Annotated in this window: 53 protein-coding genes and 1 pseudogene (1 of these 54 running past the window's edge); 21 read left to right on the forward strand and 33 right to left on the reverse strand. The window is 61.5% G+C overall.

Going from position 1 to position 57,083, the window contains the following annotated elements:
* Together CQ13_RS07410 and CQ13_RS07415 are read left to right on the forward strand one after the other, a co-directional pair.
* Window positions 1-264, forward strand: a pseudogene (locus CQ13_RS07410) (hypothetical protein); the annotation flags it as partial.
* Window positions 265-1,196: 932 nt separating this feature from the next.
* Entirely contained in the window at window positions 1,197-2,240 is a 1,044-nt protein-coding gene (locus tag CQ13_RS07415) for an alpha/beta hydrolase (protein WP_057842351.1), read from the forward strand.
* 79 nt (window positions 2,241-2,319) lie between these two features.
* Here CQ13_RS07415 and CQ13_RS07420 read toward each other — a convergent pair whose 3' ends face one another.
* Both CQ13_RS07420 and CQ13_RS45390 read right to left on the reverse strand, forming a co-directional pair.
* Entirely contained in the window at window positions 2,320-2,643 is a 324-nt protein-coding gene (locus CQ13_RS07420) for a YnfA family protein (protein WP_057842352.1), read from the reverse strand.
* Window positions 2,644-2,703: 60 nt separating this feature from the next.
* Window positions 2,704-3,420, reverse strand: a complete 717-nt coding sequence (locus tag CQ13_RS45390) for a hypothetical protein (RefSeq protein WP_245309072.1) — start codon at window positions 3,418-3,420, stop codon at window positions 2,704-2,706.
* A gap of 97 nt (window positions 3,421-3,517) precedes the next feature.
* Between CQ13_RS45390 and CQ13_RS07435 the strand changes: the two genes are divergently transcribed.
* Window positions 3,518-3,985: a MerR family transcriptional regulator gene (locus tag CQ13_RS07435; protein WP_057842353.1), complete on the forward strand. Its 468-nt coding sequence runs from the start codon at window positions 3,518-3,520 to the stop codon at window positions 3,983-3,985.
* 296 nt (window positions 3,986-4,281) lie between these two features.
* Here CQ13_RS07435 and CQ13_RS07440 read toward each other — a convergent pair whose 3' ends face one another.
* Window positions 4,282-4,743, reverse strand: a complete 462-nt coding sequence (locus tag CQ13_RS07440; RefSeq protein WP_057842484.1) for a MarR family winged helix-turn-helix transcriptional regulator — start codon at window positions 4,741-4,743, stop codon at window positions 4,282-4,284.
* A 194-nt stretch (window positions 4,744-4,937) separates the two neighbouring features.
* On the opposite strand from CQ13_RS07440, the gene CQ13_RS07445 reads away from it, so the two are divergent.
* From CQ13_RS07445 to CQ13_RS07470, 6 genes are all read left to right on the forward strand, one after another.
* Window positions 4,938-6,863: an FAD-binding monooxygenase gene (locus CQ13_RS07445; RefSeq protein WP_057842354.1), complete on the forward strand. Its 1,926-nt coding sequence runs from the start codon at window positions 4,938-4,940 to the stop codon at window positions 6,861-6,863.
* A gap of 262 nt (window positions 6,864-7,125) precedes the next feature.
* Window positions 7,126-7,419: an acyl carrier protein gene (locus tag CQ13_RS07450; RefSeq protein ID WP_028346689.1), complete on the forward strand. Its 294-nt coding sequence runs from the start codon at window positions 7,126-7,128 to the stop codon at window positions 7,417-7,419.
* Between the two features lie 9 nt (window positions 7,420-7,428).
* Window positions 7,429-7,902, forward strand: coding sequence for a 3-hydroxyacyl-ACP dehydratase FabZ family protein (locus CQ13_RS07455; protein WP_057842355.1), 474 nt, complete (start codon window positions 7,429-7,431; stop codon window positions 7,900-7,902).
* A complete protein-coding gene (locus tag CQ13_RS07460) occupies window positions 7,895-9,097 on the forward strand; it encodes a beta-ketoacyl-ACP synthase (RefSeq protein ID WP_057842356.1) in 1,203 nt (400 codons plus the stop codon). The genes CQ13_RS07455 and CQ13_RS07460 overlap by 8 nt, the downstream gene beginning before the upstream one ends.
* 88 nt (window positions 9,098-9,185) lie before the next feature.
* On the forward strand, window positions 9,186-10,463 hold the full coding sequence (locus CQ13_RS07465) for a beta-ketoacyl-ACP synthase (RefSeq protein ID WP_057842357.1): 1,278 nt from the start codon (window positions 9,186-9,188) through the stop codon (window positions 10,461-10,463).
* A 19-nt stretch (window positions 10,464-10,482) separates the two neighbouring features.
* Window positions 10,483-11,418 carry a lipid A biosynthesis lauroyl acyltransferase gene (locus CQ13_RS07470; protein ID WP_057842358.1) on the forward strand — a complete coding sequence of 312 codons (936 nt, stop codon included), beginning with the start codon at window positions 10,483-10,485 and terminating at the stop codon, window positions 11,416-11,418.
* Between the two features lie 340 nt (window positions 11,419-11,758).
* Here CQ13_RS07470 and CQ13_RS07475 read toward each other — a convergent pair whose 3' ends face one another.
* From CQ13_RS07475 to CQ13_RS07495, 5 genes are all read right to left on the reverse strand, one after another.
* Window positions 11,759-12,823, reverse strand: a complete 1,065-nt coding sequence (locus tag CQ13_RS07475; protein ID WP_245309079.1) for a polyamine ABC transporter substrate-binding protein — start codon at window positions 12,821-12,823, stop codon at window positions 11,759-11,761.
* Window positions 12,824-12,868: 45 nt separating this feature from the next.
* On the reverse strand, window positions 12,869-14,041 hold the full coding sequence (locus CQ13_RS07480) for an aminotransferase (protein WP_057842360.1): 1,173 nt from the start codon (window positions 14,039-14,041) through the stop codon (window positions 12,869-12,871).
* Window positions 14,042-14,048: 7 nt separating this feature from the next.
* Window positions 14,049-14,327, reverse strand: a complete 279-nt coding sequence (locus CQ13_RS07485; RefSeq protein WP_057842485.1) for a rhodanese-like domain-containing protein — start codon at window positions 14,325-14,327, stop codon at window positions 14,049-14,051.
* Between the two features lie 198 nt (window positions 14,328-14,525).
* Window positions 14,526-14,879 carry a GNAT family N-acetyltransferase gene (locus tag CQ13_RS44285; RefSeq protein WP_057842361.1) on the reverse strand — a complete coding sequence of 118 codons (354 nt, stop codon included), beginning with the start codon at window positions 14,877-14,879 and terminating at the stop codon, window positions 14,526-14,528.
* Window positions 14,880-15,160: 281 nt separating this feature from the next.
* On the reverse strand, window positions 15,161-16,207 hold the full coding sequence (locus CQ13_RS07495) for a cyclase family protein (protein ID WP_057842362.1): 1,047 nt from the start codon (window positions 16,205-16,207) through the stop codon (window positions 15,161-15,163).
* A gap of 251 nt (window positions 16,208-16,458) precedes the next feature.
* On the opposite strand from CQ13_RS07495, the gene CQ13_RS07500 reads away from it, so the two are divergent.
* The 3 genes from CQ13_RS07500 to CQ13_RS07515 all read left to right on the forward strand — a co-directional run bounded on the left by CQ13_RS07500 (window position 16,459) and on the right by CQ13_RS07515 (window position 19,269).
* A complete protein-coding gene (locus tag CQ13_RS07500) occupies window positions 16,459-17,697 on the forward strand; it encodes a vanadium-dependent haloperoxidase (RefSeq protein ID WP_057842363.1) in 1,239 nt (412 codons plus the stop codon).
* Between the two features lie 160 nt (window positions 17,698-17,857).
* On the forward strand, window positions 17,858-18,472 hold the full coding sequence (locus CQ13_RS07505) for a L,D-transpeptidase (RefSeq protein ID WP_057842486.1): 615 nt from the start codon (window positions 17,858-17,860) through the stop codon (window positions 18,470-18,472).
* A 548-nt stretch (window positions 18,473-19,020) separates the two neighbouring features.
* Window positions 19,021-19,269: a phosphatase PAP2 family protein gene (locus tag CQ13_RS07515; protein ID WP_057842365.1), complete on the forward strand. Its 249-nt coding sequence runs from the start codon at window positions 19,021-19,023 to the stop codon at window positions 19,267-19,269.
* A 115-nt stretch (window positions 19,270-19,384) separates the two neighbouring features.
* On the opposite strand, the gene CQ13_RS07520 is transcribed toward CQ13_RS07515, so the two are convergent.
* The 14 genes from CQ13_RS07520 to CQ13_RS07585 form a co-directional block, all read right to left on the reverse strand.
* The gene (locus CQ13_RS07520) at window positions 19,385-19,864 is read right to left on the reverse strand and encodes a Crp/Fnr family transcriptional regulator (RefSeq protein ID WP_057842366.1); all 480 of its coding nucleotides are present in this window, start codon (window positions 19,862-19,864) and stop codon (window positions 19,385-19,387) included.
* Between the two features lie 119 nt (window positions 19,865-19,983).
* A complete protein-coding gene (locus CQ13_RS07525) occupies window positions 19,984-20,172 on the reverse strand; it encodes a hypothetical protein (RefSeq protein ID WP_197427272.1) in 189 nt (62 codons plus the stop codon).
* A gap of 8 nt (window positions 20,173-20,180) precedes the next feature.
* On the reverse strand, window positions 20,181-21,869 hold the full coding sequence (locus CQ13_RS07530) for a Na(+)/H(+) antiporter subunit D (protein ID WP_057842368.1): 1,689 nt from the start codon (window positions 21,867-21,869) through the stop codon (window positions 20,181-20,183).
* A complete protein-coding gene (locus tag CQ13_RS07535) occupies window positions 21,859-22,098 on the reverse strand; it encodes a hypothetical protein (RefSeq protein ID WP_057842369.1) in 240 nt (79 codons plus the stop codon). The genes CQ13_RS07530 and CQ13_RS07535 overlap by 11 nt, the downstream gene beginning before the upstream one ends.
* Window positions 22,099-22,102: 4 nt before the next feature.
* Window positions 22,103-23,572 carry a monovalent cation/H+ antiporter subunit D family protein gene (locus CQ13_RS07540; RefSeq protein WP_057842370.1) on the reverse strand — a complete coding sequence of 490 codons (1,470 nt, stop codon included), beginning with the start codon at window positions 23,570-23,572 and terminating at the stop codon, window positions 22,103-22,105.
* Complete coding sequence (locus tag CQ13_RS07545; protein WP_057842371.1) at window positions 23,569-25,062, reverse strand: monovalent cation/H+ antiporter subunit D family protein; 1,494 nt, start codon at window positions 25,060-25,062, stop codon at window positions 23,569-23,571. The genes CQ13_RS07540 and CQ13_RS07545 overlap by 4 nt, the downstream gene beginning before the upstream one ends.
* Complete coding sequence (locus tag CQ13_RS07550; protein ID WP_057842372.1) at window positions 25,059-25,424, reverse strand: cation:proton antiporter subunit C; 366 nt, start codon at window positions 25,422-25,424, stop codon at window positions 25,059-25,061. The genes CQ13_RS07545 and CQ13_RS07550 overlap by 4 nt, the downstream gene beginning before the upstream one ends.
* Window positions 25,424-25,840 carry a Na(+)/H(+) antiporter subunit B gene (locus CQ13_RS07555; protein WP_057842373.1) on the reverse strand — a complete coding sequence of 139 codons (417 nt, stop codon included), beginning with the start codon at window positions 25,838-25,840 and terminating at the stop codon, window positions 25,424-25,426. Before CQ13_RS07555 ends, CQ13_RS07550 begins: the two co-directional genes overlap by 1 nt.
* Before the next feature lie 2 nt (window positions 25,841-25,842).
* Complete coding sequence (locus tag CQ13_RS07560) at window positions 25,843-26,388, reverse strand: DUF4040 domain-containing protein (RefSeq protein WP_245309074.1); 546 nt, start codon at window positions 26,386-26,388, stop codon at window positions 25,843-25,845.
* A 2-nt stretch (window positions 26,389-26,390) separates the two neighbouring features.
* A complete protein-coding gene (mnhG, locus tag CQ13_RS07565; protein ID WP_057842374.1) occupies window positions 26,391-26,750 on the reverse strand; it encodes a monovalent cation/H(+) antiporter subunit G in 360 nt (119 codons plus the stop codon).
* The gene (locus CQ13_RS07570) at window positions 26,747-27,028 is read right to left on the reverse strand and encodes an MrpF/PhaF family protein (protein ID WP_057842375.1); all 282 of its coding nucleotides are present in this window, start codon (window positions 27,026-27,028) and stop codon (window positions 26,747-26,749) included. Before CQ13_RS07570 ends, mnhG begins: the two co-directional genes overlap by 4 nt.
* A complete protein-coding gene (locus CQ13_RS07575; protein ID WP_082637361.1) occupies window positions 27,028-27,684 on the reverse strand; it encodes a Na+/H+ antiporter subunit E in 657 nt (218 codons plus the stop codon). The genes CQ13_RS07570 and CQ13_RS07575 overlap by 1 nt, the downstream gene beginning before the upstream one ends.
* 301 nt (window positions 27,685-27,985) lie before the next feature.
* Window positions 27,986-29,275: a serine hydrolase domain-containing protein gene (locus CQ13_RS07580; protein ID WP_057842377.1), complete on the reverse strand. Its 1,290-nt coding sequence runs from the start codon at window positions 29,273-29,275 to the stop codon at window positions 27,986-27,988.
* A 176-nt stretch (window positions 29,276-29,451) separates the two neighbouring features.
* A complete protein-coding gene (locus CQ13_RS07585) occupies window positions 29,452-31,647 on the reverse strand; it encodes a PAS domain S-box protein (RefSeq protein ID WP_082637362.1) in 2,196 nt (731 codons plus the stop codon).
* Window positions 31,648-31,883: 236 nt separating this feature from the next.
* On the opposite strand from CQ13_RS07585, the gene CQ13_RS07590 reads away from it, so the two are divergent.
* From CQ13_RS07590 to CQ13_RS07615, 6 genes are all read left to right on the forward strand, one after another.
* The gene (locus tag CQ13_RS07590) at window positions 31,884-33,275 is read left to right on the forward strand and encodes an ABC transporter substrate-binding protein (RefSeq protein ID WP_156433563.1); all 1,392 of its coding nucleotides are present in this window, start codon (window positions 31,884-31,886) and stop codon (window positions 33,273-33,275) included.
* Between the two features lie 405 nt (window positions 33,276-33,680).
* The gene (locus tag CQ13_RS07595) at window positions 33,681-35,420 is read left to right on the forward strand and encodes a pyrroloquinoline quinone-dependent dehydrogenase (protein WP_057842380.1); all 1,740 of its coding nucleotides are present in this window, start codon (window positions 33,681-33,683) and stop codon (window positions 35,418-35,420) included.
* A gap of 61 nt (window positions 35,421-35,481) precedes the next feature.
* Window positions 35,482-35,841: a c-type cytochrome gene (locus tag CQ13_RS42655; protein WP_057842381.1), complete on the forward strand. Its 360-nt coding sequence runs from the start codon at window positions 35,482-35,484 to the stop codon at window positions 35,839-35,841.
* Window positions 35,834-36,640, forward strand: coding sequence for a substrate-binding periplasmic protein (locus tag CQ13_RS07605; protein WP_057842382.1), 807 nt, complete (start codon window positions 35,834-35,836; stop codon window positions 36,638-36,640). The genes CQ13_RS42655 and CQ13_RS07605 overlap by 8 nt, the downstream gene beginning before the upstream one ends.
* Before the next feature lie 164 nt (window positions 36,641-36,804).
* Complete coding sequence (locus CQ13_RS07610) at window positions 36,805-38,343, forward strand: SGNH/GDSL hydrolase family protein (RefSeq protein ID WP_057842383.1); 1,539 nt, start codon at window positions 36,805-36,807, stop codon at window positions 38,341-38,343.
* Window positions 38,344-38,629: 286 nt separating this feature from the next.
* Complete coding sequence (locus CQ13_RS07615) at window positions 38,630-39,649, forward strand: N-acetylmuramoyl-L-alanine amidase family protein (protein WP_245309075.1); 1,020 nt, start codon at window positions 38,630-38,632, stop codon at window positions 39,647-39,649.
* A gap of 36 nt (window positions 39,650-39,685) precedes the next feature.
* Here the strand turns inward: CQ13_RS07615 and CQ13_RS07620 are convergent, their stop codons facing one another.
* From CQ13_RS07620 to CQ13_RS07670, 11 genes are all read right to left on the reverse strand, one after another.
* Window positions 39,686-40,714 carry a hypothetical protein gene (locus tag CQ13_RS07620; RefSeq protein ID WP_430649664.1) on the reverse strand — a complete coding sequence of 343 codons (1,029 nt, stop codon included), beginning with the start codon at window positions 40,712-40,714 and terminating at the stop codon, window positions 39,686-39,688.
* A gap of 147 nt (window positions 40,715-40,861) precedes the next feature.
* A complete protein-coding gene (locus tag CQ13_RS07625; protein WP_057842489.1) occupies window positions 40,862-41,710 on the reverse strand; it encodes an ABC transporter ATP-binding protein in 849 nt (282 codons plus the stop codon).
* Window positions 41,711-41,794: 84 nt separating this feature from the next.
* Window positions 41,795-43,114 carry an ABC transporter substrate-binding protein gene (locus CQ13_RS07630; RefSeq protein WP_057842490.1) on the reverse strand — a complete coding sequence of 440 codons (1,320 nt, stop codon included), beginning with the start codon at window positions 43,112-43,114 and terminating at the stop codon, window positions 41,795-41,797.
* 130 nt (window positions 43,115-43,244) lie between these two features.
* Window positions 43,245-44,372 (reverse strand): branched-chain amino acid ABC transporter permease, encoded by a 1,128-nt coding sequence (locus tag CQ13_RS07635; protein WP_057842385.1) that lies wholly within the window; start codon window positions 44,370-44,372, stop codon window positions 43,245-43,247.
* A 15-nt stretch (window positions 44,373-44,387) separates the two neighbouring features.
* Window positions 44,388-45,317 (reverse strand): branched-chain amino acid ABC transporter permease, encoded by a 930-nt coding sequence (locus CQ13_RS07640; RefSeq protein ID WP_283807493.1) that lies wholly within the window; start codon window positions 45,315-45,317, stop codon window positions 44,388-44,390.
* Between the two features lie 10 nt (window positions 45,318-45,327).
* A complete protein-coding gene (locus tag CQ13_RS07645) occupies window positions 45,328-46,113 on the reverse strand; it encodes an ABC transporter ATP-binding protein (protein WP_057842386.1) in 786 nt (261 codons plus the stop codon).
* Entirely contained in the window at window positions 46,110-48,080 is a 1,971-nt protein-coding gene (locus CQ13_RS07650) for an AMP-binding protein (RefSeq protein ID WP_057842492.1), read from the reverse strand. Before CQ13_RS07650 ends, CQ13_RS07645 begins: the two co-directional genes overlap by 4 nt.
* Window positions 48,081-48,457: 377 nt before the next feature.
* Window positions 48,458-49,966 carry an amidohydrolase family protein gene (locus tag CQ13_RS07655; RefSeq protein ID WP_057842387.1) on the reverse strand — a complete coding sequence of 503 codons (1,509 nt, stop codon included), beginning with the start codon at window positions 49,964-49,966 and terminating at the stop codon, window positions 48,458-48,460.
* A 424-nt stretch (window positions 49,967-50,390) separates the two neighbouring features.
* Entirely contained in the window at window positions 50,391-50,624 is a 234-nt protein-coding gene (locus CQ13_RS07660; RefSeq protein WP_057842388.1) for a hypothetical protein, read from the reverse strand.
* A gap of 139 nt (window positions 50,625-50,763) precedes the next feature.
* Window positions 50,764-51,687: a complex I NDUFA9 subunit family protein gene (locus CQ13_RS07665; RefSeq protein ID WP_057842389.1), complete on the reverse strand. Its 924-nt coding sequence runs from the start codon at window positions 51,685-51,687 to the stop codon at window positions 50,764-50,766.
* A gap of 697 nt (window positions 51,688-52,384) precedes the next feature.
* The gene (locus CQ13_RS07670) at window positions 52,385-53,923 is read right to left on the reverse strand and encodes a L,D-transpeptidase (protein WP_057842390.1); all 1,539 of its coding nucleotides are present in this window, start codon (window positions 53,921-53,923) and stop codon (window positions 52,385-52,387) included.
* Between the two features lie 315 nt (window positions 53,924-54,238).
* On the opposite strand from CQ13_RS07670, the gene CQ13_RS07680 reads away from it, so the two are divergent.
* The 3 genes in view from CQ13_RS07680 to CQ13_RS07690 are tightly spaced (at most 13 nt apart) and all read left to right on the forward strand, a layout consistent with a single transcriptional unit that may run on beyond the window.
* Window positions 54,239-55,192 carry a tripartite tricarboxylate transporter substrate binding protein gene (locus CQ13_RS07680; RefSeq protein ID WP_063800044.1) on the forward strand — a complete coding sequence of 318 codons (954 nt, stop codon included), beginning with the start codon at window positions 54,239-54,241 and terminating at the stop codon, window positions 55,190-55,192.
* A 13-nt stretch (window positions 55,193-55,205) separates the two neighbouring features.
* Window positions 55,206-55,688, forward strand: a complete 483-nt coding sequence (locus tag CQ13_RS07685) for a tripartite tricarboxylate transporter TctB family protein (RefSeq protein WP_057842393.1) — start codon at window positions 55,206-55,208, stop codon at window positions 55,686-55,688.
* 3 nt (window positions 55,689-55,691) lie between these two features.
* Window positions 55,692-57,083 carry the 5' portion of a tripartite tricarboxylate transporter permease gene (locus tag CQ13_RS07690; protein WP_057842394.1) on the forward strand. The gene runs 132 nt beyond the window's last position, so only the first 1,392 of its 1,524 coding nucleotides appear in the window; its start codon is at window positions 55,692-55,694; its stop codon lies off the right edge, out of view.

Raw genomic sequence — 57,083 nt, forward strand, 5'->3', positions numbered from 1 at the left:
CGGGCGGGACATGGCCAGGCCACTAGTCAAGTCAAGGGGTCGCAAACCGCGAACGATCTGTCCCGCTACGAACGGTCGCGCGACGAGGGCGACGACTTCCGTCACCGCATGCTCGCCAACATCGCAGCGCTCGCCTTTACCGTGGCCCTGACCGCGATCGGCATCTGGCTTGCCGTGAGCATCGCCGATCTCCGCAAGACCCAGGATTGCGTCCTGATGGGCCGCCGCGACTGCGCAAGGATCTCGGTGACGCCGCAGGGGTAAGCTCCTGTTTCGATGTTCAAGAGGCCGTCATACCCCGCGAAGGCGGGGTATCCAGTACGCCGCGGCTTTTCGGCTTAATCACTGCTGTCTCTGGAATACTGGGTCACCCGCCTTCGGCCTTCGCGGGTGACGACAACTGAATGCGTGTCGGCGTTCTCGCGACACAATGCGCCCGAGTTTTTGCAAATCGTTCGCCCAATAGTGAGAGGGCGCAGGGAATGCCGGGTGCTTTCCTGCACCCGCGGTCTCGTGTGCAAACGCACTTAAGAAGTGCGCACACGAGCATACAGGTACAGCCGGAGCAGCCCGGCATTCCCTGCGCAGTGGGTTTACGGCTTATGCCGCGCTCTCCCTGGAGACGAATTCCTCTTGCCTCCATCACCGACAGATTGGCGGTTCATCGAGCCCGGTCGGGTTTCGAAGAACCTCCGCCGGCTTGACACCAGCCACGGGTGCCAGGACCACACGGTTTTGCCGTACGCAGCTTCCTCTGCCAGAGACTTCAACCAGCCAAGTGCGTGCCGGCCAAAATTCTGGCGGAAGCGTTTAAGCGCCGTACGTCCTGCGCGCTGTGTTCGCTCACGGCAAAACCGCCCTGCGATCACATCCACGCGCCCGACGCTGCCGCGTCCACCGCAACCCGCCCCAACGTTCGTGACGATGGCCAACGCCCCTCTTCTTCGGGACGGGATGGCCGGAGTTGTAAGCGTGATTTGGGTTTGCTGCGAAGCGCTTTATTTTTCCGCGCACGACTGGACAGGGCAAATCAGTTTGAAACTGTTACTGAAATTCGCGCATTCGCGTAGCGCCCTTTGACCCTGATCGATCACCATCCGCCAGGCGCGTCGAGCCGGGCGAAAATTAGATGCGCGGTCGACGCAAATTGCCGTTACGTTAGGTAAGCACAAAAACAGAAAAAAACGAGGGAGGCTATGGTGAGACTTTTAATCGCGACCGCAGGCTTTGTTCTCGCAATGCTCCTTTCCATTCCGGCGCTGGCACAGACGAGGGCTCTGGTGACCGAAGAGATGATGGTCAAGGCTTCAGACCCCGGCATCGAGATATACGTCCGCAACAAGCGGCCGGCCGACATGACTACCTTCCACCCGGAGCAGACCGTGCTTTACGTTCATGGCCCGACCTATCCATCGAAGACAGCGTTCGACCTCAAGCTGGATGGCCTGTCCTGGATGGAATACATCGCCGCGCGCGGCTACGACGTGTGGCTCCTCAACCTGCGCGGCTACGGCAAGTCGACGCGTCCTCCCGAGATGGCCGACAAGCCCGAGGCCAATCCGCCCATCGTGACCGGCCAGACCGCGGTCAAAGATATCGGCACCGCCGTCGATTTCATCCTGCAGCGCCGCAACATTCCGCGCCTCAACCTGCTCGGCTGGTCCTGGGGCACGACGCTGATGGCGACCTACACCACGCAGAACGCTTCGAGGGTCGAACGTCTCGTTCTCTATGCGCCATCTTGGATCCGGCAAACGCCCTCGCTCGTTCAGACCGGCTCTGGCAAGCTCGGTGCGTACCGAATGGTCAATCGCGGTCAGGCAAAGGAGCGCTGGTACACCGGCGTGCCCGAGGACAAGAAGGCCAGCCTCATTCCCGCCGGCTGGTTCGACGCCTGGGCCGACGCGACATTCGCAACCGATCCGGTCGGCGCGGCGATGAGTCCGCCGGTCGTTCGCGCCCCGAATGGAGTCGTGCAGGACGGCGCCGAGTTCTTTGGTGCCGGAAAACCTTACTACGATCCCGCCAAGATCACGGTGCCGACATTACTGGTCGGCGCCGAATGGGACCGCGATACGCTGCCCTACATGGCGCAGACGCTGTTTCCGCTTCTGGTAAGCTCGCCCGGCAAACGCTACGTGGCGCTGGCCGAGGGCACGCACTCCATCATCATGGAGCGCAATCGCCTCAAGCTGTTCGAGGCGGTGCAGGCATTTCTGGATGAGGCGACGCGGTCGTGATAGTGCGGCCAGCATAAGCGACGCGATATGCGGGACCGCTTAGACCACGATATCGCTGCGCTCATCCGGGCTGCGCTTGCTAGCCGCGCGGCCCCCAAAGAATGACGGCGGCGCCGATCAAACATATGGAAGCGCCCGCGATGTCCCAGCGATCCGGACGCACGCTCTCGATCGCCCAGAGCCAGACAAGCGACGCGGCAATGTAGATGCCGCCATAGGCGGCGTAGGCGCGTCCCGCCGCATCCGTTTGGACGAGCGTCAACAGATACGCAAATACAATGAGGGAGAATACGCCTGGAAACAGCCACCAGATGGGCTTGCCGAGGCGCAACCAGCCCCAGAAGGCAAAGCAGCCAGCGATTTCCGCGACAGCGGCAGCAACATAAACGATAGTACTCTTCATAGGTCGAACTTCACACGGCATCCGCTGCCGCTCAAGGCAGCGGATCAGATCATCGCGGAATCAGACCCGCAGCATTCGGATAAGCGGCCTTTCGAGTAGTGGCCATAGCACTGCGACTGCCAATAACGCTGTCGCTGCCCCCATCATGACGAGCGTTGATGTGGCTGGCTTGCGAGCCGTGCGCCGCGTCTGCCGCGCGATCCAGCCCCATGCGCCGACGACCGAGAGGATGGCAAGGACGGTGACCCACACATGCATGCCGACAAACCACGCTAGCAAAGGTCCGGCACTGGCGAGAACCGTTGCCGGGAGCACAAACGGCAAGACGCAACATACGCCACAAGCAACTGCGCCAGTTGAAAGCGTCACCGCGGTGACGCCTGCAGCTTTCGAACCCGGCGGCTCCTTGGCATCCTTCACGCTGGATACCGAAGTGGCGCACGCGCATGACGATGGCGCGGGCGCGCTTGCCACAAACTGCTTGAACAAAGTGTCTGTGGCCTCGCGGTCCATTTCGGGCGCTGTGACGGTGAGGCGGATTTCGCTTCCCGTCTCGCAAAGCTCAAATGCAAGGAATGCGCAGCAGACCCGCTCATTGCGGACCATCTCATGCACGCGCTCGCGCGCATCGAGCGCATAGCTCAATTCCAATACGAGGTCGCGGCGCTCGTATTTCCGGAGCGCGTCCTTGTTCAAGGCGGCAATCCAGGCAAGCCGGTCTTCAAACTCCCTGGACGCTAGCGTGCAGGCTATGGGCCGGGCTTCAACCATCGTCATCGGCAATCTCCTTGTGCGGTTGATCGGAGCTTGCCGGACCCTACATCCTCAAGTAACTTTAGGTTCAAGCAGAAAGAAGCGACGGAAAATCAGATAGATGAGTAATCTCAAGATTGGTGCCCTCGCCAGGCAGACCGGCACGAATGCGCCGACGATCCGGTATTACGAGGAAATCGGGCTGCTTGGTTCCGTGGGCCGCCAGGCCGGCAACCAGCGCGTCTACAGCGATACCGATGTGAGGAGGCTGACGTTCATCCGGCGCTGTCGCGAGTTTGGGTTCTCCATCGATCAGGTGCGCGCTCTTGTGGCACTGGTGCAAGATCCTGCCAGCTCCTGCGTGCATGCGCGTGACCTTGCACAGGAGCATCTGATCGCCGTGCGCGCGAAGCTTACCGAATTAAAGGCATTGGAGCGCAGTATCGCGGCTTTCGTGGCCAACTGCGATGCATCCTGCGCAGGCGGCGCGGGACCCGACTGCGTGATTCTCGAAGATTTGACGAAGGGACGCACGCAAACACGCAACACTTCAGGAGGCCGGTGCTCGAAGACCAGCGCGTGTTCGTAGAGTGCAGAAGTGTCAACAAGTAGCCCGCTAGATGTAAAGACCCGGACGTCGCGGAGCCTGTCATCGCGCGCGCATTCGCGCGACCCGTTGGCTCCTCCGGGCTACGCTCGCTACGAGGGATTTGCCGGGTCCGTTCGTTCGCGATGACCGTCGCTGTTCGCAGCGCCTGCTCGCAGCGCTTCAGTTGAGCTTTCGAATATTCCTGCATGGACCGCAGTTCGTCCGGCGTCTTGTTCTTCCACGATGAACGCAATATCTAATCACTCTTCGTCGGCCCGCACTATCTCTCCTCACCTTTATTCCGGCTCCCGCAGCGGCGCCCGGCTTAGTTCGTTGCCGGCGGTAATCGCTTTGCGCAGCAGCCGCACCAACTCCGCGCCCTCCTTTTCGGTGAGGCCGCGCAGCATGGTGTGCTGGGCTGCCTCGACGGCCGGCGTGATGGCGCGCAGCGTGCGCTTTCCCGCTTCCGTAATTTGCAATTCGCGGGCGCGGCGATCGCGGGGGCTCGCTTGACGCACCAGCAAGCCCTTCTGCACCAGGCGGTCGACCACGCCGGTGATGGTCGTGCGGTCATAGGCGATGAGGCCAGCCAACGTCACCTGATCGATCCCCGGGTTCATCTTGATGGCTGCTAACGCAGCGTACTGAACGGGCGTGAGGTCGAAGCCCGCCTCCTCGACCTCGGCCAGGAACACGGCTACCGCGATTTGCTGGAAACGGCGCGCCAGATGGCCGAGCATCTCATTGTTGTCTCTCACCCAATTCTCCAAGGCAAATTCAAAGGCAGGTTCGGAATTGACAAGTATACTGATAATCAGCATGCTGATCAATATTTCCATGCGCTTTGGCCGCGGAATCTGCCGGCAGTCAAGTGACCGACGCCATAGATGAAGGGTAATCTGATCGGTCAAAATCAACTCCGATCGGCCAAGGAACGGGAGGAGCAGGTCTGATGCAGTTTCACCTGAATGGCTTCGAGCCGGGCGACCCCGAAATCGCCGACCCCGTCGAGCGGGTTGCACCCTCCGGCATGTCCGGACCGGTTCCCACGGAAGTCGATGTCCTGATCGTCGGCTGCGGACCGGCGGGCCTGACGCTGGCGGCGCAGCTTTCAGCGTTTGCCGACATCGAGACCTGCATCGTCGAGCAGAAGCCAAGCCGGCTGTTGCGCGGCCAGGCCGACGGCGTCGCCTGCCGCACCATGGAAATGTTTCACGCCTTCGGTTTCGGCGAGCGCGTGCTGAAGGAAGCCTGCTGGATCACCGAAACGACGTTCTGGAAGCCGGACGATCGCAAGCCCGAAAGCATCGTGCGCAGCGGCCGGGTTCAGGACGTCGAGGACGGGCTGTCGGAGATGCCGCACCTTATCCTGAACCAGGCGCGCGTGCATGATTGCTACCTCGATGTCATGCGCAAATCGCCGGCGAAGCTCGAGCCCTATTATTCACGGCGATTGCTGGATCTTTCGATCGCGCCGGCGGCGCAGTTCGAAGATCACGCCGTGACCGTGCGCCTCGAACGGCTCGATGCCGGGCACGAGGGCGAGGTCGAGACCATCAAAGCGCGCTATGTCGTCGGCTGCGACGGCGCGCGCAGCACGGTGCGCAAATCGATCGGGCGCGAGCTGCGCGGCGATTCCGCCAATCATGCCTGGGGCGTGATGGACGTCCTTGCCGTCACCGACTTCCCCGACATCCGCTTTAAGGTGCTGATCCAGTCGGCCCGTGATGGCAGCATCATCGTGATCCCGCGCGAAGGCGGCTATCTGGTCAGGCTCTATGTCGAACTCGCCAATCTCGACGCCGGCGAGCGGGTCACGAGCCGCAACATCACGCCGGACGATCTGATCGCGAAGGCGCGGCAGATTCTCAATCCGCATACGCTCGACGTGAAGGAGATCGCCTGGTGGTCGGTTTACGAGATTGGCCAGCGGCTTACCGACAAGTTCGACGACGTGCCGGCGGAAGAGACCGCAACGCGCCTGCCCCGCGTGTTCATTGCGGGCGATGCCTGCCACACCCACAGCCCCAAGGCCGGCCAAGGCATGAACGTCTCGATGCAGGACGCCTTCAATCTCGGCTGGAAGCTCGCTTCCGTGCTGCGAAGGCGCAGCGCGCCGCATCTCTTGCACAGCTATTCGGCGGAACGGCACGCGGTAGCGAAAGAGTTGATCGACTTCGACCGCGAATGGGCCGCGATCCTTGCGTCCGCCAAGGGTGACAACAAGGGCGCGGATGCGGCGAAAACCCAGGATTATTTCGTCCGGCACGGCCGCTATACCGCGGGAACGGCAACGCACTACCGCCCGTCCGTCATAACCGCCGAACCAAACCATCAGCATCTCGCCAAGGGCCTTGTGATCGGCACGCGCTTTCACTCCGCGCCGGTCGTGCGTCTTTCGGACGCCAAGCCGGTTCATCTCGGCCATGTCACCAAGGCAGACGGACGCTTCCGGCTTTTCGTCTTTGCCGGCGCGGGCGATCCCGCTGCCGCCATCTCCCCTGTTCGCTCGCTGTGCGATTTCCTGAGCGAGAATCCAAAATCTCCGGTGAGGAGACACACGCCCGCGGGCGCCGATATCGATTCAGTGATCGATGTCCGCGCCGTGTTCCAGCAGTCGCATGCCGAACTCGCTATCGCGACGATGCCCCCGCTCCTCCTCCCGCGCAAAGGACGCTACGGGCTCATCGACTACGAAAAAATGTTCTGCCCAGATCTCAAGGGCGGCCATGACATCTTTGCAATGCGCGGCATCGATCGCGACAAAGGCTGCACGGTCGTGGTGCGCCCGGACCAGTATGTCGCGCATGTGCTCCCGCTCGACGGCCATGCAGAGCTTGCGGCATATTTCGACGGCTTCATGCTAAGGGCCGATTGAACGTAGCCCGCCGCATGAGCCAACGGGGCGCGCATTCGCGCGACCCGTTGGCTCATCAGGGCTACACTTGCTCCCGGAACCAAAACCGGCCGTCCCTGCCCATAAATCGGTCGGCGATCCCCTCGCCTCCCTCCATTGAACTCAGCGCCCTGCTCCGATATACGGGCACTCGACTCCGGCCGAGGGAATGGGCCTTCCGGGGCCGTGCACCCGCCTCCTCCAAGCCGTTCCGGATTTTCTCCAGTATATCAAAGGCTTAATGATGTCTTCCACATTCGATCAGATCGCCAACATTATCGCGGAGACCTGCGACATCCCGCGCGACACGATCAAGCCGGAGAGCCACGCCATCGACGATCTGGGCATCGACAGCCTGGACTTCCTGGACATCGCCTTTGCCATCGACAAGGCGTTCGGGATCAAGATGCCGCTCGAAAAATGGACCCAGGAGGTCAACGACGGAAAGGCCACGACCGAGCAGTATTTCGTGCTGCAAAATCTCGCCGATCGAATCGACGAACTGGTCGCCGCCAAGAATGCAGCCCCGGGCGCCTAATCGCCCGCCATGAACCTTGATTACTTCCAACTCATCGACCGCATCGTCGATCTGAACCTCGACGAGAAGAGGATCACGGTCGAGGCGCAGGTTCCGGCGTCGCATACGATCTTCGAAGGGCATTTTCCCGGCTTTCCGATCATGCCCGGCGTGCTCCTGACCGAAGCGATGGCGCAGAGCTCCGGCTGGCTGATACTTGGCGTTCTGAAGTTCGAGCGCATGCCGTTCCTGGCCATCGTGAAGGAAGCCAAGATGCGGGGTTACGTCAGTCCCGGCCAGTTGCTGACGATCGATGCGAAGCTCGAGCACGAAGGCTCCGGCTTTGCCGTCACGAAAGCAAAAATACGCGTCGGCAAGGAGTTGAAGTGCAGCGCTGAACTCACCTTCGGCCTTGCCCCGTTCCCCGACCCGGCCTTGCGCGTGCACATGGACGCGATGGCCAACAAGATCGGCTTCCCACTGCAGGCAATCACGCATGACTGAGCCAAAATCCGCAGGCGCCAAGGAAGTCTGGATCACCGGCATCGGCATCGTCTCCTCGCTCGGCGAGGGGCTGGACGCGCATTGGGATGCGCTCAGCGCCGGCAAGATCAACATCGATGAGAAGCGGTTTGCGCCCTACATCGTGCATCCGCTGGCGCCTGTTACCTTCGACGCGCAGATTCCGAAAAAGGGCGACCAGCGCCAGATGGAAGCGTGGCAGCGCATCGGCACCTATGCCGCCGGGCTGGCGCTGGATTCGGCTGGCCTCAAAGGCAACAAGGAAATCCTCGGCCGCATGGACATGATCGTCGCCGCCGGCGGTGGCGAGCGCGACATCGCAGTCGACGCGGCAATCCTGAGCGCCGACGCCAGGGGCAACTCGAGCCCCGGCTTTCTCAACGAACGGCTGATGAACGATCTGCGGCCGACGCTGTTTCTGGCCCAGCTCTCCAACCTGCTTGCCGGCAACATCGCCATCGTCCATGGCGTCTGCGGCACGTCGCGCACCTTCATGGGCGAGGAAGCCGCCAGCATCGACGCGGCACGGATTGCGCTGGCGCGGATCGAAGCCGGCCAAAGCGACATCGCGCTGGTCGGCGCGGCCCATAATGGCGAACGGTCCGACTTGCTGGTCCTCTATGAATTCGGCGACTTCAACCTGACAGAGAAGTTTTCGCCGGTGTGGCAACGCGAGGACAGAAGCGGCTTCGCGCTCGGCTCCGCCGGCTGTTTCCTGGTGCTGGAAGCGCGCGAGCACGCCGAAGCCCGCGGCGCCAAGCCTTACGCCAAACTGACCAAGGTCGTCGCCGACCTTGCGCAGCGCAAGCAGCCGGGCGCGGTGACCAAATCGCTGGAGGCGCTGTGGCCCAAGCTCGGCATCGTCGACGACAGCGGCACCCTGATCACGGGCGCAACCGGCGTCGAGCCGGTGACGTCGGACGAAAAGGCCTTCTTGCGCCAGCATCCCGGCTTTGCGGTGCGCGCCACCGGCACGATCTTCGGTCACACGCTGGAGACGCAGTTTCCGCTGGGGCTGGCGCTTGCCGCACTCTCGATCTCCCGTGGCGCGCTGTTCCCGCCCAACGACCCGACCGGCCTCGAGGTTGAAAAGGCAGGCAGCCCGGACCAGATTGTCGTGGTGGGGGCCGGTCACTGGCAGGGCGAAGGCATGGCCCTGGTCGAGGCCATCAAGTAGAGCGTGGCCGAAAGACCGCTTTCGGCAGCGCCAGAGCAAGCAATGAGCGCAAGCGCACTTTCAGTTACGGCGCAACATCGGGGGAACCATGTCAGCACCACGCGATAAACTCGGCAGGCCGATCGTCGTCGTCACCGGCATGGGCGTGGTGACGTCGCTCGGCGCCGGCAAGCAGGACAATTGGGCAAAGCTGACCGCGGGTGAATCCGGTATCCGCACCGTGACGCGCTTTCCGATCGACGGCCTGAAAACGACCATGGCCGGCACCGTCGATTTCGTCACCGTCGATCCGTTCTCGTCGACCGGCCTCACCGAACGTCTCGCCGAGATGGCGACCGGGGAAGCACTCGAACAGGCGGCGATCGGCGCCAGGGCCGACTTTCCCGGACCGCTGTTTCTGGCAGTTGCACCGGTCGAGGTCGAATGGCCGCAGCGGCTCGAACTCGGACGCGCGGTCGGCAGGACCGAATTCGGCTACGAGGATATGCTGCGCGTCAGCGGCGGCGGCCGGTTCACAGCCTACCATCGCCGCTTCATGTTCGGTTCGATAGCGAGTCACCTGGCCGAAACGTTTGGCACCAAGGGATCGCCGATCTCGCTCTCCACCGCCTGCGCCTCCGGCGCCACCGCGATCCAGCTCGGCGTCGAGGCGATCCGCCGCGGCGAGGCCGATGCCGCGCTGTGCGTCGGCACCGACGGCTCGGTGAACCCGGAAGCGATGGTGCGATTCTCGCTGTTGTCGGCGCTATCGACGCAGAACGATCCGCCGCAGGCCGCCTCAAGGCCGTTCTCCAAGAACCGCGATGGTTTTGTGATGGCCGAAGGCGCCGGCGCGATGGTGCTGGAAAGCTACGAGTCTGCAATCGCGCGCGGCGCCAAAATTCTCGGCGTGGTGGCCGGCTGCGGCGAGCTGACCGACTCGTTCCACCGCACCCGCTCGAGCCCGGACGGCAAGCCGATCATCGGCTGCATGCGCAAGACGCTGGCCGATGCCGGCCTCGAGCCGGAGCAGATCGACCACATCAACGCGCACGGCACCGCGACGCCGGAAAACGACAAGATGGAGTACAACACGACCGCGGTCGTGTTCGGCGAGCATCTGCCGAAGATTCCGGTGTCCTCGAACAAGTCGATGGTCGGGCATACGATTTCCGCGGCCGGCGCGGTCGAAGCCGTGTTCTCGCTGCTGACGCTGGAGCATCAGCGGATACCGCCGACCATCAATTACGAGATTCCGGACCCGGCCATCCTGTTCGACGTGGTCGGCAACAAGGCGCGCGACGCCAAGGTCACCGCCGTGATGTCGAATTCGTTCGGTTTCGGCGGGCAAAACGCCTCGCTGATCCTGACGCGCGAACCGGTGTAGCGAGCTGGCTATTTCTTAAATGAACCGCCTGCTCCTACGCACCAAGGCGCGCCTGCGCGACGCCGCCAAGCCCGTGGCGGAAATAGCCGTCGGCGCGCTGACGATCGCGCTGTTGCGCACCACGCGCTACTTCGATCCGGACAAGACCGCCGATTTCTTCGGCCGCGTCACCCGCTTCATCGGGCGCAGGCTGCGCGAGGACCGCATCGGCCGCGAGAATCTCAAGGCCGCCTTCCCCGAGAAGTCGGCCGAAGAGATCGAAACCATCCTGGCCGGCGTCTGGGACAATCTCGGCCGCATCGGCGCCGAGTTCGCCCATCTCGATCACATCTGGGATTACGACCTCGATCATCCTGACAAGCCGAGCCGCATCGAGTTTCCCCCACGGACCAAGGAAATCTTCGATTCTTTGCGCGACGACGGGAGGCCTGCGATCATCTTCGCGAGCCATCTCGGCAATTGGGAAATCCCGGCGCTCGGCGCCGTCGCGCACGGGCTCGATTGCGCTATCCTGTTCCGCCGGCCGAACATCGAGGCCGCCGACCGCGCCATCGAAAGAATCCGCGCCGTCAAGATGGGCACGCTGGTGCCGGCGGGCCGCGAGGCGCCGCTCAAGCTGGCCGAAGCGCTGCAAAGGGGTCAGCATGTCGCGATGCTGGTCGATCAGTATCTCGGCAACGGCGTCGAGGTGACGTTCTTCGGTCGCAAGACCAAGGCCAACCCGACGCTGGCGCGGCTGTTGCGGCAGGTCGAATGCCCCGTGCATGGCGTGCGCATCATCCGCCTGCCCAACCACCGCTTCCGCGCCGAACTATCCGAAGAGGTCAAACCGGTGCGCGACGCGTCGGGCCAGATCGACATCCAGGGCACGATGCAGGCGGTGACGTCCGTGGTCGAAGGCTGGGTGCGGGAATACCCGGACCAGTGGCTGTGGCTGCACAGACGATGGCGGTAAGTCCGCAACCGTCTCTCCCTGTCATTGCGAGCCACCCGGTCGGCGCGAAGCGCCGCCGGATGACAGGCTCCGCGAAGCAATCCATTGTCACCTCATACGCGGAAAGATGGATTGCTTCGCTTCCCTCGCAATGACGGCGCGAGCCTTCCTTAGCCGCCGAACAGTAAGCCAAGACTCCACGCCTTCATCGCAACGGTCGATGCCAGGACGAAGATGATCTGTAGCAGTGTGCGCGTTGAAAAGAACGTGAAGATGTTGGTCATGTGATGCTCCCGGAGGGGAGCTATAGATTCTGCGTCGAGTTTCGGCAACAGGAGTTTGTTGGAGCGGAGCCCATGCATCACCTCCCCGTCTTCACCCTCGTCCAGAGGCGGTTGATGATGCGCTGCGTCGCCGGATCGCGGGCTTGGATGACGAACAGCTTCTTCTGCATCGCCTCGTCCGGATAGATGTTCTTGTCGTTGAGGATTTTCGGATCGATCAGCTTCTGGCTCGCCAGGTTGCCGTTGGCGTAGGACAGGAAGTTGGAATTTTTCGCGGCGACGTCCGGACGGTAGAGGTAGTTGATCAGCTCGTAGGCTTCCGCGACGTTCTTCGCATCCGCGGGGATCGCGAGATTGTCGAAGAACATCTGCGCGCCCTCTTTCGGGATGGTGTAGCCGATCTCGACGCCGTTCTTGGCTTCCGCCGCGCGGCTGCGCGCCTGCATGATGTCGCCCGACCAGCCCACCACGAAGCAGATTTCGCCGGAGGCGAGCGCGCCCAGATATTCGGAAGAGTGAAACTTCCGGACGTTGGGCCTGATCTTGCTGACGAGATCGGCGGCCCTTTCCAGATCGGCCTGCTTGGTGGAGTTCGGATCGATGCCGAGATAACTCAGCGCCGCCGGCAGAATGTCATCGGCAGAGTCCAGCATATGGATGCCGCAGTCTTTGAACTTCGCGAGGTTCTCCGGCTTGAAGACGATATCCCAACTGTCGATCTTGGCGTCGGGCCCGAGAATCTTCGCGACCGTCTTGACGTTGTAGCCGATGCCCGTGGTGCCCCACATGTAGTTGGCGGCGTAATTGTTGCCGGGATCATAGGTCGCAAGCTGGCCAGTCACCACCGGCCAGGCATTGGCGAGATTGGGCAGCTTCGACTTGTCGAGCTTGAGGAAGACTTTTGCGGTGATCTGGCGCTGCAGGAAATAGCCGGTCGGCACCACGACGTCATAGCCGGACTTTCCGGCCAGGAGGCGCGTCTCCAGCGTCTCGTTGGCGTCGAACGTGTCGTAGACCACCTTGATGCCGGTTTCCTTGGTGAAGTCCTCCAGCACCCCCGGCGCCATGTAGTTCGACCAGTTGTAGAAGTTCACGGTGCGCTCCTGCGCCCAGGCGGGCGAGAGCGACAGCGCGACCGTCATCACACCGATCAGGCAAAGCGGGCCTCGGATTGGATGGCGCATCCTCTACCTCTTGCGACGGCCGTGCACCGCGTCCGACAGGCGTTCCAGCGCGGCATCCAGCGTTTCGTCCTTCTTGGAAAAACAGAACCGCACCACGGACGTCACCGCATCCTGTTCATAGAAAGCCGACACCGGGATCGCGGCGACCTTGTAGTCGCTCACAATGCGCCTGCAGAACTCGACGTCGGTCTCATTCAAGCCCAGCGGCGACAGGTCGACGGTGAGAAAATACGTGCCCTGCGACTTCAGCACGGGAAAGCCGATGCTCTCCAGTCCCTTCGTCAACCGGTCCCTGCTCCGCGCCAGCTCCTTGCGCATGTCGTAAAAATATTCGTCGGGCTTGCCGAGGCCATAGGCCACCGCCGCCTGCAGGTTTGGCGCGGTGGTGAAGGTCAGGAACTGGTGCACTTTGGCCGCCACCCGCAACAGCGGCGGCGCGGCGCAGACGAAGCCGACCTTCCATCCCGTCAGCGAAAAGATCTTGCCGGCACTGCCGACCTTGATAGTGCGGTCGCGCATGCCCGGGATCGTGATCAGCGGGATATGCTCGCGGCCGTCGAAGACGACGTGCTCCCAGACCTCGTCACAAATCGCGATGGTGTCGAACTTCTGGCAGAAGCGCGCCAGTAGTTCGAGGTCTTCGCGGGGATAGACGACGGCTGCCGGATTGAGCGGATTGTTGAATAGCACCGCCTTGGTCTTGGGATTGAAGACGCTGGCCAGCATCTCTTCCGTCAGCCGCCAGCCCGGCGGCTCGAGCCGCAGCAAGCGTGGAATACCGCCGGCCTGGCGGATGATCGGCAAATAGCTGTCATAGACCGGCTGGAACACGACGACCTCATCGCCGGGTTCGACCACGGCGAGAATGGACGCGGTCAGCGCCTCGGTGCCGCCCGAGGTCACCATCACTTCCGTCATCGGATCAAGCGAGAGCTTGTGCCAGCGGCCGTAATGAGCCGCGATGGCCTGCCGGAGTTCCGGAATGCCCATCATCGACGGGTACTGGTTATAGCCGTTCACGGTGGCGTCGGCTGCCGCGCGGCGGATGTCTTCCGGCCCGGGATCGTCGGGAAAGCCCTGGCCGAGATTGATGGCGTTGTTGTCGCGCGCCGCCTGCGACATCGCCTCGAAGACAGTGACGGGAAGGTCGGCAAAGACCTTGTTCATGGAGGTCATTGGCAGATCAGCCGCCGGTCTTGGTCGGCAATCCCGCAGCCTTCCAGCCGATGATGCCCCCCGCCAGATGCTTGTCGTAAGGCAGCCCAGCCGCCTGCGCCGCGAGTGAAGCCGTTACCGAGCGCTTGCCCGAGCGGCAGGCGAAAACCACCTGCTTTCCCTGCGGTTCCGGAATGGCGGCCGTATCGAAGCTCTGGAGCGGAACGACCACTCCATCCGGATAGGCCTCCACCGCCACCTCATTGGGCTCGCGGACATCGACCAAAAGATAGCGCCCTTCCGCCATCCCCTTGGAAACGTCTTCCGGCGTCAAATCGTGCACCTGATGGTCCGCCACGCAATATCCTCCTGACAACCCGCCGCGCGGGCTCCGACAGGCCCGGCCAAGCGGGCGCCAAAGTCGCCCCTCGCGCGGTGAAAATCAAGCGCCGCGAACGGTTTAAAGCGCCGTTCGAACCTCCAGCCTCAGCTTCGCCGGAGCCGGCTATAGAAGCTGCTTCGCAATTGGCCAAGCCCCGTTCGGCGATTGACGACCATTCGCCCGGTAACCTCGACGAAGGTAGAATGCCATCGCGTTCGAACTGGCTTCGGCCCGCACCGCCCGAATGCCTCGCTCGCACATCAGCCGCTCGAATATTTCAAGTAACCCCGCGCCAACTCCCCGGCCGGCAAAATCCGGGTCGGTATAGAGCCCCTCCAGCCATTCGCCGCGAATGGCCCCCCACCCGGCCGCCCTGCCATCGAGTTCGGCAACCCATACGTCCAGCTCACGCAGCTTTTGCTCCATTCCGGCACGCGTGAGCTTCGCAGCCCACGCCTGCGCTTCGGCAACGGGCATCGTTGGAGGCGCGAGTCCAAGGATCGATCGTCGTCGAATGTCGTGGAGATCGCTTGCGTCCGTGCGCTTCGCCAGACGGTGAACGGCACCCATTGTTATCTGCCTCGCGTCAAACGGACCTGCCGAACCAGCCCGGTTTTCTTTCGTCGGACCGTTGCGCGATCCATCGTGTACCCGCCGGCAGCGACATCCTCGACCCGGAGGGCGACGATATCGCAGCCGCGACATTTGCAGAATAGGTACCGTGACCGTCCTCAATCGCCAATCGGCGCTACGTTCGACTAACGGAGGGCCAGCGGCCGCAGCGTCGTGCCGGCCACGGTACCGCGGATGGCGTTTGTGGTCAGGATATAGGCGAACTCGTAGACACGATCTGCAGCGAGCTGCTCAAGATTATTGAACTCCAGGATGTGGACGCCCTGCTGGACCAGCAGATAGACGTGGACCGGGATGAAGCTGCCGCCAACGGCCTGAGAGTCCGCCGGCTTCGGCGGCCCATATTCGAGCCCGGACGTATCGGAACCGAGCATAAGCGCGCCTTTCTCCTCGACGAGCCACTTCGCGGCTGTCAGGCCGATGCCCGCCGAGTCGTGCTGGCCGATCTTGGCGTGGTCGCGGCCGTTCTCGCCCCAGTAGCGTGCGGTTCCCGTGCGCAGCAGAACGACCGTGCCCGGGGTGACGTCGACGTTCTGCGCCTTCAACGCGCCCTCGATGTCCGCGACAGTGATTTCATAGGAAGACGGAAGGGCCTCCACATTCTTGAAGCCCGCAACGTCGACCAAGACGCCCCGGGCGACGATCGGCGGGATCGTCGTCACGTCGGCCTTGCGAACGCCGAAGTCGCCGCCCCACTCGTCGGACGTGAAGCCGTTGTAAAACTCGTTCTTCGGTCCGTGCGTGATGTGGCCGAGTCCATCAATCTGGGTCGCCACGTTATCGTTCATGAAGATCGCGTTGCTATGCCAGGCGGTGATGCCCGTATTGCCACCCTCCGGCGTGGTGAACGGCAGATCCTTCTGGCTCCTCACGCCCGCGGGCGAGCGGAAGCTCATGATTTCTCCCGGGCTGTGGCCTGGCCACTTGTATGAGTAGCGGTCGTACGGAAGGCCGAGATCGTAGACCTTACCCTGCGTCACAAGCTTCAAGGCGGCCAAACGTGATGCATCGGTCATCTCGTTGAGGTTTCCGACCTCGTCCTGAGGCCCCCAGACCCAGCCCCACCCTTTTCCTTTTGACCACTTCTTCATGCCACCGTCCTGCGCATAGCCGTTGCCGGCGACGAATGCGAGAACGGTCACGGCGAGCAGGAATCGCGAAACTACCCTCATGGAATCCTCCTGGAACGACATGGATAGCTCAGCTTGCCCAGTCTAGGCCTGAGCTCACCGTGGGATCAACGAGATTGTCGGTCGAGCCGGCCGACCGATTCCATCGCGCGCGGATGGCTCATGTGCGGCAAAGCCGATAGCCCACAGGTGAGCTAGTTCACATCAGGGCGAGACAACAAGGAATAAAATGCCCATGCCCACCTGGTGTGAAACAACACACCATCGCGTGGGCGGCAAAACGGAGTCTTCCGATGAAATCCGTATCAGGACTGTCGGCAGCTACCTTGCTGCCGGGCATCATCGCTGCTGCGCTGTTGGGCGCATCAGCGCGCGCCGATGTCGTCACTGACTGGAACGTGACCACCAGTACCCTGGTGTCCAGCGACATCGGTAACAATCCCCGACTGCGCACCTTGGCCATGGTGCATGTTGCGATGTCGGATGCGATCAATACCGTGCATAACCGCTACACCCGCGTGGTCGTGACGGTTCCGGCTGCGCCTAGCGCGTCGGCCGAAGCCGCGGCCGCGACGGCCGCGCGGCAGATCCTTGTTCAGATCTACCCGACAAAGAAAGACCAGATCGAAGAGGCCTACGCGGCATCGCTCAAGGCGATCCCGGACGGGCCTGCCAAGACTGAAGGCATCAAGCTGGGTATGGCGGTCGCCGACGCGGTACAGGCCGACCGCGCAAACGACGGCACCAACGCTGCGGACACCTATCGGCCGCACACTGCTCCAGGGGTATGGGTGCCGACCACACCGCCGATGCGGGAGCAATACGCGCGCGCGAAGCCATGGGTGTTTGGGAGTGCTGACCAGTTCCGGCCCGGACCGCCGCCGGCACTGTCGAGCGACGAATGGGCCCGAGACTACAACGAGGTCAAGAGCCTCGGCGGCACCAAGAGCACAACGCGTACCGCTGAGCAGACCGAGGCGGTCAGGTTCTGGGAAAACATCAATTTCGGCCCGGCATGGCAGGCGGCGGCGCGCGAGCTCGCGATGAAGCACGAGATGCCGCTCGCCGAATGTGCCCGACTGTTCGCGCTGCTCAACATGAGTCTGGCGAATGCCTACATCGTCAATTGGGACGCGAAGTACACCTACAATGTCTGGCGACCGGTCACCGCGATCCGCAATGGCGACCAGGACGGCAACGAGGCCACTGAACGCGATGCCGGTTGGACCTCGTTCAACCCGACGCCGATGCATCCGGAATACCCCTCGCAGGCGACGATCAACGCAATGATCGCGTCGGCAGTTCTGGAATCGGTGTTCGGTCCCGTGAAGGCCATTCCCTTCACGGCAACCGATGTGCGGGATGCGAAGCGGACGCGGCGGTTCGCCAGCCTGGCCGATATGGCCGAGGAGCAGAAGAATGTCCGCGTCTGGGGCGGCGTGCACTATAGATTTGCGATCCGCGCGAGCGAGGACGTGGGCCGTAAGGTCGCGGCCTACATGATCGAGAATACGCTCAAGCCCACGCCTTGAGTTCTTGAGCCGGCCGCGTGCGAAGCCCCGGATGCGAATCCGGGGTTCTCGCCCAAGATTGTGTGACTTGCGTCCCCGCCGATCCGGGACCTACGCCTTGATTTCTGCACTTTTTGAGCAAACAAATTGCGTCCATGTGACTCTTGGAGGACACGCGATGATGGGGCGTGGGCTCGCGTTGTTACTGGTGGTGCTGCTCGGCGGCTGCGTGCAAACGACGCTTGCGCCGTCATCGAACGCCAGTTTGACCGCTAGGGACCGGCAGTTACTCGCCCACGCGCCTTATGCGCAAGCGAGCATTCCGGAGACCTACCGCCGACATATTGTCGATTACACGCGCAAGGAGCAGCCGGGCACGATCCTGGTCGATACCAACGCGCGCTATCTCTATTACGTCCTGCCGGGAGGCAAGGCGATCCGCTACGGCGTGACGGTGGGCGAGGAAGCGCTGGCCTGGTCCGGCGTTGCAACCGTTGGGCGCATGGCCGAGTGGCCGGATTGGATTCCGACGGCAGAGATCCAGGCGCGGCTCGGCCCCTACCCGAAGCGCGTGGCCGGAGGCCCGGCTAATCCGCTGGGCGCGCGGGCGATCTATCTGTACGAGGGGAACAAGGACACGCTGTACCGCATCCACGGCACCAACCAGCCGGAATATATCGGTCAGGCCATGTCGTCCGGCTGCATCCGCATGACCAACGAAGATGTGATCGATCTCGTCAATCGGGTGAAGCTCGGCGCGATCGTCGTCGTCCTCCCGCCGGGCCGGAGTGCGTAGCGAGTTGCGCAGCGTGAGGCGCCGCGATCTCGTAGCTTCCAGGCTTAACGAATCCCGGCGCGGGGCTCGCGGGCGGGTGTTGGTCGGCTACCGCGTTACCGATCCTTGATCCTTGAAGTATTTGCGATCATCCCGGCATTCGTGTCACGCCAACAGCCCAGTCCGAGCAGCAATTTTGCATTTTTGACGGCTTCGTTGCTCGATCTGTAAATTCGCGCAATCCATACTTGTCACTTCGCTGTTGAACTTCTGCGAGGTTCCGGTGACCCACATTAGGGGGCTTTGGGACCACGGAGGTTCTGATGACGAGGCATCGAACGATTACTGGGTTCGTAGCTGTCGCGCTGCTCGCCGTCGCCGCAACCGCCGCCGCCATGAGGTCGCACTCGCCTTGGACAGACGGCATTGTCGTCTCCACCGGCACGACTACGTTGAAAAGCCTCACGGTTGACGCGAACGAGCTCCCGGCTGCGAGTTTTGACGACCGCTGGTCCGCAATATCAGCTTCGACAACGGACACGGCTGAGCGCGGGCTCAACGCTCGCTAAGTGCCGCCGCAATCGGTGCGAGGCGTTCTTGAAGCTGTTTTCGGCAACGGGACGGAGAACTTCACCGTGACCGATACTTCCGACGCCCGCCTTCGCCAATTTGCCAACTTTGCGCAGATGGCCGAGGAGCACAAAGAGGTGCGCATCTGGGGCGGCATTCATTTCCGCAATTCGCTGGAGGTCGGAGATGAGATGAGTCGCAAGGTCGCCGACCACCTATTGGCAAATTACATGAAGCCGATGCGGTAGGCCCATGTTCGGCGCCATCTCAAGGCGCCTGATGAACGGCAGCGTGCTGCTTACCGGCTTCGTTGGCGCGGACGCCGAGAATGAAAACACACGCGACAAGCCTCCGCGATCTGCGTCATTGACTCGCGTGAAGCATCTGCAGCCTGGCAATGCGGTCGTCGGCGCGTCGGAGCCGCCGACAAAGCTCGCGGTTGATATTCTGCATTACCATCACATACGCATGGACGTCGGTTTTGTAGCACATGTAGAGCTTTTTGGCTGTGAGCTCGTACAGCACGGTTGGACTCTCCGCGACGACGGTGGCTGATCGGTTCTGCATTTCGATAAGCGTCATTTCGCCGAAGAAATCACCCGGCTCGAGACTCGCTATGCGAATGACGCGTCCGTCATCCGTAAGCTTGCTCACCACGAGCTGGCCAGAGTGAACAATGAACATGGAGCGCCCCGGTTCTCCTTCCGCTACGACAGTGGCACCGGCGTTGAACCGGCGCTCGACCAGCATCGAGATCAGAAGATCGAGGCCTGCATCTGAAAGGCCACCGAAGAAAGGTGTGGCGAGCAAGAACGCTTTCAGATCGGGGGAGCTGACGGCCATTGGCAAAATATACTCCCGCTCCTAACGGCGGCAAGTCTGCCAAGCCCAACGGGATGATCTGCGACAAAGCCGGCTGCCCGCTCGATCGGCAGCCCTGCCGTGATGCGATCCACCAAACCTTATTCGGCGACGCTATAGCGCGTCACGGCAACGGCGAAGACGAGCCCAACGAGTATTCCCACCCACTCAAGGGGTTCGAGCGGCGTATCGGAAGCCTTCCGCAGCAAGCGGTCACGATCACTGCGACCGTAAGGCCGCAGCTCTGGATAGAGCAGGTTCTCGATCTCTTCCTTGATGTTCTGAATCATCGACTTCATTACCGAAGGTATGACAGGACCAAATAGGCCGCCAGCATGACGGTCATCCAGAATGCCATGGTGCCGGTAGGCCAGCTGCGGGCGAGAATGCCTTCGGGGCCGAGATATTGCTGGATACCTTCAGGCACTCCGCGCGCGCCGCGTTTCGCCATGGAAACGCAACCATTCCAAACCCCCGTCACCACGCGATCGAGATGGCGCGCCAACATGGGGCCAAGCCATCGGTAAAACCAGTCAATGTCAAGGGTAATCGTCAGCGTGCGCTTGAGCCAGCCGAGCATCAAAAAGAACGCTAGCCCGGAGAACAGCAGCAATTGCAAATAGAAAACCACATGGCTCGCCGTGTACGGAACGAAATCGACCTTGTAAGGCAGTAGCGCATAAAGCGGCCCTGGGAGCACGCCAATCCCGATACAGAGCACGGCGAAGAAGATCATCGCGGCCCGCATGTTCCACGGCGGATCGTCCGGACGCAGGCCGGAATCCCTCTGAAAGAAAACGAACCAGGGAAACTTGATGCCGGCGTGCAGGAAAACGCCGGCCGAGGCGGCGGCGAGCAGGTACCACACCGATGCGAGATGTTGCATGCCTGCGGCTTCTGAGATCATCGATTTCGATACGAACCCGGACGTCAGCGGGAACGAGGAGATCGATAGCGCGCCGACGATACCGCAGACGGTCGTGAGCGGCATGGTCCGGAACAGCCCGCCGAGATCGGTGCATTTGCGCTTGCCGGTCATGTAGAGAACCGAGCCTGCCGACATCAAAAGCAGCGCCTTGTAGATGATGTGGGTGAAGGCGTGGGCGGCGGCGCCGTTGAGCGCCATTTCGGTGCCGATGCCGATGCCGGTCACCATGAACCCGACCTGGTTGACGATGCTGTAGGCCAGGATGCGGCGCATATCGTTTTCGAGAATCGCGTAGACGATCCCGTAGAACACCATAAACAGTCCAACATAGATCAATGGCTCGGCGCCCGGAAAGCCGCGCAGCAGGACATAGACCGCCGTTTTGGTCGTAAACGCCGACAGGAAGACCATGCCGCTCCACGAGCTTTCCGGGTAGGCGTCCGGCAGCCAGGCGGAAAGCGGCGGCGCGCCGGCGTTGAGGAGAAAGCCCGCCAGCATCAGCCAGCGCGGCAGCGTGTCGAGAGCCATCTTGCTGAAGCCGGCCGGGCCGTTCGCAGCGATCTCGCCGGCGACGCCGGCCATCAGCAGAACGCCGCCGAGGAGATGGATCGCGGCATACCGCAGTCCGGCCCCGCGCGCTTGAGGCCCCGCGCTCCACACCACCAGGGTGGAAGCAATCGCCATCAGCTCCCAGAAGATGAAGACCGTGAGCAGATCGCCGGCGAACACGACGCCGATGGCGCTGCCGGCGTAGCAGAACGCCGCGGCAAGCTCGACTACCCGGTCCTGGTTGAGCGCAAACAGACCGCCGGCGAACGCCATGACGGCAAACACGGTTGCGAACAAACGGGAAAGTGCATCGCCCTTGACCAGCGCGAGTTCGTATCCAAGGAAAGAAGCCTTGACTGACACGCCGTCAGGCACTTGCCAAACCAGCAACAACGTAGCCAGCGGCAGGACCAGAACGGCGAGCCAGCGCAACCTGACCTGCAGCATCGGCAAAATCAGGCCGCCGAGAATCAACCCTACTGCCGGCGGGATCACGACGCTAGCTGTCATAGTACGTATCCGGTCGCTTCAAGATGGCGCCGAGCGCCTTGGCGAACACGATCATCGCGACGCAACTCACGAACCCGAACCACGCGCCAAAGCCCAACGTTCCGTCGAGCCCGAAATAGGGATGGTGCTCGATCGCGAGGTCCATCGATACCGTCGCTGCCAGCACGACGGCGAAAACAATCCAGAGCAGCCTGATCGTGCTTTGGCGCACCAGCCAATGGTCATTCATGCCATCACCGCCCGCTCAACAGTTTCGCCAGCGCAAAGGGGATATCGGGAAAGAAGAACATCAATACCGTGCCGATTGCCGTCGCCGTGAGCGCGACCACGATCGGCCAAGGCGCCTCGCCGGACTTGTCGTGCCCGCCCATGGGCTCGCAGAAGAACGCGCGATAGACGATGGGCAGGAAATAGGCTGCATTGAGGATCGTGCTGACGAAAATGACGGCGACCGCCAGCCAATTGGCGGTCTGCATTGCCCCGGTAAGGATGAACCATTTGCCGAGAAAGCCGGCCGTGGGGGGAACGCCGATCATTCCGAGCGCGCCGATTGTGAACGCTCCCATAGTCCAGGGCATGCGGCGGCCGATGCCGTCAAGCTGGCTGACCTCGGTCAGATGCGCCGCGGTGTAGATCGATCCGGCCGCAAAGAACAAGGTGATCTTGCTGAAGGCATGCGCGGCAATGTGCATCGCCGCGCCGGCAACCGAGATCGGTGCCAGGATGGCAACGCCAAGCACGACATACGACAATTGCGAGATGGTCGAATAGGCAAGCCGGCGTTTGAGATTGTCCTGCTTGAGAGCGATGATGGAAGCGACCAGGATTGTCGTGCCCGCGACGGCGGTAAGCCAGGCGGATTGCCCTGCGGCGCCGAGCGTGTCGACGCCGAAAACCAGCGCCGCCACCTTCAGGATGGAGAACACACCCGCCTTGACTACGGCTACCGCGTGCAGCAAGGCGCTGACCGGCGTGGGCGCCACCATCGCCGCCGGCAACCAGCGATGCAACGGCATTACCGCCGCTTTGCCGATGCCGAAGACGTAGAGCGCGAGCAGAGCGCCGATGATGGGCGCACTGAGCCCAGCCGGGAGAATGCCGCCGGGCCTGAAATCGAGCGTTCCGGCGAGAACCCAGGTGGCGACGATCGCCGGCAGAAACAGCAGGAGCGATGTGCCGAGCAGGAGCAACAGATAAGTCCGGCCGGCGCGAACGGCTTCCTCGTTCCGCCTATGGGTGACCAGCGGATAGGTTGAGAGCGTCAGCGCTTCATAAAACAGAAACAGCGTGAACAGGTTCTTGGCGAACGCAATCCCGATCGTGCTGCCGAGCGCTACCGCAAAGCAGACATAGAAAGTAGTCTGGCGTGGCTCGTCGTTGGCGCGCATGTAGCCGATCGAATAGACCGAGTTGACGAACCACAGTGAGGAGGCGATCAGCGCGAACAGCATACCGAGCGGTTCGACCTTGAAAGCGACCGTGAGCCCCGGGATGACGTCGACAACCGTCAGTTCTGGCCGTGCTCCGTCCAGTACCGGCCCCAGGAGGGACACAACGGTGAGGCACAGCGCCGCTGCCGTGACGAGCGTCACTGCCTCACGCAGGTTCGGCATCTTGTGAGCCAGCGGAAGGATCAGCGCGCCGACAAACGGCGCCAGCAGGGCCAAGAGGAGAATGCTTTGTGAAGAAAGAGCTGCGGTCATCGCAGCCCTCCAAGCAAGTCCTTGGCAGCCATGCTGGCAATTCCCGCGGTCCACTCAGTATCGAGACCGAAATAAATCGTAGCGGCGGCCAGCAGCACGAGCGGCAGCAGCATGGACAGCGGCGGATCGTTGGCATCCTTGATCGCGTCAGACGGCTCGCGCAGCCAGGCTAGTTCGAGCACACGGCCGACATAGACCAGCGCGATCAGCGAACTTGCCACGATCAGGAAGACCACGACCCACCAACCTTTTTCGAGTGCGCCGAGCGCCAGGTACCATTTGGAAATGAAGCCCGAGGTACCAGGCGTGCCGACGAGGCCGAAGCCCGCCACGGTGAAAGCCGCCATAGTAATCGGCATCTTCCGGCCGATGCCGGCGAGTTCCGAAAGCCGTACAGTGCGGACGCGGAAGAAGATCGCTCCGACCGCGAGGAACAAGGCTGCCTTCATCAAGGCGTGATTGACGATGTGTACCAGCCCGCCGGTGAGCCCAGCCAGATTGACGAAGCCGATACCGAGCGTGATGTAGCCGATCTGCGCGACGGAGGAATAGGCGAGCATCCGGCTCAGATTGGATTGGAACACCGCGATCAGGGAGGCGACGAACATCGCGGCGAGCGACAATGCGACGACGATCGCGGCAACCGGCAGAGCGCGAAAATCTATCGCGACGCCGAAGATCGAGAAAAGAAAGCGCACCAGCAGATAGATCGCGACCTTGGTCGCGGTGGCCGAGAGGAAGGCGGTCGCCCACGACGGCGCATAGGCATAGGCGTTCGGTAGCCAGGCGTGAAGCGGGAACAAAGCGAGCTTGAGGCTGACGCCCACCGTCACGAAGGCCAGCGCGGCTATGATCGCGCGCGAATTGTCGGCCCAAGCCGGGCCCAGGCGCGCGGCGATGTCGACCATGTTGAGGCTGCCGGTCACCAGATAGAGCAAGCCGACGCCGGCGACGTAGAGGGTCGCGCCGATCGTACCCATGATCAGGTACTGGAACGCGGCGAGCAGCGCGCGTCTGTCGCGGCCGAGAGCGATCAACACATAGGTCGATAGCGATGAGATTTCGAGAAAGACGAAGGCGTTGAAGGCGTCGCCCGTGATCGTGACTCCCAAAAGGCCCGTGAGGCACAGCAGGTACATGCAATAGAACCAGGCCCGCTGCCCCTCCTCGATCTCGAAGGCGACGGAGCGCCGCGCGAACGGCATGATCACCGCCCCGATCGTCGAGACCAGCATCAGCACGAAGGCGTTGAGGACATCGACCCGGTACTCGATGCCCCATGGCGGCGGCCAACTACCGAGGTGGTAGGAGATCGGGCCGCTCGCCAAAACTTGCCACAGCATTGCGCCGGCACACAACGGCATCAGCCAGCTCACCACCAGGGTGATCGCGAAGGCTGCGCCGGAGCGTCGCGCAAATCCGGCAAGCAAAGCGCCGAACAGCGGAATGATCACCTGCAATATGGGAAGATGCGGCCAGACCGCGCTCATGTCTCGCGGTCCCTTTCGAAGATTTCATCCTCCTCAATCGTGCCGTAGGCCTCGTTGATACGGACAACCAGCGCGAGGCCGAGCGCGAGCGTGGCCACACCGACGACGATGGCGGTCAGGATCAGGACGTGAGGCAGGGGGTTTGAGTAAACCTTGAATGCCGGGTCGATGATGGGAGCGGTCCCGCCAATGATCTTTCCGGGCGCGATATAGAGCAGATACACCGAGGTTTGGAAGATCGACAGGCCGACAAGCTTCTTCACCATGTTGCCGCGGACAACCACGATGTAGAGGCCGATCATCATCAGGAAAATGGTGATGACATAGTTGTAGTGACCAAGGGCAGTCGCGAGTGTTTCCATCACCGCCCCCGCTCGGCGAACGCGTAAAACAGGGCGGTCATGGTACTTGCGACCGTGATCAGCACGCCGGCCTCGACCAAGAATATGCCGAGTTCGTGGCCATGAACGGCATCGTGCGCGAGCACGGAATAATCGAGGTAATTCTTGCCCATCAGCAAGCCGGCAACCCCGGTCCCGGCGTAGATCAGCACGCCGAGCGGGATCATACGCTCCACCAGCGACTGCGGCGCGATGCGATGGGCCGCTTCAAGGCCGAAGGTAATCGAGAGCAGGATGATGGCGCTGGCGGCAATGACGCCGGCTTGAAACCCGCCGCCCGGGCCATAATCGCCGTGAAACTGAACGTAGAGCGCGAACAGCAGGATGAACGGCAGGATCAGCTTGGTGCCGACGCGCAGGATCAGGTCGAGGCTCACCGCTACGTCTCCCCGTCATTGGAGCGACCTCGCCGGCGTGCCCTGTGCAGCAGCAGCATGACCCCGATGCCTGCGGTGAAGATGACCGTCGTCTCGCCGAGCGTATCGTAGCTGCGGTAGTCGGCCAGAACCGACGTCACGACGTTCGGAACACCGGTGTCCTTGATCGTATCCGCGACATAGCGCGCCGCAACGTGCTGATGGATTACCGCATCGGGGGTACCGAACGGCGGCAGGACGAGCGTACCCCAGACGAGAATCGCGCCGGTGCCGACCGAAATAACCAAGGGCATGAGATGGGGCCGGACCGAGCGGATCTCGGTCGTCTTGATCAAATGCAAAGTCGCCAGCAGCAGCACTGTGGATATACCGGCCCCGACCGACGCCTCGGTCATTGCCACGTCCACAGCGTCGAGCACGACCAGCACACTCGCCATCAGAAAGCTGTAGACGCTCGCGAGAATGACGACACCGAACAGGCTACGCTGGCGCACGATGGCGATCGTCACCACCGCAAGCAGCGTCATGAGCACCGTGTTGATCAGCAATTCTATGGCTGCCTCCCATCCGATTCGGCAGACTGCTGGCGAGCGATGCTGCGGCGGTCTTCTGCCAGATGCGGATTGATTCCCTGATGCAGGCATGCCTGGGCGAGCGCATGCGTCACCACCGGGCCGGTGAAGAAGAACAGCGCCAGAAGAAACACGAGCTTCAACGTCACCAGGCCCAGGCCGGCCTGCAAGCACATGCCGAGGATCAGAACGCCGACACCGAGCGTGTCGATGACGCTGGCCGCGTGCATGCGGGTGAAGACTTCCGGCATGCGGACGAGCCCGAAAGCACCTACGAGGGTGAAGAACGAACCGAGGAGGATGAGAACCCAACTCGCAATCTCAACGGCGGCCGTCATGATGTCCGCTCCTCCTCGGCTCCGTAAGCGAGATCTCCATGGCGGAAGAATTTCAGCACCGCGAGCGTGCCTATGAGATTGAGCAGGCCATAAGTCAGTCCAACGTCGAGGAACTCGGGACGCTCCGTCAGGAAGCCGACGACGGCGAGCAGCACAATCGCAAGATTACCGACGGCGTTGCCTGCAAGCACGCGGTCGAACACGGTGGGTCCCTTGATGGCGCGCGTGATCGCAAGCGCAATGGCAACCAGAATGGCGGCAGCGGCGGCAGCGAACATCAGGCGGCGCCCTCGAACTGGCTGACGCGGCGGTCCATCGCGCCACCTTCGAGATCGAGCGCACCCTCGTTGACCAAGGCATGGACCACGAGTTCGTTGCCGTTCACGCCGACGGTGATCGTGCCGGGCGTGAGCGTGATCGAATTGGCATAGGTTGCCACGCCGGCGCTCGTCCTTTGGCTGGCCCGAACAACTGTCATCGTGGGCGAAATTGGAAGGCTTGGATGCAGGATAATCTTGGTGACGGCCCATGCCGACTTGGCGATCTCGCGAAGCAACCACGGAAAATAGGTGACTGCGCCCCACAACAGCTCGATCGGATGCGCCTCCGCATCGGCCACGCGGATACGGATCATGGCGAGCACGCAAAGCACCGCGCTCGCCCCGCCGGCCACCACGAGCATTAGCGTATAGTGTCCGGAGAGCACGAGCCAGAAGGCGAACAGAAAGCCCGCCAGACTAAAATGCCGCATCCACTTCCCCTCACTCGTGTTCTCATTGCGGTTACGTTCAGGGTCAAGGATTTTTTCCCTGAAGCATTGCAGTGGTTTTACCTCCCTTGGCGAGCAAATTGGAAGAATATTCAAGACCAGTAGCCCGATTTGTTCAATCCAAAATGAGCTCCTTCCGGTGTCCAAAATCGAAATAATGGGCATATCTGCTGGCTTCCGTTCAGTCCCGCATGGTTGAGCTACGGGCAGGACGGATAATCTCTGCCGAGCGCCACGGTAATCTTTGGCAATTCCTGACTCTCCTTGAGAACTGCGAGGTCGGCTCGGCGGAGCAAGCGCGATTAAGATCTGGGGCGCACGAAGAACAGCGCTTAGCTGTTGTCACGTCGCCTTTAAGCGCGACAAGCGGAAGTAATTCAGTTGCCGCCTGAAGTCGCGTTTTGACCCAGATCGAACGTCACCGGCCTTGCGGGTGGCGACCGATTCCTAACCTGGTATCGAATCTTCAATCGGCCGCATAGAACGCCTCCCGGACGGCATTCGAAATTGGACCGGAGCCAATAATCGCCGTCTGGGTCATGACTACGCCTATGACGCGGTTTGTCGGATCGATCCAAAACTGCGTGCCATAGATGCCGCCCCATCCATAGCTACCGGCCGGAAGACGGCTCTTGGCTGCGGCAGGATCAGTCAGGATCCCAAAGCCCAGCGTGAAGCCCCAACCCGGCCCGCGAATCGTCGGCATGTTGCCGGTCGCGTTCTGCGTCATCTGCCGGACCGTCTCCGCCCGGAGCACCCGCACGCCGTCAAGCTCGCCCTCGTTCAGCAGCATCTGCAAGAACCGCACGTAGTCACCGACAGTAGCACTCATGCCGGCGCCGCCGGAATTGTACGCAGTCGGAGAGAAGGCGCGGTTCGGGTCGAGGCTGGCAGTGCCCTTGGTGGGTGGGAACGGCACGGCCTCAGGTCCCATCACGGGAACGTAGCCTGTGCCGAGTGCGCCCGTGACCTGTGCGGGTCGCGTCACCTGCACGAAGCGTGAGCGAACGGTCTCAGGTGCGTTGAACACAAAGCTCTCGATGCGCAAGGGCTTTGCAATGCGCTCGGTGACAAAGGATTCCAGGCTGTTTCCCGTCACCTTCTCGATGACGGCGCCGAGCACGTCCGTCGCAAGCGAGTATTCCCAGCCCGTACCAGGCTGATAGCCAAGCGGAACGGAGGCGAGACGCTGCATTGCTTCAGCGGTGGTTACTTCGGGCTGATCTAGCCCGTCGGTCACGCGCGCGTCGCGATATGCATCCACAAGCCGGGGATTATTGATGAAGTTATACGATAGCCCGGCGGTATGGGTGAGCAGTTCGCGAATTGTCGGGGGCCTGTTGGCCGGCCCCTCGGCGCCGTCGGGCCCTCGCACCCGAAGCTTGGTGAACTCGGGGAGGAAGCGGCTAACCGGATCATCCAGGCCAATCTTGCCCTGCTCAATGAGGATCATCGCCGCCACTGAGGTGACAGCCTTCGTCATTGAGGCAATTCGGAACATGTCGTTTGCGCCGATCGGCGCGGTACCCCCGACCTCGCGAACGCCGACGCTGCGGCTGTAGACCGGGCGGCCGTCTTGGAGGATCAGCACCACGATACCCGGAGTGCTGCGGCCTTCGACCAATCCCCGAAGGGTTTCATCGAGCTTGGCGTTGCGCGCCTCGGGCGAAAAAGCCAGCACCGCAGGGATGGGGCTGAGCGCGAAAGCTATGACTGCGGCCCCAAGCAGTCGGATGACAAGACGACGTGAGATCATGATATCTCTCCCGTAGACCTGTTCTGACGCGCCATTCTGCAGCTACTCGAGATCGAGAGCAATGTCTCGGACGCGCACATGTCCGCGTTTGCCTCACTGCGGCCTTTCCGAGCATAGCGCAGGGACACTTGCTCCAGCCGCGAACGGTTCACTTTTGCTTCTCGCAACTTGCAACCTCACGCGGCCGGATTGGACCGGATCTGCCGGGCTTGAACGCTCTCGTCTTGTTCCAGCGGCAGCGAAAATTGAAACACGGCGCCCCGAGGTTCGTTCGCGCTCGCCCACATCCGTCCCCTATGAGCCTCGACCATCGACCGGCAGATCGCGAGGCCCATGCCCATGCCCTTGGCCTTCGTCGTATAGAAGGCCTGGAACACGCGCTCGACATCCGCCGGGGCCAGGCCCGGGCCGGAATCGCGAACCGTGACGAGTACGCCGCCCGCGGCCTCCGTCTCGCTGTTGATCCGTAGCTCGCGTGTCCGCTCGTCGATGTCGTCCATGGCTTCAATGGCATTAAGGATCAGGTTCAGAATCACCTGCTGCAGTTGAGTGCGATCGCCTTTCACCATAGGCAAGCCCGGCGCGAGGCCGGTCTGCAGCAAGATTCCATGCTTGAGCATTTCGCTCCGGGTCAGCGCGACCATTTCGAGGATGGCTTCATTGAGGTCGAACCGATCGTTCCGCGGCGGCACCTTGTTGATGAGAGCCCGGATCCCGTCGATGACGTTGCCGGCGCGCTTGCCGTCCTCGACGATACGACGAAGGGAATCCCCAACCTCGCCGAGATTGGGAGGTTGAGCGCTGAGCCAGCGCAGGGCGGCCCCGGCATTGGTAACCGTCGCCGCGATCGGCTGGTTGACCTCATGTGCAATCGAGGCCGTCAATTGACCCATCGTGGTGACGCGATTGGTGTGCGCGAGCTCCGCCTGCATGGCGCGCAAGGCTTCTTCGGCCCGCCTGCGTTCGGTGATGTGCCGCCCGACGCCGCGGTAGCCGACGAAGCGCCCCGTCTTGTCAAACACCGGCAGCCCGGAGACGGACACGTAACGCTTGCTGCCGTCGGGACCAGCTCGCGCAAGCTCAAAATCGCGAAACGGCAGGTGGGCATCGAGCGTCTCCCGGTGCTTGCGCCAGGCCTCTTCATCCGGCTCCAGGTAAGGCACTTCCCAACGGGTCTTGCCGATCTCGGAGCCCGGCGCCGGCGCCTCGGCAAGGCTGTCCGCGAACTCCTGGTGTGTGAAGCGATGTTGCGCATCAGTCTCCCAGTACACGTCGAAGGAGAACTGCACGAGGGTGCGAAAGCGTTCCTCGCTCTGCCGCAGCGCCTCTTCCGCCCGCTTGCGCTCGGTCAGATCGAGGACAAAACTAACACCTTGATCTGGGCTTTGTTCGAACATCACCCCGCCGAGCAGCACGGGCACACGACTGCCGTCCTTTCGAAAATACTCCTTCTCGAATGGCTGGACGGTCCCCTTCCGCTTCAACTCCGCCACCGTGCGTGAATCGCGGTCGTGCCATTCCACCGGCGTGAGGTCAGTCCGGCTCAGGCAACCCGAGGCAAGATCATCCCGGTTATAACCCAACATACGGAGAAACGCGTCGTTGGCTTCGAGAATGCGGCCTTCGAGATCCCAAATGATGATGCCAACGATGTTGGCGTCGACCAGGCGCCGGATCTTCTTGTCGCGCGCCAGGAGGTCGCCGTGAAGCGCGATGTTCTCCGCGATCGCCTTACGCCGCCTTATCGCTTCGAGCCGTGCAAGCGCCAACCCTACCACTGCCAGTGCTGCGACAATGACGATGGCGGTCGCGATCAGCCTGGCTTTGCGTTGTTCGAGTGCCTCGGCGCGCTTCTCCTGATCCACGAGCAGGAGACGCTCGTGGTCCACCATCTGGTCGATTTGCGATCTTATCTCGTCCAGGCTGCGGATCATGGTCAGCGCCGCCAGCCCGGAGATGCCGGCCGTCTTGACGATGTCATCGATCTCACGCAGCTTTGCTGCAACTGTCAGCGCCAGATGTCCGGCACGATGGTTCTGCAATGGATCGTTCGCGACCAGAGCCTGGAGCGCCTGCGTGTCTCGCCGTACGCTTTCGTCGGAGACGCCGTAAGCCTTGAGATATGAGGGGTCGAGAGTCAGCAGATACTCGCGTCTTTGGGCCTCCACGTCGGCGATGACCGCTCGCAGCCGATCCAGCGTGTCGAGCACCTGACGGCTGCGCTCGTGTGCAAGACTTGCCGCCTGTCGCTCCTGCCAATATCGAAGGCCGAAAAATCCGGTCGAGACCACGACAGCCAGAACCACCGCGACGACCACCAGCGTCAGCGGACGAGCAAACCACCGAAAGGACTGGGTCAGAGGGACTGACATTGGCCTTAAGTCTTCGATGCCCGCGTGAGCCGGCTCTTTTCTGATGCCGACGAAGAGTATTGCCAGTATAGTAGAAATACAGCCGCGGTCTGCGTAGTTTAGATAGGAACCGGCGCGCTCCAACCCTGCAGATTGCACCGGCTTAGAAGCCCGTCAGTTCCCCTCGCAAGGGCCAGAACGTCACGGGTGGGGTCGCTCGGCTGTTGTGAAGGCCACTCCCCACCAGGAGCAACCAGATGGCTCCAAATGAAATGGTGCAGGGTGAAAAGCTTCCGGGCCGTCCAGGGTCGGCCAGCCGGCGCAGCTTCGTCAAGGGACTGGGCGCAGCGGGCGTCGCCCTGCCGGCCGTCGCCATCCTGCCACGGTGGGGTTTCGCAGAGGATGTCGCCGGTGTCTATGCGCACGCTGCGATAGATTGGAGGCAATTTGGCGGGCAAACGATTACGCTCGCAGGCGCGATCCATCCCTGGTCAAACGCGATCACACCGCTTTTGTGGGATTTCACCAAGCTCACCGGTATCAGCGTCGTTACCGACTTCCGATTGGAGACCGCGTACATGGGCGCGCTGCCGATCCAGCTCGCCCGCGGCAGCAGCACACCCGACGTCTTCATGTTTACGGCCTATGGCCAGGGCATCTCAAAAGGATGGCTCGAGCCGCTGAACGCCTATTATTCCGACAGATCGCTGACCGATCTCGGCTGGTATGACGAGAACGATCTTCTCCAGACAGCCCGAGCCTTTCCGTTGTGGCGGGACGGCGAACGCTACGCCTGCCCGATCACTTCCGAGGCCGTGACCTTGTTCATCAACGGCGACGCGATGGCAGCCAGGAATCTGCGCGTCCCCCAGACTTTCGATGAGCTGCTCGCCACCGCCAACGCGGCCAAGACCAGTGAGATGTCCGGGATCGCGATGCGGGCGCAAGCCGGCGGCAATTCGTCCGTGCCGGCCATGAGCTTCGTGTTCTCCTATGGCGGAGACATGGTCAAGGACAACAAGGCCGCTTTCGCGAGCCCGGAAGCCATCGCGGCCGTCGAGATGTACGGTAGATTGCTCAGTCAAGCCGGGCCTAGCAGTGTGAGCGGCTATGAATGGTACCACGTGCTGGACGATTTCCTGCAGCGCAAGACGGCGATCGCGATCGACAGCAGCAACTTCGCCACCGACATCTCCAATCCAGCCAAAAGCCAAGTTGCCGGGCGGACTGTGTTCGCCGCCTTTCCACATGTCGCCGGTCGCCCGTCCGTGCCCTTTATGTCGCACTGGCAGGCGTGCATCAATTCCAGATCACGACACAAGCGGGCGGCTTTTTTGTTTCTGCTGTGGGCGACAAGCAAGCCGACTTCGCTGCGGACCGCCGCAGCAGGGCTGGCGACGACACGCGTGTCGGCCTGGTCGAGCGAAGAGTTCAAGAAGGCATTCGGCGCCCAAGCCGCGGAGGCCGCGCTGACCAACTTGCAGAATGCCGATGTCGACCGCGCCAAGGCGATCCTTTTCCATTCGCTCTCGAGACCTATCCTGGACGCGTTCATGATCGGCGTGAATGAAGTGGTGACCGGAGCAAGACCGGCAAAGATTGCGATGACCAATGCCGCCGAGAAGGCCAATGCGACAATCCGCGGATAGCGGAGCCGACGGCGCTTCCGTGCGTGGCGACCGCGTGAACCGGGACTTCAGCTCACGGTTGCCACTGCCGACGGCGCTCCACAAAAAAACAACAATCCAGTCAACTAATGGGCGTGTATCGAGGGACGTGTCATGGTGCACTGCACCGACATCGCCGGGCGCAATACGGGGCAGGCAAATCCTGACGATAACGGCCTGTGCCGCCCTGCGCTGAATGGCGGCCTTCTCGAAAACAACTTCTCACGCAGGCGACAAGACGTGCTGCCGTCTCCTCTCGACGGTAGTTCAGCCGGTCCATGCCATCTATCTCGAACTCCTGACCCATGAGGCTCTGACACCAGAACATCCCCTGCAAGGGTCGCGAGAAATTCGGCCCAACAAACGAACCACAAAGGGAGGACACAGATGACTTTCCATGAACGATATGCCGTCGGCTGCGCCGCGGTGGCGGTGGCTGCCCTGGTCACTGTCTCGCCGACGCGCGCTCAAGCGCCGACGCAGCCTCAAGAGGCGGCCCTGAACGCCGAGGCGGCCCAGAACGACTGGCCGACCTATCACGGCACCTACAAGTCCTACCATTACAGCGGCCTCGACCAGATCAATACCGGCAACGTCAAGAATCTTGAAGTTGCCTGGATGCATTTTCCGGAGCGCGCCACACGCGGCATTCAGTCAACGCCGCTGGCCCTTGACGGCGTGCTGTACTATTCGGGCTCCTACAGCCGTATCTGGGCGCTGGACGGCGCGACCGGTAAGACAATTTGGTCCTACACACCGGAGCTCGACGAGGATCTGGTCTCCAAGCAGACGCACTCGCCCTACAATCGCGGCATCGCCATCGGACACGGCAATCTCTACGTCGGCACGGTCGATGGGCGCCTGATCGCGCTCGATCTGAAGACCGGCAAGCCGGTATGGGACACGAAGCTCCTGGATTCCAAGAAGATGACGGTCGGCTTCACCGGCGCGCCGCTGGTCGTGAAGGACAAGGTAATCATCGGCGCCCAGGGCGGCGAATGGCCCCATCGCGGACCGATCTTCGGCGTGGAAGGCAAAACCGGAGCGAAGAAATGGGAATTCTTGACGGTGGCCGGTACTGAAGAGGCCATGAAGACCTGGGGTGGCGACTCCTGGCGGACCGGCGGCGGTGGCGGCTGGATGCCGGGAACCTATGATCCGGAAAGCAATACGGTGTGGTGGGGCACTGCCAACCCGGCGCCGCTCTACGACTGGGGAGGCCCGGACTGGAAAAAGAGCGGACCGCGGCCGGGCGAGAATCTCTACACGACATCGGTCATCGCGCTCGATCCCGATACCGGCAAGCTCAAATTCTACCATCAGGAGCTGCCGCACGATGCGTGGGACTTCGACTCTTCCGTGGGAGAGTTCGTCATGATCGAGCGTGGCGGCAAGAAGCTCGTCGTGCACGCCAACAAGAGCGGATACATCTTCGTCTATGATCGTTCCAACGCCAAGATCGAGAACGTCTGGCCCCTGGTCAAGAACATCAACTTCGTCAAGAGCATCGATCCGAAGACCGGCGAACTGATCGGTCGCCGCGATCTCACAGAAGGCAAGGTGGACCCGCCATTGTGCCCGGCCATCGCCGGCGGCATTAGCTGGAACTCCGGCGCCTATAGCCCCAAGAACGGGCTCTTCTACCGGATCGGGCAGGAGTGGTGCATGGAGCTGACGGTCGAGAAGACCACGCCGGTCCTGGAGCCGATGGCCCAGCTCAACCTCGGCGCTACGTTCAAGTTTATCCCGCCTCCAGACGGACCGGCCCGCGGCCATCTTAGCGCCCGCGATCCGGTCACCGGCGCCAAGAAGTGGGAGGTCAACTACAAGTATCCGCCGCTCGCCAGCGTTCTCGCCACCGCCGGCAACCTGGTATTCGTGCCGGACGCCGAAGGCGTCGTGCACGCCTACAATGCGGACACTGGCGAAGAGCTCTGGTCGCGCAATAACGGCATGGGGCATAACGCTGGCATCATCAGCTACATGGCCGGTGGCAAGCAGTACATCGCCGTTCCAGCGGGCTGGGGCAGCCTGGTGGCCGACGAGTTTGTCGCGCTCTATGGCGAGCCCTTCAAGAGTATGTCGAAGAATACCGGAGCCCTGGTGGTCTTCGCGCTCAGACAATGAGAATAGCGCGGGCGGCAGGGTTGATCTCTCCCTGCCGCCCCCGGCTAATACGGATGCTGGAATGCGAATACCGCTTGTAACTGTTGCCTCCCTGGCCATCATCTGGCCATGGCTGTCGACCGTCTCGTTTGCCCAACAGTCCAACCCAGCGGGCTCTGCGAGCCCGCCGGCGCAAGGTGAAGCCTCGCCGAACGACCTCGATGGCCGAAAAATGTTCTCGAGCAACTGCGGCTTTTGTCACCAGGATGGCGGCCGCCATGCCGGCCGTGGTCCGAAGCTGTCGAAGTCCGAACGCAGCGACGAATTCATGATCGAGCGTATCAAGAAGGGCAAGACGGGTTCCATGCCCGCGTATGGTGATGTGTTCAGTGACGCCCAGATCGGCGCACTCCTGGCCTACATTCGAGGGCTTGATGACTAGAGCGTTTTCCGCGTCTTGGAAATCGCGAGGTCGCCTCGCCCGCTACGCGGCAAGCCTGTCGCTGCTGATGCTCTGGAACGCATCGGCGCACGCCCGCTCGCTGGAATCGGTGATCGAGCGCGGCGCGTTGACGCTCTGCGCCAGCCCCAACGCGCTGCCGTTTGCAAGCAAGTTCGGACCCGTACCGGGATTTCAGATCGAACTCGGCGAGAAGATTGCCGAGCAACTCGGTGTCAAGCTCACGAGAGAGTGGGTGGTCAGTGCGATCCAGTATCGGCGCGCCGATTGCGACCTCGTGCTCGACGTCATCGCGCGCAAGGATACGGAGCCCCCAGGCGGTGTGCGGGTTTCGCGTCCTTATCATCGCAGCGGCGTCGTGCTCGCGGTGCGCAGCGATTCGCCGGCGTCGTCGCTGGCAAGTCTCGGTTCCGATCAGCGCGTCGGAGTACAGGTCGGCTCGCTGGTCTCCATGACGCTCGCCAAGGGTGGCGCCGCCACCTCCCCGTTCGTATACGAGGACGATATCCTCGCAGCATTGGCCAATCGCGAGATCGAGGCGGCTGCCGTCACGCCGATGACGGTCGGCTGGTTCAATCTGCAGCATTCCGACAAGCCCTTGCGCCTGATTCCGGCGTTCGACAACGATTCTGATTTGAACTGGAACATTGCGGCGGGGCTGCTCCGCCCCGACGACAAGCTGCAACAGCGTGTCGATGCGGCGATCGAAGCGTTGCTGGCCGACGGCAGCATCGCGCGGATTTATGCTCGCTATGGCATCGAGCTGAAATCGCCGCAGTGACGGTAGCGGATTGGTGTATTGTTATGGGACGGTTCAGCGTGCGCAGCACGGACATGGGCCGTTGCTTGCATGTTCCGCACCGTTTCACGGTAAACTGAGACCCGCCACAGGGCCTTTGTGCTAGTCTAGCCAAGGCAGGTTCTGCGTGTGTGCGGTCCAGAAGCATGCCAAGGGAACCAAAAAGGCAACGCATCTTTACCGAGCGTGGTTGGCTGATTGCGCTGGCCGTCGTGGTGGGGATGTTGCTCGGCATGGCCGGACCAACCTCTGCACAGTTCTTTAATTTCGGCGGATACCAGCAGCGGCCACATCCGCAACGCGGCGGCGGCTGGTTTGGTAACGAACGCGGTGGCGGCTGGTATGGTAACGACACGTTTGCGCCGCCATCGTACCAACCGTACCAGGAGCACGCGCCGCAGCCCCGTTGGAGCGGGCGGCAAGCGCCTCCGCCGGTGCGCGAGGATTTTTCAAAGGCGCCGCCGCCCGAGAAGCGCAACGGTGTACCGGAGCGCCACATTCTTGTGCTCGGTGACGCCATGGCGGACTGGCTCGCCTATGGGCTTGAGAACGTCTATGCCGATCAGCCTGAGATGGGTGTGATCCGCAAGCACAAGACGGTCTCCGGCCTGATCAAGTATCAGCCGAAGGGTGATCCAGCCGATTGGGCCGCCGCTGCCAAAGGCATTCTCGCCACCGAAAAAGCGGACGCCATTGTCGTCATGCTGGGCCTCGATGACCGCGTCGCAATCCGCGAGCCGGCGGTCGACAAATCCGACAATAAGGCCGGGGACAAGAAGGACGCCAAGGCCAAACCTGATGGCAAGGCTTCGGGCGCAAACCCCGGGGCGAAGCCCGATGGCGCAGCCAAGGTGCCGGATCCCGAATTGCCGCCGGACGATGCCGCCGAAAACAGTGGCGCGCGGGCGGTCATTGAACCGGAGAGGAGCGCGCGCTCGCCGAACCACATCCATGAGTTTCGCGAAAAACGCTGGGTCGAACTCTACATGGCAAAGATCGAGGAGATGATCGGCGTACTCAAGTCAAAGGGTGTGCCAGTGCTGTGGGTGGGTCTGCCGGCGGTACGTGGCCCCAGGTCGACCGCCGACACGGCGTTTCTGAATACGCTCTACCGCGATGCGGCTGGCAAGGCCGGCATAACCTATGTCGATGTCTGGGACGGATTTGTCGATGAAACCGGCCGCTTCTTGCAGCACGGCCCCGATTTCGAAGGACAGACCCGCCGGCTGCGCTCTTCCGACGGCGTGTACTTCACCAAGGCCGGCGCGCTCAAGCTCGCGCATTATGCCGAGCGCGAAATCAACCGCCTGCTTGCTGCGCGTTCCGCGCCGGTTGTACTGCCCACTGAGCCGGCCACGCCCGACGCCAGTGCGCAGCCGGATCAGCCGGCGCCGCGTCCGCTCGCCGGACCGATCGTTCCCTTGACGGCCCCCTCTGTCGGCACGAATCAATTGCTCGGCGGTCCGGGGGCGCGGCCTGTGACTATGGATGCGCAAGCGGCGCGGGTCTTGATCACAGGGGAGCCTTTGTCGGCGCCGGCCGGTCGAGCCGACGATTTTGCCTGGCCGCGACGCGAAATCGGACGCGAAGGGGCCAAGGGTGAGACGCCAGTGGCATCAACATCGCTCGATGCCAACGCACGGGCGCCGGCGGCATCGCTAAAGTCGAAAAAGCAACGCCGCTAGAGTTAGACCAACAATCGCTTTTGCGGTTTCCAGGAAATGGCCGAAAAGCCCGTTTGAGTGCACAGATGTGGCTCGATGACAACACCGGCATGAAATCGGGTGGCTGATGCCGTAATCGCCCTCGTCCGACTTGTATCCGCCCTCATTGGATTGCGACCTTTGCGTGTCGAATTCCGTGGGTGGGGTACGATATGTTTTCCATCGGCTATGCCAGGACTTCGTTCGTCGACATCAACGCAAGCCTCATTCGGATTAGCTCGCCTTCGGGTTCGGTTTCTGGGCGAGCATGAAGCGCCGCGCGTTCATTTGTGTTCTCGGCGGTATCGCTTCGCGATTTTGGCGCCGCGGCCGCATTATCATTGCCGCAATGGCCGCAATGATGCTTCTGCCGATCGATGTCAGCGACGCGGGCTGGCTGTCGGACGTCTTCAAAGGTTCGTCAAAACAAGCCAAATCGCCAAAACAAGGCAAGCCGTCAAAGCACCTCACGTCGCGCAAACCAGCCACTTTGGCGAAACGAGCCGCCTCGCCAAAGCGCCGCACCGTAAGGCTTGCGGCACTGGGGCCGGCCGCCCTGCCCTCTGCAGCTTTCAAACCGGTCGCCGCCCTGTGCGATCCCTCCAAGCTCCGGATCGTTCTGGATGTGGGACACACCGCCGAATCGGAAGGCGCGATCAGCGCGCGCAATGTCTCTGAGTTTGTCTTCAATCTGCGCCTTGCGAAGCGGATCGAGGAGAAGTTGAGGGCCGAGGGCTTTACTGAAACCAGGTTGCTCGTGACCGAGGGCAAGGCGAGGCACAGCCTCTTCAAACGCGTCGCCGCCGCCAACAACCTGCACGCGGATCTCTTTCTGTCGATCCACCATGACTCCGTGCCCAACAAATTCCTCGAGGACTGGGAGTTCGAGGGAAAGAAAAGCCATTTCAGCGACCGCTTCAGCGGATATTCCGTCTTCGTCTCCCGCAGCAACCCGGACTTCAAGACGAGTTTCGCCTTCGCCGAACTGATCGCCAAGGAAATGAGGGCTCAGGGCCTCGACTATGCCAAACAATATTCCCAGCCCATCATGGGCCGGTACCAGCGCGAGCTACTGAACAAGGAAACCGGCGTCTATCGCTACGATGAGCTCATCGTGCTGAGAAAAACCCGGATGGCTGCCGTCCTGCTGGAAGCGGGCTCGATTATCAACCGGGACGAAGAGCTCAAAATGAGTTCGCCTGGGCGGAGGGACATCATCAGCAGCGGGGTCACGGCGGCGGTGAAGGCATTTTGCGAGCCCCGATGGGCCATGCTCGGTCCGATCTGACGACGCAGTAGCCGTCGCATCTGAACCCGGCCTGCGTCAACCCTTTGACTGCTTCTTGATTTCGTCGAATGTGGAAAGCGCTCGTTCAAATTTTTCGTTGAACAGCCACATCGCATCGAGAATCTCGCGGTAGGTCGCGGATGTTTTGGCCCGGTCAGCCCGTCCAAAGGTGAAAACGCTGTTATTTCGCAGATAGGCCATGATCTTCGGGTCGGAAATTCTGTAGTCGAGCAGGTTGCGCGAGCCGAGCGCAGACTTGGTCGGGCTCGGGATAATCTGGATCAGTTCAAACAGCTTCATTTGATCGATCGGATCCGGCAGCGTTTTCACGATCGCCGGTACTTGCGGGAAAATATCCGCGTGTGCGTTCATGAGGCCATCCCGCACGGCGGTCCAGTGGTTATACCGATGGTCCAGATTGCCGGCCCGTGCCTCTTCCTTGTCGTCGCGGGCGTTCAGTGCGGGATCAACGGCTGCGATCGACTTCTTTATCGCGGCCCATTTCTTCCGTCCAATTTGATCTTCGGGTACGCCTGTTTGCAAGCTGCCCTTATATTTGTTCGAGCGCGCATTCCCGATGTTCTGATTGCCATTTGTCTCGGCAAAGAACAGGCCCAGGCTGATACGGCCTGCTGCTTCGGCATTGGCCGCATCAAGGCCCTTGGCTCGCGCAATGGCCGTGCCCAGATCGACAACGTCCTTGAATGGAGTATCAGAGTTCTGCGCGTTGGCAGGCGGCGCTTGCATCAGGTCGAAAAGCCTCCTGTACTCGTCGAGCAGCGGCTCATTGTCGGCGCTAAAATACGCCGGAGGGATTCCGTATTTATTGGACCCGCCGATCTTGGACGGAAGAGCGTCGGTGAGATCCTTGTACGCGCTCATCATGTTGTTGCGTGCAAGGTAGAGTGCTTGTCCTGGCAAGTTCGGTAGTTGCTGGTTCGAATTGATCTGCGCGCGCCGCTGGCCCAGGATCGACTCAAAGTTGCTCCGTGCATTATTGTATGCATTGAGCGCATCCGACTGTTTTTTGGTGAGTGCGGCCGGCTCACCCATTGCAGGCGACATGAAGCTGAGATTGCCGACGGCGGCGGCCCCGAGCGAGGTGACCGTGCTGACGATAGCATTGGTGGCAACGGAACCCGGCGCAGTGAAGAAGATTCCGAGAGCAAGAGCTGCCTTGGGCGCAGCCGTATGGCTTTTTATCCCCATGGCCTAAGCGAGCCAGCGCTTGCGTCGCTTGTAGTGCTTCACATCGCGGAATGATTTGCGCTTGTCCCCGGCGATGCCAAGATAGAATTCTTTGACATCCTCATTTGCGGCGAGCGCCCGCGCCTCGCCGTCCATCACTACGCGCCCATTTTCGAGGATATATCCGTGGCTGGCATATTTGAGCGCCATGTTGGTGTTCTGCTCGGCGAGAAGAAACGAGACACCTTCCTTGACGTTGAGATCCTTCACGATCTCGAAGATCTCTCCGACGATCTGTGGCGCGAGGCCCATCGACGGCTCGTCGAGGAGGATCATCTTCGGGCGTGACATCAGCGCGCGGCCGATCGTGCACATCTGCTGTTCGCCGCCCGACGTATAGCCGGCGGTCGAACCACGCCGCTCCCTGAGGCGGGGGAAATAAGTATAGACCCGCTCCAGATCCTGCGCGATCGCAGACTTGCCGTCCCTGCGCGTAAAGGCGCCGGTCAGGAGATTCTCTTCGACAGTGAGGTGGGCGAAGCAACGGCGCCCCTCCATCACCTGAATGCAGCCGCGCCTCACCAGCTCGCTTGGCGATAGCGACTGCACTTCGACGCCGTCGAACAGGATCGAGCCCTTGGTGACCTCGCCGCGCTCCGCATGCAGCAGATTGGAGACTGCCTTCAGCGTCGTTGTCTTGCCCGCGCCGTTGGCGCCGAGAAGCGCGACGATTCCACCTCGCGGCACATCCAGCGATACACCTTTCAACACGAGGATGACGTGACTATAGACAACCTCGATATTGTTGACCGACAGAAACGGCGCTGCCGCTTCCGTCGCCGTAGAAGCCTTGGGGGTAGAAGCCTTGGGGATTGACACGCGGTCCTCTCCAAACGGTTGCAGCTTTCGAAAGATCCGGGAGGAGGCGAACGCTCCACCCGGATCGCTGGGAAGCCTTCAGCTTTCTTTCGAGCAGTCGCGCGGGTGTATGTTCTTCTCCGCGGCATATTTCGCCGAAACATCCTTGACGAGCGGTTCGGTGTTGGCTTGGTTGGCCGTGTACCAGTCGGAGATGACTTTCCAGCTCTTGCCGTCCCACTGCTGTACGCGCCCGTCCCGCGCGCCCTCGTGGTCGGAGCAGGAAATCTTGATCGGCTTCAACATGCCCTCGAAGCCGAGTTCCTTGATCCGTGCATCCGAGAGGTTGAGGTTCTCCAGACCCCAACGGACCTGCTCGCCCGTCAGCGGCTTCTTGCCGAACTTTTCCTGCGCCTTGCGGATCGCCTCCACGCCGAGCATGGCATTCACCATCCCGCGGTTATAGAGAACTTCGCCGACCTTGTCAGGCTCTGACAACCCCTTGCCCTTGGCATAGACGTACTTCTCGATGTCGGCATGCACGGGGAATTTGCCCGCGCCATGCTGAAGCATCAGCGCCTTATAGCCAGCGGCTTGATCGCCTGCGGGCGTCACATCCGGCTCGGCGCCCGACCACCAAACACCGATCATCTTCTCGCGCGGATAGGCAACAGCCGCCGCTTCCTTGACAGCCGTGCCGTTCATCACGCCCCAACCCCAGAGCAAAACATAGTCCGGCCGGTTCTGGCGGATCGCCAGCCATTGCGACTTCTGTTCGACACCGGGGTGCGTGACCGGGATCGGCGTGAACTCAAAGCCGTGCTTCTTTGCCAGCACCTCCAGCATCGGGATCGGCTCCTTGCCGTACGGGCTGTCGTGAAAGAGCAGCGAAATCTTCTTGCCTTTCAGCTTGTCGGCGCCGCCGAGTTCCTTGGCGATGTGCTGGATCGCGATATCGGCCGCGGACCAGTACGTGCCGAGCAGCGGGAAGTTGTACGCGAACACCGCGCCGTTCTTGGAATCGGAACGGCCGTAACCCATCGTGATGATCGGGATCTTGTCAGTCGTGGTCTTTTCGGTGAGGGCGAATGTAATGCCGGTCGACAGCGGATTGAAGAAGGCCGCGCCGGTCGGGCCCTTGCCCTTGAGACGCTCGTAACACTCAACGCCCTTGTCGGTGGCGTAGCCGGTCTCGCATTCCTCGACCAGAAGCTTGACGCCATTGATGCCGCCGTCGCGCTCGTTGACAAGGTTGTAATAGTCGGCCACGCCGTTTGCGTACGGCACGCCGTTCACGGCGTACGCGCCCGTTCGGTAGGATAGTATCGGGATGAACTGCTCGCTCTGCGCTGCAGCAGGAGAGGCAAACGCCCCGCCTGAAAGTATGGCTGCAGCAAGTAATAGTTTGTTGCGTACCATATAACTCTCCTCCTCGTTCAGCCCGTTTTTTCTGTACCGGGTCTTGTTTTCGCGGGCTTCCTTGCCTCCTAATGCCAACGACCGCCGCTCCGCATTGCGATCTTCGGCTTGCTTCGCACTACCCGCCCCTTCAGTAGGGAAACGGCCACAGTCTGAGCTTCTCCTTGCCAATCGATATGAGCCGGGCAAACCCATGTGGCTCCTTGATGAGAAGATAGCAGATCAACGATCCAAAGATGATGAATTCCAGATGAGTAATCGTCTCTGTCGACAGCGGCACACCGAGCTGGGTTGGAAGCAGGTTCAGCATAATGGGCAGGATCAGGATAAAGGCCGCACCGATGAACGACCCCATGATCGAACCCAACCCGCCGATGATCACCATGAACAGGAGCTGCAGCGAACGCTCGATCGAGAAGGCGAGCGGCTCCCACGAGCCCAGATAGACGAACGCCCAAAGTGCGCCCGCCACGCCGATGATAAATGACGAGACCGCAAAAGCTGTAAGCTTCGCGTAGAGTGGCCGGATGCCGATGAGCTCCGCGGCGATGTCCATGTCACGGATTGCCATCCATTGTCTGCCGAGGTTGCCGCGAACGAGATTCTTCGCCAGAAACGCGAACACCGTTACGAAGATCAGGCACAGCATATAGCGCTCGATCGGCGTGCCTACGTTCAGACCGAAGAAATCCAGTGTTGGTGCATTGACCGACCCTGACGGCGCATAATTGGTGAACCACGCCACCCGCAGGAACACCCAGTCAAAAAAGAACTGCGCTGCGAGTGTTGCAACCGCCAGATAGAGGCCCTTGATCCGCAGACTGGGAATACCGAAGAGGATACCGACAACCGCCGCCGTGAGCCCGCCGAGCAAAATAGATAACAGTACGGGCAACGGCGGGATCGAAATCGCGAAGCCAAGCCAGGCAAGCGGAATATGAACGCCGGTCCCCAACTTGTAGGCAGAGTAGGCGCCGACGGCCATGAACGCGCCGCTGCCGAGTGAGATCTGGCCGCAATAGCCGACAAGAATGTTTACGCCGATAGCGGCGAGTGCGAGGATCAGGAAGGGCAGCAGAATGGCGCGGAGCAGATAGTCGCTGCCGAACGGCCAAATGTCGAAGTCGGCCAGCAGCGGCACGCCAATGAAGGCGATACCGAGCAAGATGGCGAGCGCTATACGGTCCTGGTGGATCGGGAAGATCGCCATATCCTCCGCGTAGGTCGTCTTGAATTGGCCAGCCTCGCGATAAAGCACAACTAACTCCTCGTCTCAGACACGTGCGATGATCCGCTCGCCGAACAGCCCCTGCGGCCGCACGAGCAGCACCGCCAACGCCAGCACATAGGCGAACCAATATTCGATACCGCCACCAATATACGACCCCAGGAATACCTCCGCGATCTTCTCGCCCGCACCCACAATGAGCCCGCCGACGATGGCCCCTGGAACCGAGGTAAGACCCCCAATGATCAGAACCGGCAAGGCCTTCAGCGCGAGAAACGTGATCGAGAACTGCACACCCAGCTTGGTACCCCACACGGTCGCCGCAACCAGCGCAACGAGACCGGCAACTAGCCAGACCACAAACCAGATCCAGCCGATTGGAATCCCGACCGACTGCGCTGCCATATGGTCATCGGCAACCGCCCTGAGCGCGCGACCGGTCTTGGTTTGCTGGAAGAAGATCGCGAGACCCGCGACCAGAATGCCAGCGATAAAGCCGCCCCAGACATCCAGCTTGTTGACCAGAATTCCACCGGGAAAGAGATTGTCAAACAGGAACCAGGCATCCGTCGGAAACAGCCGCAAAGGGTAAGAGCCGGAACCGAAGATCATCTGCGCCGCCCCCTCGAGGATGAATGTCACGCCGATGGTGGACATGAACAGCGTGAGGCCATCCTGATTGACGAGAGGTCCGATCACGAACCGCTCGATCAGCCAGGCCGTTATCGCCATGATCACTGCGGCGAAGCCGATTCCGAGGACGATCGCAACCCAAAGCGGGAAGCCGTTCGCCACGAGGAGATCGAGCGAACGAACCAGCGCCAACCCGGCGAGCAACACCATTGCGCCTTGCGCAAAATTAAAGACGCCGGATGCCTTGAAGATCAACACGAAGCCGAGCGCGACCAGCGAATACAGGACGCCAGACATCAATCCGCCGATCAGCACCTCGAGAAATTGACCCAATGCGATCACACTATGCTCCCTAGTGCGCGATGCCGAGATAGGCGTCGATGACGCCCTGATTCTTCTTGACCTCATCCGGCGTTCCGTCGGCGATCTTCACGCCATGATCGAGCACCACCACGCGATGGGAGAGATCCATCACCACAGCCATGTCATGCTCGATCAGCGCGATGGTCGTGCCGTAATAGTCGTTCACGTCGAGGATGAACCGCGACATGTCCTTCTTCTCTTCGAGGTTCATGCCTGCCATCGGTTCGTCAAGCAGCAGGAGATCGGGCTCCATCGCAAGGGCGCGGCCGAGTTCGACCCGTTTCTGCAGACCGTATGGCAAGCGCGCGACCGGCACCTTGCGGATCGGTTCGATCTCCAGAAAATCGATGATCTCTTCGACCCGGTGCCGATGCTCGATCTCCTCCGCCAGCGCAGGGCCGTAGCGCAGCATCTGCCACAGAAGGCCTCGCCGCATCTTCAATGTGCGGCCAGCCATTATATTGTCGAGCGCGCTCATTCCCTTGAACAGCGCGACGTTTTGAAAGGTGCGCGCAATGCCGCCACGGGACGCCTCGAACGGCTGCATCTGGGCGCGGGTTCGTCCCTTGAAGGTGATGGCACCGCGATTGGGATGATAGAAGCCGTTGATGACGTTGAGCATCGAAGTCTTCCCGGCGCCATTCGGTCCGATGATGGCGCGAATTTCACCTTTCCTGATGTCAAGCGAAACATTCCTCAGCGCTTTCACGCCGCCAAACGCCAGCGATACCCCCTCGACCTGAAGCAGGATTTCGCTCGTGTCCGGCATCCTCATGCGGCCCTCCCCAAGGGTTCCGTCGCGCCAATTGCCGGCACGTCGCGGATCTTTACCCGCGCCGCAATCACGCCTTTGCGGCCATCCTCAAAAGTGACTTCGGTGGAAATGTCCGCTTCATGCGAACCGTCGTAAAGCGCTGCGACCAATGGCGCATAGCGCTCGGCGATAAATCCGCGGCGAACTTTCTGCGTGCGTGTCAATTCGCCATCGTCTGCGTCCAACTCCTTATGCAGAATCAGAAAGCGGCGAATCTGTGCGCCAGCCATCACCTTTTCCTCCGCGAGGGAGCGGTTCACTTCGGCAACGCTTTTCGCCACCAGGTCGTAGACCAGCGGATGCCCCGCCAGTTCCTGATAGGAGCCGTAGGCAATGTTGTTGCGTTCGGCCCAGCTCCCCACCGCAGTCAGGTCGATATTGAGAATGGCGCAAACGAACTCCCTGGAATCGCCGAAGGCGACCGCTTCCTTGATGCTTGGAAAGAACTTCAACTTGTTCTCAAGATACTTCGGCGCAAATATCGTTCCGTCGGCCAGCCGGCCCACATCCTTTGCGCGATCGATGATCTTCAGATGTCCCGTCTTCTCATCGAAGAAGCCGGCATCACCGGTCTTGACGTAACCGTCAGGCGTCAGGGTCTCCGCAGTTCTCGCTTGATCCTTGAAATATCGGACAAACATGCCGGGTGAACGGAATTGCACCTCGCCTGATTCCGCAATGCGAATGTCGACGTTCGGCGCCGCCGGCCCAACAGTATCGGAGTAGATTTCCCCGTCAGGCTGACACGTAACGTAGAGGAACGCTTCAGTCTGACCGTAGAGCTGCTTCAGGTTCAATCCGATCGAGCGGTAAAACGCGAAAAGATCCGGACCAATGGCTTCACCTGCAGTATAGGCAACGCGCACGCGAGACAGGCCGAGAACGTTTTTAAGGGGCTCGTAGAGTATCGAGCGTCCCAGCGCATAGAGTAGCCGGCCTGACACCGGCACCGGCTTTCCGGTCAAAATCGATTCGCCATGCCGTCGCGCAATGCCGAGGAAGTAGTCGAACATACGCCGCTTGATTGGCGCAGCATCCTCCATTCGGATCATCACCCGCGTCAGCATGTTTTCGAAAACGCGCGGCGGAGCGAAATAGAAGGTTGGTCCGATCTCGCGCAAATCCTGCTCGACCGTCTCACCGCTCTCGGGACACGCCATGCAAAAACCGGCGGCAAGGCCCTGCGCATAGTTGAGGTAATGATCTCCCACCCAGGCGAGCGGCAGATAAGCAAGCGCCACGTCGTTCTGGGTCAACCTGTCGAATCTGACAGTATCCGTTACAGCGTCGATGCACCGTCGCGCCGACAGCATGACGCCCTTCGACGCGCCGGTTGTCCCCGAGGTATAGAGGATGATCGAGATGTCAGAACCTTCACCCTGACGGATGATTTCATCGATCTGCTCGCCAAACGCAGCGTTGCCCGCAAGCGCGGCCCGGCCGTCTTCGATGACATCGTGGATTGCGATCAGCCGGCTGTGATCGTAGTCGCGGAGTCCACGCGGTTCATCGTAGACAATCTTCCGGAGATGCGGCACCCGATCGGATACGGACAAAACCTTGTCGACCTGCTCCTGATCTTGCGCCGCAACAAGCTTTACGTCGGCGTGGGCAAGAACGTAGGTAAGCTCGTCAGCAACCGCATCCGAATAGACCGGGACCGGAATCGCACGCAGCGCCTGCGCTGCCATCATGGTCCAATAGAGCTTCGGCCGGTTGGAGCCGACGATGGCGATCGTTTCGCTCGGCTGCAACCCAATCCGCTGCAAACCCGCGGCATAAGCACGTACGATCCCGGCGACCTCGGTCCAAGTCCATGTCTGCCAGATGCCAAGGTCCTTGTGCCGAAACGCCGGATGGTTGCCAAATTTCGCGGCGTTTCGCAGCAGCAACTTGGGGAACGTGTCAAACGATCCGCCATCGGCCATGTCGGTCTCCACCCAAAACCGGCACGTTGGTTCGCGCCTGCTTATGGTGATCTGCGCGCTTTAAGCAGCAGCCATGCGAGTTCCGCATGCTTCCCTTGAGAATACAATTGATCGAAAGTCCTACAAGCCCGGTTTGGCAGTCCCGGATGCGACCAATTGTGTTGGCGCATGTTGCGACGCAATCATCCTATGCCGGTTGTGGGGCACAAACGGACTTTCCGGGATGTGAGCTAGGAGCCAAAAAGTAGATATCGCACGAAGCGTTTGGTTTTCATCCGAAACCAAAATTGCCTCTGTCGATCTATAACCCTTCACTGCAGCCGCGCGTCGACCGCGCCCGTGAAGATGCTCGCTCCACCGGCGCGGCCGTCTAACGTTTACGCGGCGCGAACGTAGCCGTAGCGCATGTTCGAGGGCGCCTTGGCCGCCTGCGTGTACTCGTTCTTGAGCGAAGCGAGGCGGTCCTCGGAATAGGCCGGCATCCTGGTGTTGTCAGCCGCTCTCAGCTTGATCTTGTAGAATCTGGTGGCGTTGCCCGCGAAGATCAGTTGCTTGGTGGCGCTATTGGCATCGCCGAGTGGCGCAAAGCCGTACTTCTTCTGCATGTCCTCCGGGATTTCGAGCCGGCGCATCGCCTCGATCTGCCACTGCGGTGAGCCGTACCAGACCGAGTCGGTGCCCCACATCACGTGGTCTACCCCCATACCCTTGATCAGCGTGCCGATCAGCGCGGCACAGAATTTCGGATGCGCCACCGCCGAGTTGGCAAAGCACGTGCCGAGCTCGGCATAAACATTGGTGACGCCGAACTTCTGCGGGATTTCCGAAAGATCCGTAGCCCACTGGATGCGGCCGGTCTGCTCGAACTCGGCCCACGCCCTGTCCGGCAGTTCGGTGAACGGCCGTAGCGCCGAGTGATAGATCACGAAGTTCATCTGCGGCCAATCCTTGGCAGCCTTTCCGATGTCCCACGCGGTTGCATATTCCCACACGCCGGCGAACGACTTCTCGTAATCCGGCGGCAGCAGCCCCTTGTGGATGCACAGCGTATTGATGCCGGCCTTTACCGCTTTCTCGTAAAACGGATACATCACCTGCTCGTCGTCGAGCCGCCACGGATATTTGGAGGGCGCCAGCGGATCGCCGATCGTGTAGGACTTCCAGGAATCCGGCTTGTAGACCTCGATCGCCTTGTCGACCTCCTCCATCCAGCCGGGCTGCTTTGGGGTGATGACGCTGTGCGCCAGCAGCCGGCGCGAGCCGGCGAAGTCGTTGATGAGTTCGCGTGCCTTGACGATCTGCTCATTGGAAAGAAGCCACCAGCTCGGATCGTCGAACGGCGCGCCGCTCAACAGCGCCATGTTGGTGTCGCTGTCGTAGTAGATCTCTTTCACATAGTTCTGAAACTTGTAGCGGGCGAGCGAGGACACGCCCTCCTCCTTCATCTTCGGGTTCCAGTGTTGGCTGGCAAAGTCCGCCAGCCCCAACAGCTCCTTGTGATCGAAGTCATCACGCACGAAGTGGGTCTGAACGTCGAAAATGAACTGGTTGGCGAGGCCTTGCGCGCGCGCCCGCATCAATTCGGGCTCTCGCGCCTCAGCAGGCGCGACCTGGAAAACATTGCCGTAGACGTCGTTCATGGCGAGGAATGCAGCCGCCATGCCGCAGCTCGTGTGCAGGAACTGCCTGCGGCTCAAGCCGAGGTGCTTGCCGTTCGCGTCGGCGAGCTCATTGATCCGGGCCTCGACCTTCTTTTGCACGGCGCTCTGCGGGGGCGGCAGATACTCGCCATTGGAAACAATCTGCGTGGGAATCGGCGTTGCCGCCGATGCCGCCTCCGCGCCCGCGACAAGACGCTGCTCTCGCTCGCTAAGCCAGGTGCTCATTGTTCTTCTCCCTGTTTGTTGGGCCACGACGGCGCTGGTCGGTGCGCGCATCAGCTTCCGCGTTTGGCCACTCTCGATCAGTCGGGTGGACGAAATAGGCATACCTCCGTTCAACCATGCATGAGGCCATCACACTCGCCTCACGCGGAGGCCGAGTCTCTTCATCACGTCATTCTGTGAGGGTACAGACACACTTGAAAACTACTTGCGGTAGTGGCGCATCTTCGCCGAATTCAATGCTCAAATTTTCAACGGCGCAAGTAAAGTTATCCGGCAGTCATGCTGTCCCAAAGCGCCCCATTGCGACCGGCTGGCTTGCCCGAGTGAGCGCAAAGCGCCGTCGGTCTCACGAGGCGCTCGTTGAAAATGAAGCATCGTCCTTCGCGGACAAATGGAGGGACCCTGCCCGCGTCAATTGCCGGGCCTAGACTCGATCCCGTAGCCCTTTGACGCCTTCCCTTTCGGCGCAATGCTCGCAGCAAAAGAAAGTGCCGGACTTCTCCAATCCGTGCCCGACGATGCGGATGCCGCAATGATCGCAAGTCGGCGCGAGCGCATGAATGGCGCACTCGAAACTATCGAAGGTATGCGCCTTGCCGTTCATTGTGACCTGAAAGGACTTGTCATAGTCATTGCCGCAGGTTTCACATGTAGCCATGATGTCCGCCTCCGTTATGGCGCGGTCGCCCCTTCGGGTTTGTTTGAGTTCAATAACGGTATCTCCAAAGGTTGGTTCCCCATCTTGAGCGCAACATCGACAATCCCGGCGTCCGTTGACGCGGCGCAATCGAGGAATCTCATCCTCCGGAGTTCGACAGCATCTTCTGGAGTATTGTCTCGATCGAGTGCGGCGATATCCCAAGCTCGGCAAATCCAGGCATATCCGGCGATGACACGGTGTCGATTTCCATCAGCTCCACTTGATTGCGCGTCAGGAATGGAATCCGGAGCGTTTCGGAGGCCCATGCCAGTGCATGCCAGGCGACAAACGGAATTGGAAGCAGTCGAGGCGCAAGTCCGGCCTGATGCGCCACGGCTCTCAGCAACTCCTCGTAAGAGTAGACGCGAGGACCGCCGAACTCGAAGATATCAGGCGTCTCGGCGTGCTGCATGATCCGGCCAATCGCGTCCGCAACATCATCCACATAGGCCGGCTGCAATCTGGTCACGCCGCGGCCGAACATCGGATAGACGGGAAGCTGGCGGAGCAGCTTGAGGATGACGACGAGAAACGCGTCGTCCGGTCCGAACATCACCGCCGGACGGATGAACGTTGCCTCGGCGAACGCGGCCCGGACCACCTGCTCACCCTCGCCACGCTTTCGGATGTAGCGTGATGGTGAGGCGGCATCGGAGCCGATTCCTGAAATATGGACGAGTCTTTTGACGCCAGCCCTGTGCGCTTGAACGGCTACCCGCCGGGCGGCCTCGACGTGAACGGAATGAAAAGTCTCCGCTCCGCGCTCGATGTAAAGACTGACCGCATTCACAACGCCGTAAGCGCCGGCAAGCGCATCCGCTACCGACCGCTCGTCGTGAATGTTGGCCTCTACGGATTGAAGTTGCGGATCATCAGCACCAGGCAATGTGTAGCCGTGATCCGGATGCCTTGACGCGACCCGAACGGAAAATCCGCATGAGCGCAGATGTCGAACGATGCGGCGGCCCAGAAAGCCGGTTCCGCCAAACACGGTGACGATCTGACCGTTCGTTGCCACCATGGCCCCTTCGCCAATTCATGTCGCAACCGCCCCATTATAACGGCTTCGAACCCTGCTGCGAGGAATAACTGCCAGTCTACGATGAGGCCGAATCTGGTGGTCTTGCGGTACGGAACGCGCAAAGAGCCCGCGAGGGCGCAGGCGTTGGCAGCAATCGCTCTACAGGCAGGGCAATCGCTCTGGCGCAGCCACAGCTCCGATCCGCTAGATCATCACGGTGCCCACGTCGAACCGGACGGAGAAAAAAGATGATCTGGAACAGCATCGTCGGACCCCGTGCGATTGCACCCGCTTCTGCGCGCTGGTCCGCAATATCTGATTGTGCTCGCAAGACGGCTGAGACAGTCTCTGACTTCGCCAGCATCGTTCGCAACCTGGCTATGGACGTACGCGATAGCTACCGGCCCGAGCTGCACTACATGCGTGGCCCCGGCCCGAAATGGCGCGCCAAGCATCAGCCTTGGCCAAGATTCGATTCTGACCGCCCACGTTCCCCTGTGTGCTAGAGAGGATCCCCTCATGCGGAACCTTAGCTTCGGCTGCGGGCTGATGGCTTTGATGTTCTTCAGCAGCCGCAGTGGTCACGATGACGCCGCCGACCCGTTCAGGGAAAGGCGTGAGCCACCCGGTGAATGAGCTGTAACAGGGGCCGTTTGACCCTGAGCGAGCATCCGGCCTGCGCGCGGCGTGCCGCGTCTTACCACGACCAGCCCGGTTGCACCTGTTGATAATACTGCCCGCCGCGACGGCGCATGGTGCCAGGTTGGGGGTTCGAATTGGGCTGGAACAAGGGGAAGAAGCTGTCGGCACCCCAGTCGTTGCCGCTTGCAATGACATCGGGCGTAGGCTGGCGCGTAATGAAGCCGCCCTGCGGCTGGTTGCTCAGCACCGCGACGAACTCGGTGCGATAGTTGGTCTCGCGGCTCAGCGGCTCGTCCGAGACGATGATCGAGGATCGCGGCAATGCGGTCGGCGCGATGCGATCGAGCACATCCTGCGGGATGGAGATGCGGTCGAACGCGCTTTTGGCGTCATCGGCGTTGTCGATCGTGACTGCGGTCCAGCGCAGGCCCTTGTCGCTATGCGCCACCGCCGTGAAAACATGCGTGCCGATCCGCTTCTCGGGATTGCGGATCGTGACCGGAACCTCGATAGACGCATCGAACACTTCGCCGCCGCCGTCCGGCGCCGGCTTATGCGTGTTGCGCCGCACGTAAAGCTTCTGCGTCGCGCGGCTGACGTAGACCGAGACCGGTTCGAGCGCGAGCTTCGCCTCGCTCGCCGCCTTGGCGGCGTCGGCCTTCCTGGTCGCCGCCACCTTGGCGGCGTCCTTGGCCTCGGCGGCGGTGGGCTTCGACTTCGCGTCGGCCTGGGCGGTATCGAGCCGCGTCCCCAGGTCCGCGGCCTTGGCGGCGGCCTTTTGCTTAAGGTCCTCGGCTCGCGCCCTGGCCTCGTCCGTCTTTGCGGCGCCGAGCGCCTTGTCGGCTAACGCGAGCTCGGCGTCGGCGCGCTTCTTGAGCCCTTCCAGCTTGCGCAGCGACGCCGTGAGCGATGCCGCCTCGCGCGCCGCTGTCACCGCGGCTTTCTTCGCCTCGTCGGCCGTCCTGGCGGCCTCAGCGGCCTCGCGGACGAGCGTCTCGGCACGCGCCGGAGCGGCTGCGACGGCCCCCGCGTTTGGCACGAACAGCGCGGGGTGAGAAAACTCGACCGGAGCCGCGTCGTTTGGCGAGATGATCACCCGCATTCCGATCCGCGTCTTGTCGAACAGCTTTTCCGCAAAGCCGTAGGGCATCCGCACGCAGCCATGCGAAGCCGCATACCCCGGTAGCGGCCCGCCGTGCAGTGCGATGCCGTTCCAGGTGATGCGCTGCATGTTCGGCATCTCGGCATCGTCATACATGTTCGAGCGGTGGTCCTTGTTCTTCTCGACGACGGTGAAGACACCGGCCGGCGTCTCGCGTCCCGTGGTGCCGGTCGACACCGGCGCGCGCAGGATCCAGCCGTCGGCGTCGTAGAGAGTGACCTGCTGGGTCTTGATCGACACGATCGCCATGATCGGCTCGCCTGCATCGCGCGGCGCTGTCTCCTCGGTGGGTGCCGCGGGGCGCGCCTGTCTCGCCGCGGCGTCGGCGGTCAACGCGGTCAGTGCAGCCATCGCCACGAGCGCCGCAATGGCGGGAGGCTCCCGGCGCCGCATCGCCACTCTGGACTGCGCCGTCTTAAATCGAGTTACCATGCCACGCCCCGGTTGAAATGTTTGTCAGCGCTTACATCGATGAAGTGTCGGATTTTGGACTAACTGACCGCCGCCGCCATCCACGCCGCCAATTCGCGCCCAAGGGACTATCGGCACATTCCGGCGGCAACTCTCTCATATACGACAGCCCGCGGAGGAGGAAGGATGGCTTGCGGCTGAAATTGGCTCCAAACGGATTTCGCGGTCCTGTCGACGAATGTCCGTTTTTGGAGCAAGTCGCATCATTGTTTGCGAAGTTCTGGCGTCTTGCTATGATCGAAAAAAAATCAATCAACAGCGATAGGGAGAAGCGTCATGAGGACCGTGCTCCGTATTTTGGCGTTGGCAACAGCGTTGGCCGCGATGGCCATGCCGGCCGCGGCTCAAAACTATCCTGAGCGCCCGATCAAGATGATCGTGCCGTGGGCGGCAGGCGGCGATACGGACAACATCTTCCGTCCCTTTGCGCCACTTCTACAGAAGCACATCGGTCAGCCAATCGTGATCGCCAACGTCACGGGCGCCTCCGGCACAGTCGGGGCGCGCGAAGCCAAGGGCTCGCCGCCGGACGGCTACACGCTTTATGCGGTGCACGACTACATCCACCTTGTGCACTATGCCGGCGTCACAGAGGTCAAATACAGCGACTTCGAGCCGATCTGCCTGCTCTCTGCGACGCCATCGGTCCTGACGGCGAGCCCCAAGACGCCCTGGAAGAGCTGGGCCGAGCTTGCCGAGGACGCCAAGAAGCGTCCGGGCCAGATCACCGTGGGGGCTACCCTTGGATCGACCAGCCACATCTTCCCGGCGCTCATCGAAAAGGCAGCCGGCGTCAAGTTCAAATACGTCTCCTATGAAGGCCTTGCGCCGCGCATGAATGCCATTCTCGGCGGCCATATTGATTTGACGGATTCCAACCTGACGCAGAAGGGCAAGGTCGATGCAGGGCAGCTAAAGTTTCTTGCCATTGCTGCCGAGAAGCGCGATCCCGAAGCCCCTGACGTGCCGACGCTGAAGGAGCTCGGCATGGACATCGTCTACGCGGTTTTGCGCGGCCTGCTGGTACCAAAGGGCACGCCCGCCGCGGTGCGCGCCAAGCTGGACGAGGCCTGCGGAAAAGCCGCCAAGGAGGCGGAGTTTGCGGACGCAATGAAGAAGCAAGGCACGCGCGTCTCCTATCTCAACGCCGCCGAATACGGTCCATTCCTCGACAAGCTCGACCGGGAGAGCAAGGTGATCATGACCGAGCTCGGTCTTGCCAAGCAATGAGACTTGCTAAGCAATGAGACTTGGCCGCGATAGCGTTGCCGGATTGATCTTCCTCGCGGTCAGTCTGGCTCTGCTCGTGCAATCGTTTGGACTTCCGCAGTTACCGCTGGTGCCGGTCGGTCCCGGCTTCTATCCGCGCATTGTCCTGATCTTCATGGCTGTGACCAGCGCGGCACTGATCGTGCAGGACCTGCTCGCGCGGCGCGCTGAGCCGGCCGACGTCCCTGCTCCGGCGCAGCCGCAACGAGCCTATGGCCTGGTCGCGCTCGCCTTCGTCATTGTTGCGCTTTACTTGGTACTTCTGCCTCTGCTCGGCTATCGCATCGCCACCGTCCTGTTCGTCGCCGCGTTGCAGGCGACGCTCGAGAGGCCTACGACCTGGCGGCAATGGGCGGTCCTCGCGGCAATAGCGATTGGCACGTCGGCGGTGACGTACCTGGTCTTCGAGCGGTATCTCACGGTGCTGCTTCCTCGCGGTAGCTGGACAGACTGGTAGGCCATGTTCGAGCTTTTGGGACATGGGCTGCTGACGCTGCTGCAGTGGAACTATCTCGTTCCGCTGTTCGCCGGCACGCTCATTGGCGTCATCGGCGGCGCGCTGCCGGGCGTCACCATCACGATGACGATCATCGTCATCCTGCCGTTCACCTATGGTCTCGATCCGTTGCAGGGGCTGGCCGCCATGACCGGCGTCTATGTCGGCGGCTCCGCCGGCGGCCTGGTCACCGCGTGTCTGCTGGGAATTCCGGGCACGCCTTCGGCGATCGCCGCGACCTTCGACGGCTTTCCGATGGCGCGGGGTGGCGCGCCGGGCCGGGCGATCTGGCTGGGCGCGTGGTCATCGTTCTTCGGCGGGATGCTCGGCGGGCTGTTCCTGATCCTGGTGACCGGGCCGCTGGCGGCCATCGCACTTCAGTTCGGACCGTGGGAGTATTTCTCGCTATTCGTGCTGGCCATGGCAATGGTGGCGGGCCTGGCCGAGTCCTCGTTCATCAAGGGCCTGCTGTCGACTGCCATTGGCCTCCTGATCACCGTCATCGGCACGGACCCGATCGGCAGCGTGCCGCGCTTCACCTTCGGGTCTGAGTTCATCAGCGGCGGCTTCCCGTTCCTGCCGGTGCTGATCGGGATCTTTGCCTTCGCGCAGATCATGTCCGATATCGAGAAGGCAGGAGTGCCAAAGACGCCCGAGGCCGTTCTGGCCGCGCAGCCGAGTCTGCGGGTTTCCCACCTCAAGGTGATCGGCGAAATCCTCGGCCGTCCGTTCCTGCTCTTGTGGTCGACGGTCGTCGGCATCCTGATCGGCGTATTGCCGGCGATCGGCGGCAGCGCCGCCAATATGCTGGCCTACGACCAGGCGAAGAAATTCTCGCGCCATCCCGAGCGTTTCGGCACAGGCATCCCTGAGGGCATCATCGCCTCTGAGTCCTCCAACAATGCCAATGTCGGCGGCTCGCTGGTGACCATCATGGCGTTCGGCATCCCGGGCGACGCCGTGACCGCGGTCATGCTGGGCGCCATGACGATCCATGGCATCCAGTCGGGGCCGCTGTTCGTCTCCCAGCAACCCGCCCTCGCCTACGGTATCTACGCCGCATACATTTTGGCCCACCTGCTGATGGTGCTGATCCTGGCCGCGGGGGCGCCATTCATGCTTCAGATCACCCGGGTCAGGCTCGCGGTGCTTGCGCCCGTCGTGCTGGTGCTTTGCGTGATCGGTGCTTACGCGCTCAACAACACCATGCAGAGCGTGTATGTCTTACTCATCTTTGGTGTGTTCGGTTATGCGCTAGTGAGGTGCGGATTTCCGCTGGCTCCGCTGATCCTCGGCCTCATCCTCGGCGATCAGATCGAGATCAACCTTATCCGAGCGATCATGACGGACGACAAC

The organism is Bradyrhizobium retamae, from assembly GCF_001440415.1.
Taxonomy (GTDB): Bacteria; Pseudomonadota; Alphaproteobacteria; order Rhizobiales; family Xanthobacteraceae; genus Bradyrhizobium; species Bradyrhizobium retamae.

Coding starts and splice junctions, on each gene's coding strand:
- CQ13_RS07415 (WP_057842351.1), top strand. CDS start 1,197: ATGGTGAGACTTTTAATCGCGACCGCAGGCTTTGTTCTCGCAATGCTC.
- CQ13_RS07420 (WP_057842352.1), bottom strand. CDS start 2,643: ATGAAGAGTACTATCGTTTATGTTGCTGCCGCTGTCGCGGAAATCGCT.
- CQ13_RS45390 (WP_245309072.1), bottom strand. CDS start 3,420: ATGACGATGGTTGAAGCCCGGCCCATAGCCTGCACGCTAGCGTCCAGG.
- CQ13_RS07435 (WP_057842353.1), top strand. CDS start 3,518: ATGAGTAATCTCAAGATTGGTGCCCTCGCCAGGCAGACCGGCACGAAT.
- CQ13_RS07445 (WP_057842354.1), top strand. CDS start 4,938: ATGCAGTTTCACCTGAATGGCTTCGAGCCGGGCGACCCCGAAATCGCC.
- CQ13_RS07450 (WP_028346689.1), top strand. CDS start 7,126: ATGTCTTCCACATTCGATCAGATCGCCAACATTATCGCGGAGACCTGC.
- CQ13_RS07455 (WP_057842355.1), top strand. CDS start 7,429: ATGAACCTTGATTACTTCCAACTCATCGACCGCATCGTCGATCTGAAC.
- CQ13_RS07460 (WP_057842356.1), top strand. CDS start 7,895: ATGACTGAGCCAAAATCCGCAGGCGCCAAGGAAGTCTGGATCACCGGC.
- CQ13_RS07465 (WP_057842357.1), top strand. CDS start 9,186: ATGTCAGCACCACGCGATAAACTCGGCAGGCCGATCGTCGTCGTCACC.
- CQ13_RS07470 (WP_057842358.1), top strand. CDS start 10,483: ATGAACCGCCTGCTCCTACGCACCAAGGCGCGCCTGCGCGACGCCGCC.
- CQ13_RS07475 (WP_245309079.1), bottom strand. CDS start 12,823: ATGACGGTCGCGCTGTCGCTCTCGCCCGCCTGGGCGCAGGAGCGCACC.
- CQ13_RS07480 (WP_057842360.1), bottom strand. CDS start 14,041: ATGACCTCCATGAACAAGGTCTTTGCCGACCTTCCCGTCACTGTCTTC.
- CQ13_RS07485 (WP_057842485.1), bottom strand. CDS start 14,327: ATGGCGGAAGGGCGCTATCTTTTGGTCGATGTCCGCGAGCCCAATGAG.
- CQ13_RS44285 (WP_057842361.1), bottom strand. CDS start 14,879: ATGCCCGTTGCCGAAGCGCAGGCGTGGGCTGCGAAGCTCACGCGTGCC.
- CQ13_RS07495 (WP_057842362.1), bottom strand. CDS start 16,207: ATGAGGGTAGTTTCGCGATTCCTGCTCGCCGTGACCGTTCTCGCATTC.
- CQ13_RS07500 (WP_057842363.1), top strand. CDS start 16,459: ATGAAATCCGTATCAGGACTGTCGGCAGCTACCTTGCTGCCGGGCATC.
- CQ13_RS07505 (WP_057842486.1), top strand. CDS start 17,858: ATGGGGCGTGGGCTCGCGTTGTTACTGGTGGTGCTGCTCGGCGGCTGC.
- CQ13_RS07520 (WP_057842366.1), bottom strand. CDS start 19,864: ATGGCCGTCAGCTCCCCCGATCTGAAAGCGTTCTTGCTCGCCACACCT.
- CQ13_RS07525 (WP_197427272.1), bottom strand. CDS start 20,172: ATGATTCAGAACATCAAGGAAGAGATCGAGAACCTGCTCTATCCAGAG.
- CQ13_RS07530 (WP_057842368.1), bottom strand. CDS start 21,869: ATGACAGCTAGCGTCGTGATCCCGCCGGCAGTAGGGTTGATTCTCGGC.
- CQ13_RS07535 (WP_057842369.1), bottom strand. CDS start 22,098: ATGAATGACCATTGGCTGGTGCGCCAAAGCACGATCAGGCTGCTCTGG.
- CQ13_RS07540 (WP_057842370.1), bottom strand. CDS start 23,572: ATGACCGCAGCTCTTTCTTCACAAAGCATTCTCCTCTTGGCCCTGCTG.
- CQ13_RS07545 (WP_057842371.1), bottom strand. CDS start 25,062: ATGAGCGCGGTCTGGCCGCATCTTCCCATATTGCAGGTGATCATTCCG.
- CQ13_RS07550 (WP_057842372.1), bottom strand. CDS start 25,424: ATGGAAACACTCGCGACTGCCCTTGGTCACTACAACTATGTCATCACC.
- mnhG (WP_057842374.1), bottom strand. CDS start 26,750: ATGACGGCCGCCGTTGAGATTGCGAGTTGGGTTCTCATCCTCCTCGGT.
- CQ13_RS07570 (WP_057842375.1), bottom strand. CDS start 27,028: ATGTTCGCTGCCGCCGCTGCCGCCATTCTGGTTGCCATTGCGCTTGCG.
- CQ13_RS07575 (WP_082637361.1), bottom strand. CDS start 27,684: ATGCCCATTATTTCGATTTTGGACACCGGAAGGAGCTCATTTTGGATT.
- CQ13_RS07580 (WP_057842377.1), bottom strand. CDS start 29,275: ATGATCTCACGTCGTCTTGTCATCCGACTGCTTGGGGCCGCAGTCATA.
- CQ13_RS07585 (WP_082637362.1), bottom strand. CDS start 31,647: ATGTCAGTCCCTCTGACCCAGTCCTTTCGGTGGTTTGCTCGTCCGCTG.
- CQ13_RS07590 (WP_156433563.1), top strand. CDS start 31,884: ATGGCTCCAAATGAAATGGTGCAGGGTGAAAAGCTTCCGGGCCGTCCA.
- CQ13_RS07595 (WP_057842380.1), top strand. CDS start 33,681: ATGACTTTCCATGAACGATATGCCGTCGGCTGCGCCGCGGTGGCGGTG.
- CQ13_RS42655 (WP_057842381.1), top strand. CDS start 35,482: ATGCGAATACCGCTTGTAACTGTTGCCTCCCTGGCCATCATCTGGCCA.
- CQ13_RS07605 (WP_057842382.1), top strand. CDS start 35,834: ATGACTAGAGCGTTTTCCGCGTCTTGGAAATCGCGAGGTCGCCTCGCC.
- CQ13_RS07610 (WP_057842383.1), top strand. CDS start 36,805: ATGCCAAGGGAACCAAAAAGGCAACGCATCTTTACCGAGCGTGGTTGG.
- CQ13_RS07615 (WP_245309075.1), top strand. CDS start 38,630: ATGAAGCGCCGCGCGTTCATTTGTGTTCTCGGCGGTATCGCTTCGCGA.
- CQ13_RS07620 (WP_430649664.1), bottom strand. CDS start 40,714: ATGTCGCCTGCAATGGGTGAGCCGGCCGCACTCACCAAAAAACAGTCG.
- CQ13_RS07630 (WP_057842490.1), bottom strand. CDS start 43,114: ATGGTACGCAACAAACTATTACTTGCTGCAGCCATACTTTCAGGCGGG.
- CQ13_RS07645 (WP_057842386.1), bottom strand. CDS start 46,113: ATGAGGATGCCGGACACGAGCGAAATCCTGCTTCAGGTCGAGGGGGTA.
- CQ13_RS07650 (WP_057842492.1), bottom strand. CDS start 48,080: ATGGCCGATGGCGGATCGTTTGACACGTTCCCCAAGTTGCTGCTGCGA.
- CQ13_RS07655 (WP_057842387.1), bottom strand. CDS start 49,966: ATGAGCACCTGGCTTAGCGAGCGAGAGCAGCGTCTTGTCGCGGGCGCG.
- CQ13_RS07660 (WP_057842388.1), bottom strand. CDS start 50,624: ATGGCTACATGTGAAACCTGCGGCAATGACTATGACAAGTCCTTTCAG.
- CQ13_RS07665 (WP_057842389.1), bottom strand. CDS start 51,687: ATGGTGGCAACGAACGGTCAGATCGTCACCGTGTTTGGCGGAACCGGC.
- CQ13_RS07670 (WP_057842390.1), bottom strand. CDS start 53,923: ATGGTAACTCGATTTAAGACGGCGCAGTCCAGAGTGGCGATGCGGCGC.
- CQ13_RS07680 (WP_063800044.1), top strand. CDS start 54,239: ATGAGGACCGTGCTCCGTATTTTGGCGTTGGCAACAGCGTTGGCCGCG.
- CQ13_RS07685 (WP_057842393.1), top strand. CDS start 55,206: ATGAGACTTGGCCGCGATAGCGTTGCCGGATTGATCTTCCTCGCGGTC.